Source organism: Streptomyces sp. NPDC006335 (assembly GCF_040612795.1).
Lineage (GTDB): Bacteria > Actinomycetota > Actinomycetes > Streptomycetales > Streptomycetaceae > Streptomyces.
Window position 1 is genome coordinate 1 of record NZ_JBEXQX010000003.1, and the last position, 57,538, is coordinate 57,538.

Annotated in this window: 47 protein-coding genes and 2 pseudogenes (1 of these 49 cut by a window edge); 24 read left to right on the plus strand and 25 right to left on the minus strand. The window is 71.1% G+C overall.

Annotated features, from left to right (window positions below):
* Positions 1-130 precede the first annotated feature (130 nt).
* Positions 131-805, minus strand: coding sequence for a TrkA family potassium uptake protein (locus ABZ098_RS10860; RefSeq protein ID WP_020122416.1), 675 nt, complete (start codon positions 803-805; stop codon positions 131-133).
* Entirely contained in the window at positions 805-1,476 is a 672-nt protein-coding gene (locus tag ABZ098_RS10865; RefSeq protein WP_007385233.1) for a TrkA family potassium uptake protein, read from the minus strand. The genes ABZ098_RS10860 and ABZ098_RS10865 overlap by 1 nt, the downstream gene beginning before the upstream one ends.
* 384 nt (positions 1,477-1,860) lie before the next feature.
* Between ABZ098_RS10865 and ABZ098_RS10870 the strand changes: the two genes are divergently transcribed.
* Complete coding sequence (locus ABZ098_RS10870) at positions 1,861-3,912, plus strand: APC family permease (protein ID WP_356589424.1); 2,052 nt, start codon at positions 1,861-1,863, stop codon at positions 3,910-3,912.
* Positions 3,913-3,981: 69 nt separating this feature from the next.
* Positions 3,982-5,310: a class I SAM-dependent RNA methyltransferase gene (locus tag ABZ098_RS10875; RefSeq protein WP_356589426.1), complete on the plus strand. Its 1,329-nt coding sequence runs from the start codon at positions 3,982-3,984 to the stop codon at positions 5,308-5,310.
* Between the two features lie 50 nt (positions 5,311-5,360).
* Here ABZ098_RS10875 and ABZ098_RS10880 read toward each other — a convergent pair.
* The 5 genes and pseudogenes from ABZ098_RS10880 to ABZ098_RS10900 form a co-directional block, all read right to left on the minus strand.
* Positions 5,361-5,584: pseudogene (locus ABZ098_RS10880) on the minus strand (ricin-type beta-trefoil lectin domain protein); the annotation flags it as partial.
* A 105-nt stretch (positions 5,585-5,689) separates the two neighbouring features.
* Positions 5,690-7,111 (minus strand): non-reducing end alpha-L-arabinofuranosidase family hydrolase, encoded by a 1,422-nt coding sequence (locus ABZ098_RS10885; protein ID WP_356589428.1) that lies wholly within the window; start codon positions 7,109-7,111, stop codon positions 5,690-5,692.
* A gap of 160 nt (positions 7,112-7,271) precedes the next feature.
* Complete coding sequence (locus tag ABZ098_RS10890; RefSeq protein ID WP_356589430.1) at positions 7,272-9,578, minus strand: beta-L-arabinofuranosidase domain-containing protein; 2,307 nt, start codon at positions 9,576-9,578, stop codon at positions 7,272-7,274.
* A 788-nt stretch (positions 9,579-10,366) separates the two neighbouring features.
* Positions 10,367-10,957, minus strand: a complete 591-nt coding sequence (locus tag ABZ098_RS10895) for a hemerythrin domain-containing protein (RefSeq protein ID WP_356589432.1) — start codon at positions 10,955-10,957, stop codon at positions 10,367-10,369.
* Positions 10,958-10,968: 11 nt separating this feature from the next.
* Positions 10,969-12,168, minus strand: a complete 1,200-nt coding sequence (locus tag ABZ098_RS10900) for a hypothetical protein (protein ID WP_356589434.1) — start codon at positions 12,166-12,168, stop codon at positions 10,969-10,971.
* 651 nt (positions 12,169-12,819) lie between these two features.
* On the opposite strand from ABZ098_RS10900, the gene ABZ098_RS10905 reads away from it, so the two are divergent.
* Entirely contained in the window at positions 12,820-13,995 is a 1,176-nt protein-coding gene (locus tag ABZ098_RS10905) for a pyridoxal phosphate-dependent aminotransferase (protein WP_356589436.1), read from the plus strand.
* A 52-nt stretch (positions 13,996-14,047) separates the two neighbouring features.
* Here ABZ098_RS10905 and katG read toward each other — a convergent pair whose 3' ends face one another.
* Complete coding sequence (gene katG, locus ABZ098_RS10910; protein ID WP_356589438.1) at positions 14,048-16,264, minus strand: catalase/peroxidase HPI; 2,217 nt, start codon at positions 16,262-16,264, stop codon at positions 14,048-14,050.
* 24 nt (positions 16,265-16,288) lie between these two features.
* A complete protein-coding gene (locus ABZ098_RS10915) occupies positions 16,289-16,735 on the minus strand; it encodes a Fur family transcriptional regulator (RefSeq protein ID WP_356589440.1) in 447 nt (148 codons plus the stop codon).
* 171 nt (positions 16,736-16,906) lie between these two features.
* Between ABZ098_RS10915 and ABZ098_RS10920 the strand changes: the two genes are divergently transcribed.
* The 5 genes from ABZ098_RS10920 to ABZ098_RS10940 all read left to right on the plus strand — a co-directional run bounded on the left by ABZ098_RS10920 (position 16,907) and on the right by ABZ098_RS10940 (position 23,984).
* Complete coding sequence (locus ABZ098_RS10920) at positions 16,907-21,148, plus strand: molybdopterin-dependent oxidoreductase (protein ID WP_356589442.1); 4,242 nt, start codon at positions 16,907-16,909, stop codon at positions 21,146-21,148.
* 48 nt (positions 21,149-21,196) lie between these two features.
* Positions 21,197-21,772: a hypothetical protein gene (locus ABZ098_RS10925; protein WP_356589444.1), complete on the plus strand. Its 576-nt coding sequence runs from the start codon at positions 21,197-21,199 to the stop codon at positions 21,770-21,772.
* Between the two features lie 41 nt (positions 21,773-21,813).
* Positions 21,814-22,518, plus strand: coding sequence for a YcnI family protein (locus ABZ098_RS10930; RefSeq protein WP_356589446.1), 705 nt, complete (start codon positions 21,814-21,816; stop codon positions 22,516-22,518).
* Between the two features lie 66 nt (positions 22,519-22,584).
* Entirely contained in the window at positions 22,585-23,226 is a 642-nt protein-coding gene (locus ABZ098_RS10935) for a hypothetical protein (RefSeq protein WP_356589448.1), read from the plus strand.
* 173 nt (positions 23,227-23,399) lie between these two features.
* Positions 23,400-23,984, plus strand: a complete 585-nt coding sequence (locus tag ABZ098_RS10940) for a sigma-70 family RNA polymerase sigma factor (protein ID WP_356589450.1) — start codon at positions 23,400-23,402, stop codon at positions 23,982-23,984.
* Between the two features lie 116 nt (positions 23,985-24,100).
* Here ABZ098_RS10940 and ABZ098_RS10945 read toward each other — a convergent pair whose 3' ends face one another.
* On the minus strand, positions 24,101-24,580 hold the full coding sequence (locus ABZ098_RS10945) for a MarR family transcriptional regulator (protein ID WP_356589452.1): 480 nt from the start codon (positions 24,578-24,580) through the stop codon (positions 24,101-24,103).
* An 82-nt stretch (positions 24,581-24,662) separates the two neighbouring features.
* Between ABZ098_RS10945 and ABZ098_RS10950 the strand changes: the two genes are divergently transcribed.
* Positions 24,663-25,178: a YceI family protein gene (locus ABZ098_RS10950; RefSeq protein WP_356589454.1), complete on the plus strand. Its 516-nt coding sequence runs from the start codon at positions 24,663-24,665 to the stop codon at positions 25,176-25,178.
* Here ABZ098_RS10950 and ABZ098_RS10955 read toward each other — a convergent pair.
* Positions 25,159-26,829: a hypothetical protein gene (locus ABZ098_RS10955; protein ID WP_356590486.1), complete on the minus strand. Its 1,671-nt coding sequence runs from the start codon at positions 26,827-26,829 to the stop codon at positions 25,159-25,161. The genes ABZ098_RS10950 and ABZ098_RS10955 overlap by 20 nt on opposite strands.
* 268 nt (positions 26,830-27,097) lie before the next feature.
* Here ABZ098_RS10955 and ABZ098_RS10960 point away from each other — a divergent pair, with 268 nt between their 5' ends.
* The 4 genes from ABZ098_RS10960 to ABZ098_RS10975 all read left to right on the plus strand — a co-directional run bounded on the left by ABZ098_RS10960 (position 27,098) and on the right by ABZ098_RS10975 (position 29,730).
* Positions 27,098-27,487, plus strand: a complete 390-nt coding sequence (locus ABZ098_RS10960) for a cell division protein SepF (protein ID WP_356589456.1) — start codon at positions 27,098-27,100, stop codon at positions 27,485-27,487.
* An 81-nt stretch (positions 27,488-27,568) separates the two neighbouring features.
* A complete protein-coding gene (locus tag ABZ098_RS10965; protein WP_356589458.1) occupies positions 27,569-28,765 on the plus strand; it encodes an ATP-binding protein in 1,197 nt (398 codons plus the stop codon).
* Positions 28,762-29,088, plus strand: a complete 327-nt coding sequence (locus tag ABZ098_RS10970) for a nucleotide pyrophosphohydrolase (protein WP_356589460.1) — start codon at positions 28,762-28,764, stop codon at positions 29,086-29,088. Before ABZ098_RS10965 ends, ABZ098_RS10970 begins: the two co-directional genes overlap by 4 nt.
* Before the next feature lie 177 nt (positions 29,089-29,265).
* Positions 29,266-29,730: a DUF6099 family protein gene (locus ABZ098_RS10975; protein ID WP_356590488.1), complete on the plus strand. Its 465-nt coding sequence runs from the start codon at positions 29,266-29,268 to the stop codon at positions 29,728-29,730.
* Positions 29,731-29,785: 55 nt separating this feature from the next.
* On the opposite strand, the gene ABZ098_RS10980 is transcribed toward ABZ098_RS10975, so the two are convergent.
* A complete protein-coding gene (locus ABZ098_RS10980) occupies positions 29,786-29,950 on the minus strand; it encodes a hypothetical protein (RefSeq protein ID WP_356589462.1) in 165 nt (54 codons plus the stop codon).
* 218 nt (positions 29,951-30,168) lie between these two features.
* Between ABZ098_RS10980 and ABZ098_RS10985 the strand changes: the two are divergent.
* The 3 genes and pseudogenes from ABZ098_RS10985 to ABZ098_RS10995 form a co-directional block, all read left to right on the plus strand.
* A pseudogene (locus ABZ098_RS10985) lies at positions 30,169-30,954 on the plus strand (TIGR03560 family F420-dependent LLM class oxidoreductase); the annotation flags it as partial.
* A gap of 138 nt (positions 30,955-31,092) precedes the next feature.
* Positions 31,093-32,571, plus strand: a complete 1,479-nt coding sequence (locus ABZ098_RS10990) for a 3' terminal RNA ribose 2'-O-methyltransferase Hen1 (protein ID WP_356589464.1) — start codon at positions 31,093-31,095, stop codon at positions 32,569-32,571.
* Positions 32,568-35,111, plus strand: a complete 2,544-nt coding sequence (locus ABZ098_RS10995; protein WP_356589466.1) for a polynucleotide kinase-phosphatase — start codon at positions 32,568-32,570, stop codon at positions 35,109-35,111. Before ABZ098_RS10990 ends, ABZ098_RS10995 begins: the two co-directional genes overlap by 4 nt.
* Positions 35,112-35,169: 58 nt before the next feature.
* Here ABZ098_RS10995 and ABZ098_RS11000 read toward each other — a convergent pair whose 3' ends face one another.
* Entirely contained in the window at positions 35,170-36,060 is an 891-nt protein-coding gene (locus ABZ098_RS11000; protein ID WP_356589468.1) for a hypothetical protein, read from the minus strand.
* Positions 36,057-37,061: an SPFH domain-containing protein gene (locus tag ABZ098_RS11005; protein ID WP_356589470.1), complete on the minus strand. Its 1,005-nt coding sequence runs from the start codon at positions 37,059-37,061 to the stop codon at positions 36,057-36,059. The genes ABZ098_RS11000 and ABZ098_RS11005 overlap by 4 nt, the downstream gene beginning before the upstream one ends.
* A gap of 123 nt (positions 37,062-37,184) precedes the next feature.
* On the opposite strand from ABZ098_RS11005, the gene ABZ098_RS11010 reads away from it, so the two are divergent.
* Positions 37,185-38,408 (plus strand): arginine deiminase, encoded by a 1,224-nt coding sequence (locus ABZ098_RS11010; protein WP_356589472.1) that lies wholly within the window; start codon positions 37,185-37,187, stop codon positions 38,406-38,408.
* A 77-nt stretch (positions 38,409-38,485) separates the two neighbouring features.
* Positions 38,486-39,493: an ornithine carbamoyltransferase gene (gene argF / locus ABZ098_RS11015; protein WP_356589474.1), complete on the plus strand. Its 1,008-nt coding sequence runs from the start codon at positions 38,486-38,488 to the stop codon at positions 39,491-39,493.
* 44 nt (positions 39,494-39,537) lie between these two features.
* Here the strand turns inward: argF and ABZ098_RS11020 are convergent, their stop codons facing one another.
* Positions 39,538-39,990, minus strand: coding sequence for an ATP-binding protein (locus ABZ098_RS11020; RefSeq protein ID WP_356589476.1), 453 nt, complete (start codon positions 39,988-39,990; stop codon positions 39,538-39,540).
* Positions 39,991-40,297: 307 nt separating this feature from the next.
* Here ABZ098_RS11020 and ABZ098_RS11025 point away from each other — a divergent pair, with 307 nt between their 5' ends.
* Together ABZ098_RS11025 and ABZ098_RS11030 are read left to right on the plus strand one after the other, a co-directional pair.
* Positions 40,298-41,125: an enoyl-CoA hydratase family protein gene (locus tag ABZ098_RS11025; RefSeq protein ID WP_356589478.1), complete on the plus strand. Its 828-nt coding sequence runs from the start codon at positions 40,298-40,300 to the stop codon at positions 41,123-41,125.
* Positions 41,110-43,392: a bifunctional salicylyl-CoA 5-hydroxylase/oxidoreductase gene (locus ABZ098_RS11030; RefSeq protein WP_356589480.1), complete on the plus strand. Its 2,283-nt coding sequence runs from the start codon at positions 41,110-41,112 to the stop codon at positions 43,390-43,392. The genes ABZ098_RS11025 and ABZ098_RS11030 overlap by 16 nt, the downstream gene beginning before the upstream one ends.
* 10 nt (positions 43,393-43,402) lie before the next feature.
* Here ABZ098_RS11030 and ABZ098_RS11035 read toward each other — a convergent pair whose 3' ends face one another.
* Together ABZ098_RS11035 and ABZ098_RS11040 are read right to left on the minus strand one after the other, a co-directional pair.
* Entirely contained in the window at positions 43,403-44,215 is an 813-nt protein-coding gene (locus tag ABZ098_RS11035; RefSeq protein ID WP_356589482.1) for a PaaX family transcriptional regulator C-terminal domain-containing protein, read from the minus strand.
* A gap of 15 nt (positions 44,216-44,230) precedes the next feature.
* Entirely contained in the window at positions 44,231-45,823 is a 1,593-nt protein-coding gene (locus ABZ098_RS11040) for an AMP-binding protein (RefSeq protein WP_356590490.1), read from the minus strand.
* A gap of 147 nt (positions 45,824-45,970) precedes the next feature.
* Here ABZ098_RS11040 and ABZ098_RS11045 point away from each other — a divergent pair, with 147 nt between their 5' ends.
* Together ABZ098_RS11045 and ABZ098_RS11050 are read left to right on the plus strand one after the other, a co-directional pair.
* On the plus strand, positions 45,971-47,365 hold the full coding sequence (locus ABZ098_RS11045; RefSeq protein WP_356589484.1) for an acyl-CoA dehydrogenase: 1,395 nt from the start codon (positions 45,971-45,973) through the stop codon (positions 47,363-47,365).
* Positions 47,362-47,760, plus strand: coding sequence for a RidA family protein (locus ABZ098_RS11050; RefSeq protein WP_356589486.1), 399 nt, complete (start codon positions 47,362-47,364; stop codon positions 47,758-47,760). Before ABZ098_RS11045 ends, ABZ098_RS11050 begins: the two co-directional genes overlap by 4 nt.
* Before the next feature lie 33 nt (positions 47,761-47,793).
* Here ABZ098_RS11050 and ABZ098_RS11055 read toward each other — a convergent pair whose 3' ends face one another.
* Entirely contained in the window at positions 47,794-47,994 is a 201-nt protein-coding gene (locus tag ABZ098_RS11055; RefSeq protein ID WP_356589488.1) for a DUF5999 family protein, read from the minus strand.
* A 242-nt stretch (positions 47,995-48,236) separates the two neighbouring features.
* Between ABZ098_RS11055 and ABZ098_RS11060 the strand changes: the two genes are divergently transcribed.
* Positions 48,237-48,671, plus strand: a complete 435-nt coding sequence (locus tag ABZ098_RS11060) for a DUF6299 family protein (protein ID WP_356589490.1) — start codon at positions 48,237-48,239, stop codon at positions 48,669-48,671.
* A 46-nt stretch (positions 48,672-48,717) separates the two neighbouring features.
* On the opposite strand, the gene ABZ098_RS11065 is transcribed toward ABZ098_RS11060, so the two are convergent.
* The 7 genes from ABZ098_RS11065 to ABZ098_RS11095 form a co-directional block, all read right to left on the minus strand.
* A complete protein-coding gene (locus ABZ098_RS11065) occupies positions 48,718-48,924 on the minus strand; it encodes a hypothetical protein (RefSeq protein WP_356589492.1) in 207 nt (68 codons plus the stop codon).
* Positions 48,925-49,245: 321 nt separating this feature from the next.
* Positions 49,246-50,337, minus strand: coding sequence for an ABC transporter ATP-binding protein (locus ABZ098_RS11070; RefSeq protein ID WP_356589494.1), 1,092 nt, complete (start codon positions 50,335-50,337; stop codon positions 49,246-49,248).
* 175 nt (positions 50,338-50,512) lie between these two features.
* Entirely contained in the window at positions 50,513-51,376 is an 864-nt protein-coding gene (modB, locus tag ABZ098_RS11075; protein ID WP_356589496.1) for a molybdate ABC transporter permease subunit, read from the minus strand.
* Entirely contained in the window at positions 51,373-52,176 is an 804-nt protein-coding gene (gene modA, locus ABZ098_RS11080; protein WP_356589498.1) for a molybdate ABC transporter substrate-binding protein, read from the minus strand. The genes modB and modA overlap by 4 nt, the downstream gene beginning before the upstream one ends.
* Before the next feature lie 249 nt (positions 52,177-52,425).
* Positions 52,426-52,821 (minus strand): helix-turn-helix transcriptional regulator, encoded by a 396-nt coding sequence (locus tag ABZ098_RS11085; RefSeq protein ID WP_356589500.1) that lies wholly within the window; start codon positions 52,819-52,821, stop codon positions 52,426-52,428.
* A gap of 177 nt (positions 52,822-52,998) precedes the next feature.
* Positions 52,999-54,528: a UDP-N-acetylglucosamine 1-carboxyvinyltransferase gene (locus ABZ098_RS11090; RefSeq protein WP_356589502.1), complete on the minus strand. Its 1,530-nt coding sequence runs from the start codon at positions 54,526-54,528 to the stop codon at positions 52,999-53,001.
* Between the two features lie 83 nt (positions 54,529-54,611).
* A complete protein-coding gene (locus ABZ098_RS11095) occupies positions 54,612-54,812 on the minus strand; it encodes a DUF4236 domain-containing protein (protein WP_356589504.1) in 201 nt (66 codons plus the stop codon).
* A gap of 683 nt (positions 54,813-55,495) precedes the next feature.
* Between ABZ098_RS11095 and acnA the strand changes: the two genes are divergently transcribed.
* Positions 55,496-57,538 carry the 5' portion of an aconitate hydratase AcnA gene (acnA, locus tag ABZ098_RS11100; RefSeq protein WP_356589506.1) on the plus strand. The gene runs 675 nt beyond the window's last position, so the window shows 2,043 of its 2,718 coding nt (coding positions 1-2,043); its start codon is at positions 55,496-55,498; the stop codon falls past the right edge of the window.

Genomic DNA, 57,538 nt, shown 5'->3' on the forward strand with positions numbered 1-57,538 from the left:
GTGCCGCCAGTTTCTCCGCTCTCGTCCGCGCGCGGACCGCTCGCCAGCGGGCCAGGGTTCCCATCACGAAGATCGTGAGGACGATCAGGATCACCCCGCGTGTGCGGGGCGCCCTCCGTCGTCGTACCGCCTAAGAGGCTTCTTCCTTGCGGACCGACAGCAGGTCCTCCAGCTGTTCCTCGCGGGCCTGGGCGGCCACGAAGAGGAGTTCGTCGCCCGCCTCCAGGGAGTCCTCCCGGGACGGGGTGAGGACACGCGTGCCGCGGATGATGGTGACCAGGGAGGTGTCCTCGGGCCACTCCACGTCGCCGACCGTCGTGCCGGCCAGCGCCGACTCCTCCGGCAGGGTCAGCTCGACCAGGTTCGCGTCGCCGTGGCTGAAGCGGAGCAGGCGGACCAGGTCGCCGACGCTCACCGCCTCCTCGACCAGGGCGGACATCAGGCGCGGGGTGGAGACGGCGACGTCCACGCCCCAGGACTCGTTGAACAGCCACTCGTTCTTCGGGTTGTTCACCCGGGCGACGACCCGCGGGACGCCGTACTCCGTCTTCGCCAGCAGGGAGACGACCAGGTTGACCTTGTCGTCGCCGGTCGCGGCGATCACGACGTTGCAGCGCTGGAGCGCGGCCTCGTCCAGGGAGGTGATCTCGCAGGCGTCGGCGAGCAGCCACTCCGCCTGCGGGACGCGCTCGACCGAGATGGCGGTCGGCGCCTTGTCGATGAGAAGGACCTCGTGGCCGTTCTCCAGCAGTTCGCCCGCGATCGAGCGGCCGACCGCACCGGCACCGGCAATGGCGACCCTCATCAGTGACCGCCCTCCTCTTCGGGGCCCTCGGCGAAGGACGCCTCGACCTTCTCGATGTCGTCCGTGCGCATCATCACGTGGACCAGGTCGCCCTCTTGCAGCACCGTCTGCGAGGTGGGCAGGATCGCCTCGCCGAGGCGGGTCAGGAACGCCACCCGGACGCCCGTCTCCTCCTGCATCTTGCTGATCTTGTGGCCGACCCAGGCGGTCGAGGCGTGCACCTCGGCCAACTGGACCCCACCGGTGGGATCGCGCCACAACGGCTCCGCACCCGAGGGCAGCAGCCGGCGCAGCATCTGGTCCGCCGTCCAGCGGACCGTGGCCACGGTCGGGATGCCCAGGCGCTGGTAGACCTCGGCACGCCGGGGGTCGTAGATGCGCGCCGCGACGTTCTCGATGCCGAACATCTCGCGGGCCACGCGCGCGGCGATGATGTTGGAGTTGTCGCCGCTGGAGACCGCGGCGAAGGCGCCGGCCTCCTCGATGCCCGCCTCGCGCAGGGTGTCCTGGTCGAAGCCGACTCCGGTCACACGACGACCACCGAAACCGGAGCCCAGTCGTCGGAAGGCGGTGGGGTCCTGGTCGATCACGGCGACCGTGTGCCCCTGTTGCTCCAGGGTCTGGGCGAGAGCGGAACCCACTCTCCCGCAGCCCATGATGACGATGTGCACGACCGTCCTTCCGGTGTCAACAGTTACTGCTCAGCCACATCAGGGTCTCAGACCGAGGCCCAAGCTACACACGCGCGGTAGGACGACGGCACCCCTGTGCACGGTTGCCCCTGACTCGTGACGATCAGCGGCGGCTGATGCTGCGGAGGCTCGCGAGAGTCAGGAATCCGAGGCCGACGAGGGTGGCCGCGGCGCCGATCAGCTCTGGGGTCGTGTGCATGAAAAGCTCCGGAGGCGGTAGGGGGGCGGGGGTCTTGTCATATAGGCATGCGGAGCCGGCCGCCCCCGGAATCCGTAGCCGGGGAGGGGGCCGATTTCACCCGGAGAGCAGATGCGGGGTGCCGGGTGGTTGTTCGCCCGTTCGAACGCTTACGCTTCTCTGTTGTGTCCAAACTGACCGACGTGCCCAAACGGATTCTCATCGGGCGCGCACTGCGCAGTGATCGGCTCGGGGAAACGCTCCTGCCGAAGCGCATCGCCCTTCCCGTGTTCGCCTCCGACCCGCTGTCCTCCGTGGCGTACGCGCCCGGCGAGGTGCTGCTGGTCCTGTCCATCGCGGGTGTGTCGGCGTACCACTTCAGCCCCTGGATCGCCGTGGCGGTCGTCGTGCTGATGTTCACGGTGGTCGCCTCCTACCGGCAGAACGTGCACGCGTACCCGAGCGGCGGCGGCGACTACGAGGTGGCCAACACCAACCTCGGCCCCAAGGCCGGCCTCACGGTCGCCAGCGCCCTGCTCGTCGACTACGTCCTCACGGTCGCCGTCTCCATCGCCTCCGGCATCGAGAACCTCGGCTCCGCGATCCCCTTCGTGGTCGAGCACAAGGTGTTCTGCGCGATCGCCGTGATCGTCCTGCTGACCCTGATGAACCTGCGCGGGGTCAAGGAGTCCGGCTCGCTCTTCGCGATCCCGACCTACGTCTTCGTCGCGGGCGTCTTCGTCATGATCGCCTGGGGATCGTTCCGCGGCCTGGTGCTGGACGACACCATGCGGGCGCCGACGGCGCAGTACCACATCAAGGCCGAGCACCAGGGGCTGGCCGGTTTCGCCCTCGTCTTCCTGATGCTGCGCGCCTTCTCCTCCGGCTGTGCCGCGCTCACCGGTGTCGAGGCGATCTCCAACGGCGTGCCGGCGTTCCGCAAGCCCAAGTCCAAGAACGCGGCGACCACGCTCGCGGCGATGGGCCTGCTGGCCGTCACCATGTTCTGCGGGATCATCGTGCTGGCCATGGTCACCAAGGTCCGCATGGCGGAGAACCCGGCGGTCGACCTCCTCAAGAACGGCGCCGCGGTCGGCCCGGACTACGTGCAGAACCCGGTGATCTCCCAGGTCGCCGAGGCCGTCTTCGGCAAGGGCAGCTTCCTGTTCGTCGTGCTGGCCGCGGCCACCGCGCTGGTGCTGTTCCTCGCCGCGAACACCGCCTACAACGGCTTCCCGCTGCTCGGCTCGATCCTCGCCCAGGACCGCTACCTCCCGCGCCAGCTCCACACCCGAGGCGACCGCCTCGCCTTCTCCAACGGCATCGTGCTGCTGGCCGGCGCGGCCGGACTCCTGGTGTGGATCTACGGCGCCGACTCGACCCGGCTCATCCAGCTGTACATCGTCGGCGTGTTCGTGTCCTTCACGCTCAGCCAGACCGGCATGGTCCGGCACTGGAACCGCCACCTGGCCACCGAGAAGGACGCCGCGAAGCGCAGCCACATGATCCGCTCCCGGGCGATCAACGCCTTCGGCGCCTTCTTCACCGGGCTCGTCCTGGTCGTCGTCCTGGTCACCAAGTTCACCCACGGCGCCTGGGTGGCCCTGCTCGGCATGTGCATCTTCTACGCGACGATGACGGCGATCCGTAAGCACTACGACCGGGTCGCCGAGGAGATCGCGGCGCCCGAGGGCCCCAGCGACGACAGCCTGCGCCCCTCCCGGGTCCACTCCGTCGTCCTGATCTCCAAGATCCACCGCCCGGCGTTGCGGGCCCTGGCGTACGCCAAGCTGATGCGCTCGGACTCCCTGGAGGCCCTGAGCGTCAACGTCGACCCCGCCGAGACCAAGGCACTGCGCGCCGAGTGGGAGCGGCGCGGGATCGACGTACCGCTGAAGGTGCTGGACTCCCCGTACCGCGAGATCACGCGGCCGATCATCGACTACGTCAAGGGGCTCAGGAAGGAGTCGCCGCGCGACGCCGTCTCCGTGATCATCCCCGAGTACGTGGTCGGCCACTGGTACGAGCATCTGCTGCACAACCAGAGCGCGCTCAGGCTCAAGGGCCGGCTGCTGTTCACGCCGGGGGTCATGGTGACCTCGGTGCCGTACCAGCTCCAGTCCTCGGAGGCGGCGAAGCTGCGGGCCCGCAGGCGGCAGGAGTGGAACGCGCCGGGTTCGGTGCGGCGCGGTCCGGCCGCCGTGGACCGGGCGAAGGAGTCGTCGGCGCCGAAGTAGACTGGTGGGCTGTTGTCCTGGTGGGTTGTCGTCCCGCCTCTTCCCTTGACGTTGTGGAGTCACCCCGCCATGCAGGCAGAACCGAAGAAATCGCTGGTGGGGCTGGAGTTCGAGGTCGAGGTCGGCCCCGTCGCCCACGGCGGGCACTGCATCGCCCGCACGGAGGACGGCCAGGTGCTCTTCGTCCGGCACACCCTGCCCGGTGAGCGGGTCGTGGCCAAGGTCACCGAGGGCGAGGAGGGCGCGCGGTTCCTGCGTGCCGATGCCGTGGAGATCCTTTCGGCCTCCAAGGACCGCATCGAGGCGCCCTGCCCCTACGCCGGGCCGGGCCGCTGCGGCGGCTGCGACTGGCAGCACGCGAAGCCGGGCGCCCAGCGGCGCCTCAAGGGCGAGGTGGTCGCCGAGCAGCTCAAGCGGCTCGCCGGTCTCACCCCCGAGGAGGCCGGCTGGGACGGCACGGTGATGCCGGCCGAGGGGGACAAGCTGCCGGCGGGCGAGGTGCCCGCCTGGCGCACCCGCGTGCAGTACGCGGTGGACGCCGACGGCAACGCCGGTCTGCGCCGCCACCGTTCGCACGAGGTCGAGCCGATCGAGCACTGCATGATCGCGGCGCCGGGCGTCAGCGAGCTGGGCATCGAGGAGCGCGACTGGTCCGGGATGGCGTCGGTCGAGGCGATCGCGGCCACCGGCTCCCAGGACCGCATGGTCATCCTGGAGCCCCGTCCCGGCGCCCGCCTGCCCCTCGTCGAACTCGACAAGCCCGTCTCCGTGATGCGCGTCGAGGAGAAGGACGGCGGCATCCACCGCGTCCACGGCCGGGCCTTCGTGCGCGAGCGGGCCGACGGCCGCACCCACCGGGTGGGCAGCGGCGGCTTCTGGCAGGTCCACCCGCAGGCCGCCGACACCCTGGTCAAGGCCGTCATGCAGGGCCTGCTGCCGCGCAAGGGCGAGATGGCGCTCGACCTGTACTGCGGGGTCGGGCTGTTCGCGGGCGCGCTGGCCGACCGCCTCGGCGACAAGGGCGCGGTCCTCGGCATCGAGTCCGGCAAGCGCGCGGTCGAGGATGCCCGGCACAACCTTGCCTCCTTCGAGCGGGTCCGCATCGAGCAGGGCAAGGTGGAGAGCGTTCTGCCGCGCACCGGCATCACCGAGGTCGACCTCATCGTCCTCGACCCGCCGCGGGCGGGGGCCGGGCGGAAGACGGTCGAGCACCTGTCGTCGCTGGGGGCGCGCAGGATCGCGTACGTCGCCTGCGATCCGGCCGCGCTGGCTCGGGACCTGGGGTACTTCCGGGACGGGGGGTACCGGGTGCGGACGCTTCGGGTGTTCGATCTGTTTCCGATGACGCATCACATGGAGTGCGTGGCGATTTTGGAGCCTGCTGCAAAGGGGGTCTGACCTCCCTTGCCCTTCGCCAGGAGGGTGGCCCGCGGTCAGTCCGGGAGATCATTGGTGGTGCCCTGGTCGGAGGCGTCCGAGCACTTGTCGCCGTAGACGCGGATCTCGCCGCCGGCCCAGGTGGTCCGCAGCTGGTCGGCGGCGGTGTGGCAGTCCCAGATCAGCGTCTTGGTTCCGGACGCCGTGGTGGCACGGCCCACGTCCAGGCAGCGGCCGGCCCCGGTACCGCGCAGGCGTGCGTCGGGGGGGCCAGGGGGCTGCCGCCGGTCACCTGGGGGGCCTGGTGTCCGGCGGTCGCGTCGGCGGTGGCGGGGAGCGTCAGTGCGGTCTGCCTCTCTCAAGGGGCTAGGTCACGAGCTGGTGATCGTGTGCACGCAGGTCAGCGCTGAAGGGTGAGCAGACCCGGCCGGTACGGCAGCTTCAGGTAGTCGGGGTTGGTCGCGTTGGGATCCCTGCCCTGGTAGAGGAACTGCAGGTTGCAGGGGTCGATGGTCATGGTCTGGTCGGGGTTGTTGCGGACCAGGTCGCCGTGGCTGATGTCGTTGGTCCAGGTGGCACCGCTGTTGGCCTTGCCGGCGAAGGGGTTGGACTCGGTGGCGGCCTGCGGGGTCCACGGGCCGTTCAGGCTGGAGGCCGTGAACGAGCGGAAGAATCGTTGCTCGGTCGCTCCCCGAGCCTCGACGATCATGAGGTACTGGTTCTGGCCCTGGACCTTGTAGACCTCCGGCGCCTCGAACAGGTTCTTCTCCGTGTCGGTCATGACCGTCGTGTACGACGAGCCGAAGCTGCCCGGGAAGTTCCCGATCGGCATGGTCGACTTGAAGATGCCGCCCTTGTCGTTGGCGAAGAACAGGTACATGTTCTGGTCGTCGGCGATCACGGTCGGGTCGATCGGGCCGCCGGTGGGGAGGCTGCCGGTGAACAGCTCCTGCGGCGCGGACCAGCCGTTGGGGTTGGTGGGGTCGCTGGACGTGCGGTAGGTGAAGGGCCAGGCGGTGCCCCACCCGTTCGAGACCAGCACCCAGATCTTCTTGGGCGCGAAGTAGAAGAGTTTGGGCGCCACCGCCGACCCGCTGATCCTGGTCTGGCCGGCCGAGGCCATGTCCGGCCAGTTCGTGAAGGGCCGGAACGTCATCGCACCCCACGACGATCCGTCGGAGACGGTCGCGTAGACCAGGTGCTGGCCGTTGTAAGTCACGGTGGTGAAGTCCTTGAGCGCCACCCAGCCGTTCGCCGGCTGCGCCAGCGGACCGGTCGACGTCCACCGGTATGTCGACGGAAGAGCACACGAGTTGGGCGTCCCGGACGGGCCGGTCCACTTCTGGTTGGTGCCTCCGCTGCAGTTCCAGAGCTGCACGGCCGTGCCGTTGGCCGTGGCGCCGCCCGACACGTCCAGGCACAGGCCGGACTCCACGGCGACGATCGTGCCGTCGGAGTTGACCCGCCACTGCTGGTTGGTTCCGCCGTTGCAGGACCAGATCACCGGCCGGGTGCCGGCCGTGGTCGCGTGGCCCGGGACGTCCAGGCACTTGTTGCCGTACACGGTCAGCTGGTTGTTGTCCGTCAGCGTCCACTGCTGGTTGGTCCCGCCGTGGCAGTCCCAGACCTGCACGTTCGTGCCTTCGGTCTGGGCGCCACCCGGTACCTCGAGACACCGGCCGCTGCCGACACCGCGTACGGTGCCGGTGGTGGCCGCCTGAGCCGGATCGGCGACGAGCGTCGCCGCCGACGCGACCAGGGCCGCGAGCACCACGGACAGATGACCGCGGCTGAAACGTAGTCTGCGCAATGCGGGCCTCATTCGTGAGTGAGCGTCACCGGTTCGGCCCCTTCAGGGGCTGTCCGGACTGTCGGTGTGTTGCGCCTCGACCTCGTCGTGTTCTCGATGTGTTCTCGATATCGAACGAAGGTCGAAGGATCGAGCGCGACGGAGGATGGAGACCGATGTGCTTCCTCGCGGCCTAGTTCCTCACGATGCGCCACCGGTTGTCGGCAGTGCCGTCGTCCGAGTCCTGGACCGCGAACGCACCCACGGCGGTGGAGTTGTTGGCGATGGCGAGCAACTTGCCGCTGTTCTCGTTGCGGATCTTGTAGGTTCCGTCTCCCTGGTCGAGCAGCGTCCACCGGTGGTCGGCGGTGCCGTTGTCCGACCACTGCAGGACGGTCGCGCCGTCCGCCGTCGACATGTTCAGGACGCCGAGCACCTTGCCGCTGTGGGCGTTGCGGAAGCGGACCGCGTTTCCGTCGGCGATCATCTGCCAGTCGTGGTCGGCGGTGCCCGAGTCGTTCCACAGCAGGGCGCGGCCACCGTCGGCCGTGGACATGTTCTGGATGCCCAGCACGAGACCGCTGCCCACGTTGGTGAGCCGGACGGTGCCGCCGGTGTTCCAGTAGACGGTGTAGTTGTGGCCGTGCGCGTCGTGGAACGGGCCCAGGTTGACGGTGGAGCCGTTGGCGGTCGCGGTGAAGGCGAGCGAACCGCTGCTGGTCCGGGTGATCGAGGACGTGGTCAGCGACGGGAGGGAACTGAGCCCGGCGTCACCGTAGTTGCCGGACAGGACCACGGGGCCGTAGGTGATCGCGGCGACGTTCGGGTTGTCGTTGGCCGCTCGCATGACGACCCGCATGGGCAGACGGACGGTGACCGTGTCGCCGGAGGTCCAGGAGCGGGTCAGGGTGGCGTAGCTGCCGGGGTTGGTGGCGATGTTCTGCGCGACGCCGTTGACACTGATGGTGGCCCCGGTCGTCCAGCCCGGGACGCGGATGCGCATTGCCCAGGTACCGCTGACGTTGCCGGTGACCTGAAGGGTCGTGGTGTCGCTGACGGGGTACGTCGTGGTCTGGGTGACCGTGATGCCACGCTGCGACCAGTTGAGCACCGAGGGCACGAACAGGTTCACGATCAGGGTGTCGTCACTGCGGAAGTAGATGGAGTCCATCAGCCTGGTGTGCATCTCCAGGCCCGTTCCCTGGCAGCACCAGAAGGTGCCGTAGTCGGTGCTCCAGGTGCCGCCGCCCCACGCCGGGCCCACACCGCGGCGGCCGCCCGGATTGAGGGGGGTGAAGTAGGTGACGTGGCCGTGGTCGTCGGCCGGGTTCTGCTGGCCGATCATCTGGTTGAGCCACGCCTGCTCGTAGTAGTCGAACAGCGCGGCCCGGTTGGGATCCAGCGCGTACAACTCCCGGGTGAGGGTGAGCATGTTGAAGGTGTTGCAGCTTTCGCACGTGTCCTTGTTCAGATAGCCGGCGATGGCGTTCGGCGCGCGGAAGTGCTCCGCCTGGCTGTTGCCGCCGATGGCGTAGGTGTGCGCGTTGACGGTGAGGTTCCAGGCGTTGGTGGCGATGTCCCGGTAGCGGGTCGTGCCGGTGGCCTTGTACTCCCGGGCTGCCCCGATCCACTTGGGCACCTGGGTGTTGGCGTGCAGTCCGCTGAGCTGGTCCTGGCCGGATGCCAGGGGGTCGAACACCGCGGCGTGGTCGAACCGCCGGGCGACGGTGAGCCACCGCGCGTCGCCCGTCTGCTGGTAGAGGTCGGTCAGCACGGTGTTCATGCCGCCGAACTCGGTCTGCAGCATGGTCTGCATCTGCTGGCCGCTCAGCCTGCCCGTGCGCCAGTCGACCCATCCGGCCAGGGCGAGCAGCACGTCACGGGCCTGTGTGCTGCCGATGTGGCGCCATACGTCCAGCAGGCCGGCGAGGGTCTTGTGGATGGTGTAGTACGGCACGTTGCCATTGCTCAGGGTCCGCTGTTCGAGCGCGGTGAAATCGGACTCGGGGTAGCCGGAGAGGTACCCGGCGTTGAAACCGGCGGCGCCGTTGTTGGCCTGGCATTTGGCCAACTCCGCGACCATGTGGGTCGCCTTGTCCCGGCAGACGGTGTCCCCGCTCACGGCGTACAGCTGTGCCCAGGCCGTGAGGAAGTGCCCTTGGACGTGGGTGCGGAAGGGGAAGTCCGGCGCGTCCCAACCGCCGGTGGCGGCGGCGCCGTTGGTGGAGAGCCGGTGGTTGGCGCGGAAGTTGTAGAGCAGCCGGTCGACGTCGACGAACCGCAGATAGTTCTGCGTTCGGTTCTGGTTGTCCAGCCAGCGGCTTGCGGTGAGCCGGACCTGGGCGAGTTCGAAGGGGTGCGCCAGGGCCCCGATGTCGGCTCTTGCGGGAGGAACGGCCGCCTGCGCGGGAGACGCGCCCATGAAGGATTCCGTTGCGGATGCGGCGACCGTGGCCCCGGCTACTTGCAGCAGTCGCCGTCTGCTGACGAAGGAAGACATCTTGCACCTTTCGATGACGAGGAAGCGATTGCTCGGTCGTTGACACCCGGCGGGACGCGGACCTTTCCGCTGCTGCGGTTGCCCAGGACGAACTCGCCCCCGGTCTGCCGGTGCAACTGCCACTGGCGGGTCCGGCCGTCGGCGGTCAGAACTCGAACGTGCCGGTGATTCCGTAGTAGTCAGAGCGGACCCGGACGCAGTCCCAGTCGCTCACGTCGCCCGGGGGAATGGGACGAACGCAGGTGCCGTCGCCCAGCTCGGTGGCAGCGGGCGAAGGGTGGTGCCGGAAAGCGCGCGGTTCGGGGCATGGGGGGTGGGTTCCTTCCGGAGGCGAGGCCGCTCTCGCACCGCGAATGACCGATATTCCGAACACGGGTCGAATTGCCGGACAGGGTCGGCGCCGAACGTAAAGGGTTTCCCGCGCGGAAGTCAACGTGTGTGACAGGGCTGCTTCTTCGGTGTCCGGGCGGCGCGAAATGCGCCGGACAGTACTCGTCGGAAACGTTGACGAAGCCGCGGCCCAAACTTATCTTCTGCTCGAAGTTCCGCACGCTGATCGATATATCGAGCAATCGCGCGGACTGGCCGCGCCCGGAGGAAGATTGAGCAGAGAGGGGAGGGTTCTTCAGCCAACCGGCGCTGGGATGCAGCCGGTCGACCGGCTCGGCGGCGTCTGATCAACTGGCCGCCACGCCCACGTCGGCCCCCTGCCCCGCAGGCACGCCCACGGAGCGGAAGGCTGACGGATGCGCGGACGGACGCAGCTCGCGGCGGGGGCGCCGGGCAGGTCAGCCCTTGCCCATGGCCTTGCGGACGGCGTCCTTGGTGCGGTCCATGAGGGCGGCCACCGGACCGAGGGCCATGTTGGCGGTGGCGGACTCGACACCGGGGTGGGGCCGAGTGGGAGCCATCGCCTCGGCGGCCTTGACGGCTTTGGCCATGGCGGCGAGGTTCGTGACGTCCGTGCTGCGGCGGATGTGGGAGAACTCGTAGCGCTCCTCCGCCCGCGCGTGCTCCTGCACCTCGGTCCGCAACCGCACCAGCCTGGGCATGAACTCGGGGTCGTCGGTGTCCATGTCGTCCAGGGCGGCGAGGGTCTCCTTCGCTGACTTCTCCTCCGCCAGGCGGTCCTTGACGACCTGTTGACCGCCCTGGACCGCCATGCGGACGAAGGGGTGCACGACTTCTTCCTCGGCGGTCTCGTGCACGGCCAACAGCCGGACCAGGCGCCGGAAGGCGTCCCGGCGCTCCTCGCCCTCGCTCTGCTCGACCTCGTCGAAGAGATTGCGGATGTCGCCGTGCTGGCGCATGAGCAGGGCCACCACGTCGATGTCGGGCGCGTGGTCGTCGCCCGCCCGGGGCGTCCGGAGCTCGGTCATCTGGGGCCGCCTCACTTCTCGCGCTGGGCGGGGTCGGGGTGCTCGCCCTCGGTCTGGACGCGGTACTCGCGACCGAACATGGCGTCGTGTTCGGCCATGATCCGGTCGCTCGGCGGGGCTTCGCCGCCGTGGATCTGTTCCTGCATCTTCTCGAACCGCTCGTGCGCCTCCCGCACATAGCCGGCGCCGAGAGTGGTGAGGTCCATCTGCGTGTCCAGCAGCTCGCGCACGTACTGCTTGTTCGGCTCGAAGGTGAGCACGTTCGGCAGCTCCGGTGCCAGGACCTCCTCCGGGTCGCGTCCGTCGTGGCGGCGCATGAGGTCGCAGGCGGTGTGCAGGTGCTCCAGCTCCATGTTGAGGTGCAGCTCCCAGATCGACTTCACCCTGGGGTCGCTCTCCTGCTCCATGAACGAGTAGTACAGGTAGCACTCGTTGTACTCGTGGTTGACGAGCTGCTCCCACCACGTCTCGCCCGGGTCGACGAGCGACTCGTAGTGGGTGACGTGCTCTTCCTCGATCAGCCCGATCTCCTGGTAGAGCTGGCGGGCGATGGGCTCCATGTAGGTGGGGCCGGTGTTCATGTAGAAGTTCATGGTCTGCTGTTCGGCCGACATGATCGTCAGCGCGTGCAGCTTCGACAGGGGGTCGGTCGCGTCCTTGTCGTACGCGTCGCGGACGTTGTCGACCGGGTCCCGGTGGTGGTACCGCGTGGGCCGGCCCGGCATCACCTCGGTGAGGCTGTCGACGATCGACTCGGCCTTGCGGTGCTCGATCATCTCGTAGAGGTTGGCGTAGCGGTACAGGTGGTCGAAGTCCTCCAGGACGCCGAACTGGTACGCCTGCCGCAGATACGGATCGGGTTCCATCCGGGCCACCCAGGCGGTGAGGTCCACGGCGACCTGCTCGTAGGCGATGGTCGTCTCCAGGACCGAGGAGACGCCGGGGAGCAGCCAGTTCACGACCTTCTGCTGCTGGGCCTCGATGTAGCGGGTGCGGGCGAGCTGCTGTTTGACCTCCGGGTCGACCGTGTTCCGGGCGAGCTGGTGGCTGAAGAGGATCGCCTCCACCTCGATGCCGTTCATCGTGATGATGCGGCACCGGGTGTAGGGGTCGCACCGGTCCGGATCGATCGGCTGCACGTTCAGCTCACGCCAGCTGCGCAACTGGCGGTCGAGCGGGATGCCCCGCTGCTCGAGTGGGTTGAAGGTCATGGCGGTTGCCTCCTGGGGGCGGGCGACTCGCACGCCGGCGGGTGTCCCGCCACGGACGACGAGCACAGGTCCGCCTTCGAGTCTCACCGGCACCACTAGCTTTCAGCCACCGCTCGCGTCCGACGAGGGTGCTGTTCCCACGACCGGGCCAGCCCGGGATGACAGGGCCGGTGGAGTGTGCAGGACGGGATCGGGCGCCACGGGGTGATCGTTCGCGCGGCCGGTGAAGTGTGCAGGACGGGAGCGGGCGCACCGGGTGGTCCTCCGCGCGGTGGAGACCCCTACCGCGCTGTTGGACCGGCCGGTGAGGTGGGCTCGGACGGTCGCAGGCCGAAGGTCACAGGTCGGTGGTCGGTGGTCGCGGCTATCCGTCGCCACGGGGCTGCCGGCCACACCGGTCCGTCCGGCAGCCGCACGGAGCCGCTCGTCGCAGGCGGACCTCCTCGGGCCCCTCCCGTCACCACGGTCCGGCCGCACGTCGACCACCGCGTAGCCTGTGGTCAGGGCGTCGACCGGGATCCGCGCGCGACGGCGCAGAGCTCTCCGCGGGATGTGCGTCGTGTCCTCGAAGCGCCCGTCCCGATGACCCACCGCATGCCGTGCGTGGTCATGCTGGACCCCTCGACAAGTGACCCCCGGGAGGCCCGTCGTATGAGGATCTCGCACCGTGCCCAGTCCGTCGCGCCGTTCTACGCCATGGAGTTCGGCAAGCATGCCGCGGTGCTGGAGGCCGAGGGGCGGCACGTCGTCAAGCTCAGCCTGGGGGAGCCGGACTTCGGGGCGCCGCCGGCCGTGATCGACGCGATGCGGGACGCCGTGGGCAGCAGGCCGATGAGCTACACGGGGGCGCTCGGGCTGCTCGAACTGCGCCTCGCCATAGCGCGGTTCTACGGGGAGCGGCACGGTGTCGACGTCGATCCGGGCCGGGTCGTCGTGACCGCCGGGGCGTCGGCCGCGCTGGTGCTGGGTGCCGCCGCCCTCGTCGACCCCGGGGACGAGGTGCTCATCGCCGACCCCTCGTACCCCTGCAACCGGCAGATCGCCGAGAGCTTCGGGGCGCGGGTCACGCTCGTGCCCACCAGCGCCGGGTCGCGGTACCAGTTGGACACGGCCTCCGTGCGGTCGTACTGGACGGACCGCACTCGCGGGATCATGGTCGCGAGCCCCTCCAACCCGACCGGCACCTCCGTCCCGGCCGAGGAGCTGGCGGCCATCTGCGAGCTCGCCCGGGAGCGGGACGCGTGGCGGATCGTCGACGAGATCTACCTCGACCTCGGCGACCACGACGAGCAGGGGCGGCCACCGCGCAGTGTGCTGTCGTACGACCCGGAAGCCGTCGTGATCAACAGCTTCTCGAAGTACTTCGGGATGACCGGCTGGCGGCTGGGCTGGTGCGTGGTGCCCGAGGCGCTGGTGCCCGCGCTGGAGCGGCTGGCCCAGAACTACATGATCTGCGCGTCCACCCCGGCCCAGTACGCCGCGCTCGCGTGCTTCACACCCGAGTCGCTCGCGGTGTGCGAGGAGCGGCGGGCCGAGTTCGGGCGGCGGCGGGCCCTCGTCCTCGACGGGCTCGCGCAGATCGGGCTGCCGGTGCCCGTGGAGCCCGACGGGGCGTTCTACGTCTACTTCGACGTGAGCGGTACCGGGCTCACCTCGTGGGAGTTCTGCGGCCGGGCGCTTCAGGAGGCGCAGGTGGCGCTCACGCCCGGGCGGGACTTCGGGGTGGGCACCGCCGACACGCACGTACGGCTGTCCTACGCGGCCTCGGCCGAGGAACTGCGCGAGGGGATCGCGCGGCTCGGGAAGTTCGTCGCCACGCTCGGCTAGACATGGCACAGGGGCCGGTCCGAGCGGACCGGCCCCTGCCTCACGCGGATGCTCAGACCAGGTCGAAGCGGTCCAGGTTCGAGACCTTGACCCACGCGTCGACGAAGTCCTTCACGAACTTCTCCTTCGCGTCGTCGCTCGCGTAGACCTCGGCGAGCGCGCGCAGCTCCGAGTTGGAGCCGAAGACCAGGTCGGCACGGGTGCCGGTCCACTTCAGCTTGCCGGTCTCCGCGTCACGGCCCTCGAACGCCGTCTGGTCCTCCGAGGTGGACTTCCACGTCGTGCCCAGGTCGAGCAGGTTGACGAAGAAGTCGTTGCTCAGGACGCCCGGACGGTCGGTGAAGACGCCGTGCGCCGTGCCGCCCTGGTTGGCGCCGAGGACCCGCAGACCACCGACGAGGACGGTCATTTCGGGGGCGCTCAGGGTGAGCAGGTTCGCCTTGTCGAGCAGCAGGTACTCGGCCGGCAGACGGTTGCCCTTGCCTACGTAGTTGCGGAAGCCGTCCGCGACCGGCTCAAGCGCGGCGAAGGACTCGACGTCGGTGTGCTCCTCGGTCGCGTCCACACGGCCCGGGGTGAAGGGGACCTCCACGGCGTAGCCGGCGTCCTTGGCGGCCTTCTCGACCGCCGCGGCGCCCGCGAGGACGATCAGGTCGGCCAGGGAGACCTTCTTGGCGCCGGTGTTGAACTCGGCCTGGACGCCCTCCAGGACGCGCAGCACCTGGGCGAGCTGCTCGGGGTCGTTGACCTCCCAGCCGCGCTGCGGCTCCAGGCGGATGCGGGCGCCGTTGGCACCGCCGCGCTTGTCGCTGCCGCGGAAGGTCGACGCCGAGGCCCACGCGGTGGACACGAGCTGCGAGACCGTGAGGCCGGTCTCCAGGACCTTGGCCTTCAGGGCCGCGATGTCGGCGGCGTCGATGGTCTCGCCCTCGGCCTGCGGCAGCGGGTCCTGCCACAGCAGCGTCTCGGCGGGGACCTCCGGGCCGAGGTACAGGGACTTCGGGCCCAGGTCACGGTGGGTCAGCTTGTACCAGGCGCGGGCGAAGGCGTCCGCGAACTGGTCCGGGTTCTCGTGGAATCGCTTCGAGATCTCGCCGTAGATCGGGTCGAAGCGCAGCGAGAGGTCGGTGGTGAGCATCGTGGGCCGACGCTTCTTCGACGGGTCGTGGGCGTCCGGGATGATCTCCTCGGAGTCCTTGGCCACCCACTGCTTGGCGCCGGCGGGGGACTCGGTGAGCTCCCACTCGTAGCCGAAGAGGATGTCGAAGAAGTCGTTGCTCCACTGGGTGGGCTTGGTGGTCCAGGTGACCTCGAGACCGGAGGTGATGGCGTCGCCGCCCTTGCCGGTGCCGTAGGTGGACTTCCAGCCCAGGCCCTGCTCCTCCATGGAGGCGGCCTCGGGGTCGTTGCCGACGTGGTCGGCGGGACCGGCGCCGTGGGTCTTGCCGAAGGTGTGACCACCGGCGATGAGGGCGACGGTCTCCTCGTCGTTCATCGCCATGCGGCGGAAGGTCTCACGGATGTCGCGGGCCGCGGCCAGCGGGTCCGGGTTGCCGTTGGGGCCCTCGGGGTTGACGTAGATGAGGCCCATCTGGACGGCGCCGAGCGGGTTCTCCAGCTCACGGTCGCCGGTGTAGCGCTGGTCGTCGAGCCAGGTGGTCTCGGGACCCCAGTAGACGTCCTCGTCGGCCTCCCAGACGTCGGCGCGGCCGCCGCCGAAGCCGAAGGTCTCGAAGCCCATCGTCTCCAGCGCCACGTTGCCCGTGAGGATCATCAGGTCGGCCCAGGAGATGGACTGGCCGTACTTCTTCTTGACCGGCCACAGCAGACGGCGGGCCTTGTCCAGGTTGCCGTTGTCCGGCCAGCTGTTCAGGGGCGCGAAGCGCTGCTGGCCACGACCGCCACCGCCGCGGCCGTCGCTGATGCGGTAGGTGCCGGCGCTGTGCCAGGCCATCCGGACCATCAGCGGGCCGTAGTTGCCGAAGTCGGCCGGCCACCAGTCCTGGGAGGTGGTGAGCACCTCGGCGATGTCCCGCTTCACCGCGTCCAGGTCGAGGGCCTGGAACGCCTCGGCGTAGTCGAAGTCCGCACCGAGCGGGTTCGCCACGACGGGGTCCTTGGCGAGGATCTTCAGGTTCAGTCGCTCCGGCCACCACTGGCGGTTGCCGCCGCCCTGGGTGGGGTGCGCGGCACGCCCGTGCGCGACCGGGCAGCCACCGGTGCCCTCGGGCTTGGAGTCGGTGACGATGGCGTCGTGGTTCTCAGACAATTTGAGTCCTTCCGAACTGGTGGATCACGGTGCTGAAGTAAGCCTTTGGGCGGAACAGGCGGGGCACAGGCCCCAGTAGATGACCTCGGCCTCGTCGATCGAGAAGCCGCGGTCGTCGGAAGCTGTCAGGCAGGGCGCGTGACCGACGGCACAGTCGACGTCGGCGACGGTCCCGCACGACCGGCAGACCAGGTGGTGGTGGTTGTCCCCGACCCGTCCCTCGAACCGTGCAGGGCTGCCGGGCGGCTCGAGGCGGCGCACGAGGCCGACCGCGGTGAGCGAGTGCAGGGCCTCGTACACGGCCTGGAGGGATATGTGGCCGAGACGGTCGCGCACTCCCGTGGCGATCGCGTCGGCCGCGAGGTGGTCACCGGCCCGGACGGTCTCGAGCAGTGCGACGCGCGCGGCCGTCACCCGCAGGCCGGCACCGCGCAGCTCAGCGGCGGTGTTCGGAAGCTGGGGGGCGGTCATGGGGACCAACCTACCCCCACAAACACGAATGGTTCAAGAAATGGAACCGTTCCAAGTCTGTGTCGCGTCAGATCCGGGCCCTCTCCGCTGCGTGAAGGCGCTCACAACACTGCCCGGTCAGGTGTGCGGGCGGTGTAACCCCTGATGAACGGCTCGGGAGACATCTGTGTAATGGGTGTTTCGTACGGTCGGTGGAGATCGAATCGGCCGAGGTCAGGAGGCGCGCCCGTGGTGCGGACGGTCTGCTCGTACTGCGGCGTGGGCTGCGGCCTGGTCCTCGACATCGGAACGGGCCCGGACGGACGGCGTACGGTCCTGAAGGCGTCCGGCGACAAGGAGCACCCCGCCAACTTCGGCAAGCTCTGCACCAAGGGCGCGACCACCGCCGACCTGCTCGCGGCGCCGGGGCGGCTGTCCACGGCCCTGGTGCGCCCCGAGCGGGGCGAGGAGCCGGTGCCGGAAGCCGTCGGCGTGGCGATCACCGAGACGGCCCGGCGGCTGCGGGAGATCGTCGACGAGCACGGTCCCGACGCGGTCTCGCTCTACGTGTCCGGGCAGATGAGCCTGGAGGCCCAGTACCTGGCGAACAAGCTCGCCAAGGGATTCCTGCGCACCAACCAGATCGAGTCGAACTCCCGGCTGTGCATGGCGAGCGCCGGCACCGGCTACAAGCTCTCGCTCGGGGCGGACGGCCCGCCCGGCTCGTACCAGGACTTCGAGAAGGCCGACCTGTTCTTCGTCATCGGCTCCAACATGGCCGACTGCCACCCCATCCTGTTCCTCAGGATGATGGAGCGCGTGAAGTCGGCGGGCGCCAAGGTGATCGTCGTCGACCCGCGGCGCACCGCCACGGCCGCGAAGGCGGACCTGTTCCTCCAGATCGAGCCGGGCACCGACCTCGCGCTGCTCAACGGCCTGCTCCACCTGCTGCACGAGAACGGCGACACCGACCCGGACTTCATCGCCGCCCACACCGAGGGCTGGGAGGCGATGCCGGAGTTCCTCGCCGACTACACGCCCGCCGCGGTGGCCGGCGTGACGGGCCTCGCCGAGGAGGACATCCGGGAGGCGGCCCGGCTGATCGGCTCGGCCGGCGAGTGGATGAGCCTGTGGACCATGGGGCTCAACCAGTCCACCCACGGCACCTGGAACACCAACGCCCTGGTCAACCTGCACCTCGCCACGGGCGCCCTCTGCCGCCCCGGCAGCGGGCCCTTCTCGCTCACCGGCCAGCCCAACGCCATGGGCGGCCGCGAGATGGGCTACATGGGCCCCGGGCTGCCCGGCCAGCGGTCCGTCCTCGTCGACGAGGAGCGGGCCTTCATGGAGGACCTCTGGGAGCTGCCCCCGGGCACCCTGCGCGCCGACGGCGTCGGCAAGGGCACGGTCGAGATGTTCCAGAAGATGGCCGAGGGCGAGATCAAGGCCTGCTGGATCATCTGCACCAACCCGGTCGCCTCCGTCGCCAATCGCCGCACGGTCATCGAGGGCCTGGAGGCCGCCGAGTTCGTCGTCACCCAGGACGCCTTCGCCGACACCGAGACCAACGCGTACGCCGACGTCGTGCTCCCGGGCGCGCTGTGGACGGAGGGCGAGGGCGTCTTCGTCAACAGCGAGCGCAACCTCACGCTGACCCCGGCGGTGGCCGACCCGCCCGGCGAGGCGATGGCCGACTGGCGGATCATCGCCGCCGTCGCCCGGGAGATGGGGTACGAGAAGGGGTTCTCGTACGACAGTGCCGAGGACGTCTTCGAGGAGATCAAGCGGGCCTGGAACCCGAAGACGGGATGGGACCTGCGCGGGGTCTCGTACGAGCGGCTGCGCGAGACGCCGGTGCAGTGGCCCGCGGCGTCGGCGGACGGGCCGGACCGGAACCCGATCCGGTACGTGGCGCAGGACGGTTCGCTGAGGTTCCCGACGGCGAGCGGGCGCGGTGTCTTCCACGCCCGGCCGCACATCGCGCCGGCCGAGATGCCGGACGACGACTACCCGTTCGTCCTGAACACCGGGCGGCTCCAGCACCAGTGGCACACGCTGACCAAGACGGCGAAGGTGGCGAAGCTCAACAAGCTGAACCCCGGGCCCTTCGTGGAGCTGCATCCGCAGGACGCGTCCGCCCTGGGGGTCGTCGACGGTGACTCCGTCGAGGTGGCCTCGCGGCGCGGGCGGGCCGTGCTGCCGGCCGTGGTGACGGACCGGGTGCGGCCGGGGTGCTGCTTCGCGCCCTTCCACTGGAACGACCTGTTCGGGGAGTACCTGAGCGTCAACGCGGTGACGAGCGACGCCGTCGATCCGCTGTCGTTCCAGCCGGAGTTCAAGGTGTGCGCGGTGTCGCTGACGCGGGTGCCCACGCCGGTGACGGTCCGGACTCCGGCGGCCGCGGTGGCTCCGGCCCCGTTTCCGGCGGCCGCGCTGGAGGCCGCTGCGGCTGCACCCTCCGCCTCCACAGCCGCGTCCGTCTTCGGCCTCGACCCCGCACCGCCGCCCGTCCTCACCGCGCAGGAGCGTCAGTACCTGGTGGGCTTCCTCGCCGGGGTCCCCGCCGGGGCGCCCGGGGTGCCGGTGCTGCCGCCCGACGCGCCCTTCAGCCCCGAGCACGCACTGTGGGTGAACGGCACACTCGCCGGGATGTACTCCCGGGCGGCGGCCACACAGCCTTCGGCCACACTGTCACGTCGTGAGGTCGTCATCCTGTGGGCCTCGCAGACCGGCAACGCCGAGGAGTTCGCGGTCGCCACCGCCGAGCGGCTCAAGACGGTCGGCCACCCCGCCTCCCTGCTCGGCATGGACGAGGCCGACCTCGGCGAACTGCCGCCCGGCGCCGACCTGTTGCTGATCACCAGCACCTTCGGCGACGGTGACGCCCCGGACAACGGCAGCGGTTTCTGGGAGACCCTGGCCGACCCCGGCACCCCCCGCCTGGAGGGCCGCCGGTACGCGGTCCTGGCCTTCGGCGACTCGTCGTACGACGACTTCTGCGGGCACGGTCGCCGACTCGACCAGCGCCTCGACGAACTGGGCGCACTGCGGCTGGCCCCGCGCACGGACTGCGAGCCGGACTTCGAGGACGCGGCGCACGGGTGGCTGGACCAGGTGCTGACGGCGCTGACCGACACACCGACGCCCGGCGCGCAGGGGGCGGCTCCCGCCGTGATCCAGGCGACTGCCACGGCTCCCTCCGTCACCTCGCCGACCGTTACGGCACCCTCCGTCACCTCGGCGATCGCGCCGGCTCCCTCCGTCGCCCCGCCGACCGCTCCGGCCCCCTCCGTCACCCCGCCCCGTCCGAAGAAGACCGCCCCCGTCCTCGCCCGCCTCACCGGCAACCGTCTGCTGAGCCTGCCCGGCGCCGGCAAGGAGGTCCGCAGGTTCACCTTCGACACCCGGGACGGCGAGAGGCCGCTGCTGTACGAGGCCGGCGACGCCCTGGGCATCCGGCCGCTCAACTCGGCCGACCTGGTCGAGGAGTGGCTCGCGGTCACCGGTCTGGACGCCGGGGCCGCGGTGGACCTGAACGGGGTGGGCGAGGTCGCGCTCGGCGAGGCGTTCCTGCGCCACCTCGACATCACCAGGATCACCCCGGGCCTGCTCCGGTTCGTCGCCGAACGCACCCGGGACCCACGGGAGTTGAAGAAGCTCCTGCGTCCGGACAACAAGGACGAGCTCGCCAAGTGGGGCTGGGGCAGGCAGGCCGTGGACGTGATCACGGAGTACGCCGTGCAGGCCCGCCCGCAGGAGTGGGCGCAGACCCTCGGACGCCTCCAGCCGCGCCTGTACTCCATATCGTCCAGCCCGCTGACCGACCCGCACCTCGTCTCGCTGACCGTCTCCGTCGTGCGCTACGAGAACCTGCACGGCAGGCCCCGCCAGGGCGTCTGCTCACCCTTCCTGGCCGACGCCGCCGCGGACACCCCGGTGCCCGTCCACGTCCAGCGCTCCCCGCACTTCCGCCCGCCGACCGACTCCGCCACACCCATGGTCATGGTCGGCCCCGGCACCGGCGTGGCACCCTTCATCGGCTTCCTGGAGCAGCGCCGGGCCCTCGGCCACCGGGGCCCGAACTGGCTGTTCTTCGGCGAACAGCACAGGGCGACCGACTTCTACTACGAGGACGAGCTGACCGGCTTCCTCGCGGACGGCACCCTCGCCCGACTGGACACCGCCTTCTCCCGCGACCAGCGCGCCAAGGTCTACGTCCAGGACCGGATGCGCGAACACGGCCCGCTGCTGTGGTCCTGGCTCCAGGACGGCGCCCACTTCTACGTGTGCGGCGACGCCTCCCGCATGGCGAAGGACGTAGACCAGGCGCTCCGGGACATCGCGGTGCTGCACGGCGGCCTGGACGAGGCGGGCGCGGCGGCTTACGTGAAACAACTCGCCACCGACAAGCGCTATGTGCGGGACATCTACTGACCGAACCCCCGCGTGGGGGCCGGACCACACGTGGGAGTATCAGTCGCCATGAGGGCGTCCCCTGCGGTCCGGAGCCTGCGCGCGGCGGTGTTCGCCGCGCTCTGCGTGCTGCTGGCCGCCGGGGGACACACCCTGGCGACCGGCATGGCGCCGCCGGTGTGGACGCAGACCGCCGGTTTCGTGCCGGTGTTCGTCGCCGGGTGGCTGCTCGGCGGCCGGGAACGGTCACTCGGAGCCATCGGCGGGGCGACGCTCACTTCCCAGGGCGGACTGCATCTGGCCTTCGGCGCGGCGCGTCCGCACACCGTGATGGTCATGCACGGCATGCGCATGACCCACACGAACGTCCACGCCCTCACTCCGCACGCCACCGCGGCCCACCTGTCGGCCGCCCTCCTGCTGACCTGGTGGCTACGGCGCGGCGAGGCGGCTGTGTGGTCGCTGCTGCGCCGGGCCGTCGCCCTCGTCCCCGGCCTCGCGGCCTGGTGGCAGGGGTACGGCCGTCCGGTCGCCCCGGACCCGGTGCGCCCGCCCGCCGACGCCCCGCGTGCCCCCCGCCCCCTCCTGCTCCGCCACACGGTCCACCGGCGCGGACCGCCCACGACGATCCCGTACCCGATCTGACCCCTCCATCCCTTTTCTGTCAGTACGGAGATCCCTCACCCATGTCCTCGACACGCACTGCCCTGCGCCGCGCCGGCCTCGGCACCGTCCTCGCCGCCTCCGCCGTCCTCACCGCCGCGGGCGTCGCCTCCGCGCACGTCACCGTCCACCCCGACAGCTACGCCAAGGGCGCCACCGACGGCGCCCTGACCTTCCGCGTGCCCGACGAGAGCGACACCGCGAGCACCACGAAGGTCCAGCTCTTCCTGCCCACCGACCACCCCCTGCTCGGCGTGCTCGTCTCCCCGCACGACGGCTGGACCGCCAAGGTCACCGACACCAAGCTCAGGACGCCGGTCAAGACGGACGACGGCACGATCACCGACGCGGTCTCCGAGATCACCTGGACCGGCGGGAGGATCGCCCCGGGCCAGTACGAGGACTTCGACGTCGCCTTCGGCCAACTGCCCGACGACACCGCCCGGCTGCCCTTCAAGACCCTCCAGACCTACTCCGACGGGAAGGTCGTCCGCTGGATCGAGGAGACCGCCCCGGGCGACGAGGAGCCGGAGAACCCGGCGCCGGTCCTGAAACTGACCCCGGCCGGCGGCAGCTCGTCCGCCGCCGCGAAGACGTCGACGGCCACCCCCGAGGCCTCCGCGAGCGACTCCACCGCCCGCGGACTCGGCGTCGCCGGTCTGGTCGTGGGCGTCCTGGGGCTTGCGGCCGGTGCCCTCGCCGTCGTACGGAGCCGCCGTACGCGCTGAGGGGGAACCCGCGGATTTCCGTACCCACGGGTGAAGACCGGTGCGCGGATGGGAGGATGAGGCGCCATGACAGCAGGGTGGTGCGCACGCACAGTCAGGGCCGCGGTGTTCGCGGCCGTCTGCGTGCTGCTCGCCGCCCTGGGCCACGTCCTCATGTCCGGCGCCGACGTGCCGGGCTGGACACTGGCCGCGGGCCTGGTCGTGACCGGGTGCGCGGGCTGGTGTCTGGCCGGCCGTGAACGCGGGCTGCCGCTGATCGTGGCCGTCGTGGTCGGAGCCCAGACGGCCCTCCACTCGGCGTTCTCCCTCGCACAGCCCACAGCGGCGGCGCAGGACATGGGCGGAATGCACATGGAGTCCATGCACATGAGTGGCATGGACTCCCTCGATACGGCACCCATGGGGACCTCGTCGGGTGTGGGCGCCCTCTCCTTCCTCGTGCCGTTCGGGATGTACGCCGCCCATCTGCTCGCCGCGCTCCTCACCGGCCTGTGGCTGGCGTACGGCGAGCGGGCCGCGTTCCGCATCCTGCGGGCTGTCGCGGCGCGGCTGGTCGCCCCGCTGCGGCTGCTGCTCGCCCTGCCCGCCACCCCGCACCGCCCGCGTCTGCGGGTGCGCCGGCCCCGTTCGCAGCGGGCGCCGCGGCTTCTGCTTCTCGTCCACGCGATCAGCCATCGCGGTCCGCCGCAGGGGATCGCTGTCGCCTGACGACAGCCAGTGCACCGGGCCGCCCCTGCGCGGCCCGGTCATCGGCCGTACGAGCACGCCCGTGTCCACATCCACGTCGGCGCCGTACGGCCGTATCTCCTCGCCGGACCGCCCCGCGCCCCCGCGCGCACAGGCGGCGATCCGGATCACGGCTGACCCGAGAAGGACACCTGGTGATCACTTCCGCCCTGCCCGCCCCGGCCGACCTCCGCGCCCGACGGGAGTCCGCAGACGCCTCCGCCACCGCCTGGGCACTCGCCGCCCGCGCCGGTGACAGCGAGGCCGTCGACCAGTTCGTACGCGCGCTGCACCCTGACGTCCTACGCTATGTCTCCTACCTCTGCGCCGACCCCCAGGCCGTGGACGACCTGGCCCAGGACACGTTTCTGCGGGCGCTCGGCAGCCTGCACCGGTTCGAGGGGCGGTCCTCGGCGCGGGCCTGGCTGCTGTCCATCGCCCGCCGCGCGGTGATCGACGGCTTCCGGCACGCCGCGGCTCGGCCCCGCCGGTACGACGGTGCGGACTGGCAGGACGCGGTGGAGCGGGCCCAGCCCCGGGGCGTGCCCGGGTTCGACGACGGGATAGCGCTGCTGGATCTGCTGGGGGCGTTGTCCGAGGAGCGGCGGGAGGCGTTCGTGCTCACGCAGATGCTGGGGCTGTCGTACCAGGAGGCGGCGGTGGTGAGTGGGTGTCCGGTGGGGACGGTCCGGTCCCGGGTGGCACGCGCCAGGGCGGCGCTGATGGAACTGGCGGTCTGAGGTTCGTGGGCGGCCGCGGCTCTCGTCGCGGCCGCTCGCGCGATTCCCCGCGCCCCCGGGGGGGGGCTCGGTCACCCGGTGTTCCGGAGGTACTGGCCCGCCGCTGCCCCGCCCGACTACTCCGCCGTCGTCTCCGCGGTGATGTCCGGCATCAGCGCGCACATCGCCTGGCGCTGGGCGGGGCCCATGAAGCGCCCGAGGGCCTCCTTGACCGTCTCGGCGAGTGCCTCGGAGGCCTCCTTGAGCAGCCCGCGGGCCTTCTCGGTGAGGGCGACCTCGATGCCCCGCTTGTCGCCGCAGACCGACTTGCGGGTGACCAGACCGGCGTGCTGGAGGCAGGCGATCTGGTAGGTGAGGCGGGTCTTCGGGCGGCCCAGGAGCTCGGCGATCCGGGTCATGCGCACGGCCTGGCCGGGGTCCGCGGCGAGCAGGCACAGGACCAGGAACTCGTCGTGCGAGACGTCCAGCCGTTCCTTGACGACGGAGCGCAGCTCCTGCTCGACGGCTCCCGTCGCGGCCAGCATCAGCATCCATGCGTGCAGCTCAGGGGGCAGGAGTCCACCGGACGTGGCGGGACATTCGGACGGATCGGCCATGCTTCGAGTGTAGCTGTTGTTCAAATTTGGAGTATGAGCTAGCGTGCTGTCATCCAAATTTGGACTACAGGAGTGAGGGATCATGACCGTCGCCGTCGAAACCGGGACCTGGCAGCTCGACCGGACCGCCACCACCGTCGCGCTCAAGCACAGGACGATGTGGGGCCTGGTCACCGTGAAGGGCGCCTTCACCACCGTGGACGGTCAGGGCGAGGTGCGGGCCGACGGGTCCGCCGTCGGCACCGTGACCCTCGACGCCGCCTCCCTCGACACCAAGAACGCCAAGCGCGACGCACACCTGCGCGGGTCCGACTTCTTCGACGTCGAGAACCACCCCGAGATCACCTTCGCGGTGCGCAGCGCCGAACTGCGCGACGGCGACCAGGTGCACGTGATCGGCCAGCTCACCGCGCGCGGCATCAGCCGCCCCCAGTCCTTCACCGCCCGGCTCGCCGACGCGAGCGCGGACGCGCTCACGCTGCACGCCGAGTTCTCGGTGGACCGCGACCAGTTCGGCCTCGGCTGGAACCAGCTCGGCATGATCCGCGGCCTGACCACGGTCACCGCCACGCTCCGCTTCAAGCGGTCGGCAGCGTGACGTAGGTGCTCGACAGCGTCTGCGGCGAGGACGTGAACACCCGGAGCCGGACCCGCTGACCCGCCGTCGGGAGGGCGTACGTCCCCTCGGGCGGCCGCAGTTCGTAGGTCGCCGTCGCGTGGGCGGGCAGCGTGGCCGGACCCCGCAGCACCGAGAAGTACGGGTACATGCCCTGGCCCCGGGTGAGGGTGAAGTGGGGGGTGAGGGCGTCGTCGTCCGTGTTGGTGACCCGCAGGGTCAGACGGGAGAGCGTGCGCGCGTCGTGTCGCACCGAGGTGACCTCCATGCGCAGGGGCGGCGAGCCGGTGGCCGCCAGCGCCGCGCTCGCGAGCGCCGGGCTCAGCAGCAGGACGGCCGCGGCGATCCGCGCCGGACGCCGGTGCGGGCCGGTGAGCCGGCGTGCGAACGGCTGCCAGGCCGCCGCGAACTCGGACGCGGGCGCGGTGACCGCCGCCGCCAGCCACAGCGGGGTCATCATCAGGTAGTACCCGTCCTGAGAACGGGTCGCCAGCCAGAACGCCAGCCACGGCAGCACGGTCGCCGCCGGACCGAGGCGGCGCACGAAGAGCACGAACAGCGCCAGCAGCCCGGCGAGCAGCAGCAGACTCGCGTACCCGTACCAGTCGAGCCGGTCGCTGCCGTCGGTCAGGTACAGCGACACCCCCACCAGACCCTGGCCGTGCAGCACCGCCCCCTGGATGAGCGGCAGCGCGATCCCCTTCAGCCAGGCGACCGGCTGGCTCACGACGAAGTACGTGTTGATCAACAGCCATACGGTGGCGGCGACCCCGGCGAGCCTGAGCACCACCCGGCCCGCCTCACGCCCGCCCAGCTCCCCGCGCCGCACCGCGTAGATCCCGGCGAGCAGGAACGGCGCGAGGAACCACGGCAGTTGCTGCGCCGCGCACGCCGCGCCCAGACAGGCCGCCTGCGCGAGCCCGGCCGGACCCAGCCGCCCGCCCCGGCCGATCCGGGGCCAGCGCACCACCACCGGCACCAGCAGCGCCAACGCCAGGATCGCCGGGTAGCCGAGACGGCCGTACATCGTGATCATCGAGAAGCCGAGGCACGTCATGGTCGCCGCCGACCGCCAGGGCACCGGCAGCAGCCACCACAGCACGACCGTGCCGATCAGCAGCGCGCCCGTGCTCATCGCTATGGCCGGCAGGCCCCCGTGGCCGAGCCAGAGCAGCGGGGCGGTCAGCAGCGGGGCGAGCGGGGGGTAGCCGTACGTGTAGTCGTAGCCGCCCGTCACGGTCGGGGTGAGCGCGATGCCGTCGCCGCCGAAGAGCCAGGGCCAGGGACGGCCGTAGATGCCGTGCCCGGCGACCAGGTCGCGGGCCGCCTGGGCGGTGAGGACGGACTCGTCGGAGCCGCGGTGGAACAGGACGAACGCGCACACGGCGAGCGTCAGACCCGTGACCAGCACGCACAGGTCCACGCGCGCGAGGGACCGCCGGCCGCGCACCACCAGGGCCAGGACCCCGCAGACGAGGATCGAGGCGTAGCAGACCGAGATGACCGCGGCCACGGCGGGCCGGTGGGTGGCCGCCTGGGTCCACACCTCGCGCGTGCCGATGAAGAGGCTGACGTCGGCGAGCAGCGTCAGGACGCGATGCCACTGCGTGGGGGTTTCCGGGGCGGTGGGCACCGCCGGCTGGGTCGGTCGGCCGGGCGCCGACAGTCGGGTATCTGCCAGGAGCACGGCACCGGACGCTAATCGGGCCTGGTGAAGGGCCCTCCGTCGGAGGCCAAGAGTCCGGTGTGAGGGGGGTAAGACCCTTTCGTCCGCGGCTGAGGTCGGGGTGATGTGACCGCCGTGACGGTCGCGGACCGTGTCGCTGTTGGGCCGAACGGGTGACTTGGCGTAAGAATTGGCCGGTGCAGGCAATGAAGGCGAGTCGGAGCGGGGGGAGCCGGTGAACAGGTACGACGTCACCGATGAACAGTGGGAGGGGCTCGCCCAGGTCGTTCCGTTGCGGGGACGGGACGCGTGGCCGTCCGCGGTCGACCACCGGTCCATGCCGGAGGCCGAGACCGAGGCCCGGCGCCGTTTCGTGGTCCTGCGGATCAACGTCTTCGCGGACGCCCGCGAGGTCGCCGAGACCCTGATGGCGGGCATCCCGGTCCTGCTCGACCTCACCAGCGCGGAGACGGAGGTCGCCAAGCGGGTCCTCGACTTCAGTACGGGTGTCGTGTTCGGGCTGGCCAGCGGGATGCACCGGGTGGACCGGAACGTGTTCCTGCTCACCCCGGCCGGGACCGAGGTGACCGGCCTGATGGAGAGCGCGGGGATGCCTGGGGTCTGAGACCGGGGGAGGTTCGCTCGTTCGTAGGAAGGCCGCCGGGGAGGAACGGTTCGCCCGGCGGCGGAGCCCTACGGTCCGGATATGCGCGCGTCCCCCGACTCCTCCGTCGTGCCGGCTCAGTCGGCTCCTCCGCTCACGGAGTTCTCGCCGGGGGGTGGGGGCCGGCCCGACCGGCCCTGCCTCACCGAGCTGCGGCTCTCCGCGTACGCCGGGCACCGGCGGGCCGGACTGCCGCTCGGGCCACTGACTCTGTTCGCCGGACCCAGCGGGAGCGGCAAGACGAGCGCGTTCAGGGCGTACGAGTCACTCGCGCGGCTCGGTGGCGGCGCGAGCCTCGGTGAGGCGTTCCCCCGGCCCGCCGCCTGTGTCCCCGACCGGGCCCGCCCCGACGCGCAGCGCCGCCGCGGTTTCCGGATCGGCTGCACGGCGGACGGGCCCGAGGGTCCGGTCCGGCTCGATGTCGCCGTCCAGGCCGAGCCCGAACTGCGCATCGTGGGGGAGCGGTTGACGTCCGGCGGGCTCGTCCTGCTGGAGACCGCCCTGCGCGACCCCTCCCGCCGGGCCGTGCAGGCCGCCTGGCACACCGCCGGCAGTGCCCCGGTCACCCGTGCTCCGCTCCCGGACGACCGGCTCGGCACCGCTCTCCTGCCGTTGCGCGTGGCAGGCAAGACCGACGGACAGCGGCGCGTCCTCGCCGCCGGCGAGCAGATGGTCGTCGCCCTGCGCTCCGTCTTCGGCTGCGACCCACGGCCCGGACGCATGCGCCTGCCCGTGCCGACCGGCTCCGGACGGCTGCTCGGCGGCTGCGACAACCTCGCCGACGTCCTGTGGCGCACCCGCGCGGAGTGCGGCCGACGGCACGCGCAGCTCGTCGCCGCGGTGCGCGCCGGATGCGCGGGACCGGTCGCCGACGTGCTCGCCGAAGCCGTGCCCGCCGGGACGGTCCGGGCCCTGCTCGACCGCGGGGACGGCAGCCGGACGGAGCTCGGGCGGCTGGGCGACGGCGAGTTGAGGTACCTCGCCCTCGCGACGGTGCTGCTGACCGGGCCCGGGGTGCTGGAGGTCGACCCGGCCGGCGAGGTGCCCGCGGCGATGCAGACGCTCACCGTGCTCGCCGACAACCTCGACCGCGGCCTGGATCCGCGGCAGCGGACCGAACTGCTGCGGCTGGCCGTGCGGATGTGCGACCGCGGACACATCCGGCTCGTCGGCGCGGTCAGCGACGCCTCGTGGGCCGCCGGGACGGACGGGGTCACGGTGGTACACCTGGAGCCGTGACAGAACCTCTCGACGTGGCCAGACTCCAGCGCCGACTGGCCGACTTCGCGGCGGCGCGCGACTGGCAGCCCTACCACACCCCCAAGAACCTCGTCGCCGCGCTCAGCGTGGAGGCCTCCGAACTGGTCGAGATCTTCCAGTGGTTGACCCCGGAGGAGTCGCAGCGGGTCATGGAGGACCCCGATACCGCGCACCGCGTCACGGACGAGATCGCCGACGTACTCGCGTATCTGCTCCAGCTGTGCTCGGTCCTCGGTGTCGATCCGCTGGCCGCGCTGGACGCCAAGATCGACCGCAACGAGCGGCGGTTCCCGGCACCGTGAGGACGGATTCAGTCCACTTTCACTCTGCGTGATGAAAATTGGCTCCGAGACCGATTTGTTGTCCACAATTTTCCGTCTACCTCTGGTTTTTCGTTCCGAGCGAGCTCACTCTGGGTAGTGGACAAGGGAGTTCGGGCGGACGTGCTCGGGGTACGTCTCGACAGACGGGGGCAGCCGATGGACGCGGTGCGGCTCATCGTGACGAGCAGGCGTGCCCTGGCCGGGGGCGGCGAGGCGCCTCAGGTCATGGCGGAGGTGTGGCAGGCGCAGGCCCTGGCCCAGGCGATAGGGAGCCGCCTCGCGGTCGCCGGGCCACCCGAACTGAGGGGCGAGGCCCTGGGGTTGACCGAGCTCGCGGGGCGGGGATGCGGGGTCCTGGAGCGCCCCGACATCGCCCTGGCGGAGTTGCGGGCCGCCCAGCTCACCGAACTGGGCGACGCCCGCCAGGCCCTTCTCTACCTCGGCGGTCTCCTCGGCGAGGTGGGCATAGCCCTGGTCGGTCTCGCCTGCGCGGCGGACGACGAGACGACGTACTGGCAGTGCATGGAGGCGATCGACGCGGCGGACGAGTCGCGGGACCGGGTGCTGCAAATGCTGCGAAGACTGGCGGACCGGGCGGAGGAGTTGCCGGAGGCGGGGTGACGGTGTGATGTGCGGGTGCGACCAGCCCCCGCCAGCCCGCAGCCGACAACTGTCCTCAGCCGACTTCCTCCTCGGCGACACCCCGTTCCCCGGCCCCCTGAAGATCCGCGTCCAACGCCGACAGATCCGCGTTCAGCGCCGCCATCAACTCCTCCATCTGCTGCAGCAACCCCTTCGGCTGCCCAGCCCCCGCAGTCAGCGGCGCGGATTCTTCGGACATGACGGCCTCCTCGGCCCAAGGACCCCGACGAAGGGGCCGACGCGGGTAACGGATCACGCACCGGCGACAACACGCCGGCTCCGCCGACCCAACGATCACCGAAGGAGCCGGTCACTGGCACGGTCAGCCCCCGCCCGCACCGCTGCCGGATTTTCACCCGCCCGGGGACGAGTGGGGCCGCGGGGACCGCTGGGACCACGGCGAACCCCGGCGACGCCGACGGCCTCCCTGGCCCCACGGACGCCTGGATCACCCTCGCCGGCCTCGCCCGCGAGACCAAGCGCATACGCCTCGGCACCCTGATGACCGCCGCCACCTTCCGGCTCCCCGGCGTCCTCGCCATCCAGGTCGCCCAGGTCGACCAGATGTCCGGCGGCCGCGTCGAACTGGGCCTGGGCGCCGGGTGGTTCGAGGAGGAGCACACGGCGTACGGCATCCCGTTCCCCAAGGAGAAGTTCCCCCGCCTGGAAGAGCAGCTGGAGATCGTCACCGGTCTGTGGGCCACCGAGCCCGGCGAGACCTTCGACTTCCACGGCGAGCACTACGAGCTCACGAAGTCGCCCGCGCTGCCCAAGCCCGCCCAGAACAAGATCCCCGTGCTGATCGGCGGCCACGGCAAGACCCGCACCCCGCGTCTCGCCGCCCGCTACGCCGACGAGTTCAACATGCCGTTCGCCTCCCCCGAGGAGAGCGAGACCCAGTTCGGCCGCGTTCGCGCCGCCGCCCAGGAGGCGGGCCGCGCGGCTGACGCGATCACCTTCTCCAACGCCCTCGTGGTCTGCGTCGGCAAGGACGACCAGGAGGTCGCCCGCCGTGCCGCGGCGATCGGCCGCGACGTCGAGGAGCTCAGGGCCAACGGCCTGGCCGGCACCCCCGCCGAGGTCGTCGACAAGATCGGCCGCTACGCCGCCGTGGGCTCCCGCCGGATCTACCTCCAGGTCCTCGACCTCGACGACCTGGACCACCTGGAGCTGATCTCCGCGCAGGTCCAGTCGCAGCTGTAGTAAATCGAAGGCGCTGGTCGGAGCCCCTGTGCGAAGCTGGGGGCGTCGTCCTGCCGAGCCCCCAGGATCATCACCCGTCCTGGGGGCTCGCGCGCGCACGGCACCCCGTACCGTCCACCGGCCGGAGAGGCCACTCGCATGTTTCTGACGATCAGTACCACCGGCACTCCCGAGCGCCCCGCCACCGACCTCGGCTTCCTGCTGCACAAGCATCCCGACAAGGCGCAGGCGTTCTCCACCTCCTACGGCAGGGCGCACGTCCTGTACCCCGAGGCGGACGATCAGCGCTGCACGGCCGCGCTGTTGCTGGAGGTCGACGCGGTGGCGCTGGTCAGGCGCGGCAAGGGCAAGGGACGCGGCGGCGCCCCGGACGCGGCGCTCGCGCAGTACGTCAACGACCGCCCCTACGCGGCCTCCTCGCTGCTCGCGGTGGCGCTGAGCGCGGTCTTCTCCAGCGCGATGCGCGGGGTGTGCAACGCCAAGCCCGAACTGCCGTCGCAGCCACGGCCGTTGCGCATCGAGGTGCCCGCGCTCCCGGCCCGCGGCGGCCCGGATCTCGTACGGAACCTCTTCGAGCCGCTCGGCTGGACCGTGACCGTCGACGCGGTCGCGCTGGACACCGAGTTCCCGGAGTGGGGCGATTCGCGGTACGTCCGCCTCGAACTGGAGTCCACGCGGCTCACCGTCGCCGAGGCCCTGCGCCACCTGTACGTCCTGCTCCCCGTCCTCGACGACGCCAAGCACTACTGGGTGGCCCCCGACGAGGTCGACAAGCTGCTCAGGGCGGGTGAGGGCTGGCTGCCCGAGCACCCGGAGCAGAAGCTGATCACCAGCCGCTATCTGTCCCGCCGCTGGTCGCTGACGCGTGAGGCGATGGAACGCCTGGAGCTGGTGCGGCTCGCCGAGGCCGACGACAGCGAGGTCGAGGACCTCGACAACGCCGTCGAGGCGGAGACCGAGACCGAGGAGAAGCCGACCCCGCTCGCCGTCCAGCGCCGCGAGGCCATCCTGGAGGCGCTGCGCGCCGCCGGTGCAGCCCGCGTCCTCGACCTCGGATGCGGACAGGGCCAGTTGGTGCAGGCGCTGCTCAAGGACCCGAAGTTCACCGAGATCGTCGGCGTCGACGTGTCGGTGCGGGCGCTCACCATCGCCTCCCGCCGGCTGAAGCTGGACCGCATGGGGGAGCGGATGGCCTCGCGTGTCCAGCTCTTCCAGGGCTCCCTGGCGTACACCGACAAGCGGCTCAAGGGGTACGACGCCGCCGTGCTCAGCGAGGTCATCGAGCACCTCGACCTGCCCCGGCTGCCCGCCCTGGAGTACGCGGTGTTCGGCGCGGCTCGCCCCCGGACCGTCCTCGTGACGACCCCGAACGTCGAGTACAACGTCCGCTGGGAGTCGCTCCCGGCCGGACACGTCCGCCACGGCGACCACCGCTTCGAGTGGACGCGCGAGGAGTTCCGCGCCTGGGCCTCGTCGGTGGCCGAACGGCACGGCTACGACGTGGAGTTCACGCCCGTGGGACCGGACGACCCGGAGGTCGGGCCGCCCACCCAGATGGCAGTTTTCGCATTGCGTACAGCCGTGATCGGGACCGAGAAGGAGGCGAAGGCGGCATGACCGAGACCCAGCGCACGGGGCGGACTCTCCCCGTCACCGACCTCTCCCTCGTCGTCCTCGTCGGCGCCTCCGGTTCCGGCAAGTCCACCTTCGCCCGAAGGCACTTCAAGCCGACCGAGGTGATCTCCTCGGACTTCTGCCGTGGCCTGGTCTCCGACGACGAGAACGACCAGGGCGCGACCAAGGACGCCTTCGACGTCCTGCACTACATCGCGGGCAAGCGCCTGGCCGCCGGCCGCCGCACGGTCGTCGACGCGACCAGCGTGCAGTCCGACTCCCGGCGCCAGCTCATCGACCTGGCCAAGAAGTACGACGTGTTGCCGATCGCCATCGTGCTGGACGTGCCGGAGGAGGTGTGCGCCGAGCGCAACGCCGGCCGCACCGACCGGGCCGACATGCCGGTCCGGGTCATCAAGCGCCACATCCGCGAACTGCGCCGCTCGGTACGCCACTTGGAGCGCGAGGGCTTCCGCAAGGTGCACGTCCTGCGCGGGGTCGAGGACATCGAGCACGCCACCGTCGTCACCGAGAAGCGCTTCAACGACCTGACCCACCTCACCGGCCCCTTCGACATCGTCGGCGACATCCACGGCTGTGCCGCCGAACTCGAGTCGCTGCTGGGCAAGTTGGGCTACGTCGACGGCGTCCACCCCGAGGGCCGTACCGCGGTCTTCGTCGGTGACCTCGTCGACCGCGGTCCGGACAGCCCCGGTGTGCTGCGCCGCGTGATGTCGATGGTCAGGTCGGGCAACGCGCTGTGCGTGCCGGGCAACCACGAGAACAAGTACGGCCGTTACCTCAAGGGCCGCAAGGTCCAGCACACCCATGGCCTCGCGGAGACCATCGAGCAGATGGAGAGCGTCTCGGACGAGTTCCGGGCCGAGGTGCGGGAGTTCATCGACGGACTGGTCAGCCACTACGTCCTCGACGGCGGCCGCCTGGTCGTCTGCCACGCCGGTCTGCCGGAGAAGTACCACGGCCGCACCTCCGGCCGGGTCCGTTCGCACGCCCTGTACGGCGACACCACCGGGGAGACCGACGAGTTCGGGCTGCCGGTGCGCTACCCGTGGGCGGAGGACTACCGGGGCCGGGCGGCCGTGGTCTACGGCCACACTCCGGTTCCGGAGGCGACCTGGCTCAACAACACCATCTGCCTGGACACCGGCGCGGTCTTCGGCGGCAAGCTCACGGCGCTGCGCTGGCCGGAGCGGGAGCTGGTCGACGTACCGGCGGAGCGGGTCTGGTACGAGCCGGTCAAGCCGCTGAAGTCCGAAGCGCCCGGTGGGCACGACGGGCGGCCGCTCGACCTGGCCGACGTGCACGGCCGCAGGGCGGTCGAGACCCGGCACCAGGGCCGGGTGGCGGTCCGCGAGGAGAACGCGGCCGCGGCCCTGGAGGTCATGAGCCGCTTCGCGGTGGACCCGCGGCTGCTGCCGTACCTGCCGCCGACCATGGCACCGACGGCGACCTCGCGGGTCGAAGGGTTCCTGGAGCACCCGGCGGAGGCGTTCGCGCAGTACGCCGGGGACGGGGTCGAGCGGGTCGTGTGCGAGGAGAAGCACATGGGCTCGCGGGCGGTGGCCCTGGTGTGCCGGGACGCCGAGACGGCCCGCAGGCGCTTCGGCGTCGACGGCCCGACCGGCTCCCTGTACACCCGCACCGGACGCCCCTTCTTCGACGACGAGTCGGTGACGGAGGCGATCCTCGACCGCCTGCGGACGGCGATCGGCGAGGCCGGCCTGTGGGACGAACTCGACACGGACTGGCTGCTGTTGGACGCCGAGCTGATGCCGTGGTCGCTGAAGGCGGCGGGTCTGCTGCGGTCGCAGTACGCGGCCGTCGGCGCCGCGTCCGGCGCGGTGTTCCCGGGTGCGCTGGCCGCGCTCCAGGGTGCCGCGGACCGGGGCGTGGACGTCTCGGACCTGCTGGCCCGCCAGCGCGAACGGGCCGACGCGGCAAGCGCGTTCACCGACGCGTACCGCCGCTACTGCTGGACCACGGACGGCCTGGACGGCGTCCGCCTGGCCCCGTTCCAGATCCTCGCGGTCCAGGGCCGCAGCCTCGCCGGGCTCCCGCACGACGAGCAACTGGCCCTGCTGGACCGCCTGGTGGAGCACGACGGCACGGGCCTGCTCCAGACCACCCGGCGCCTCTACGTCGACACAGGTGACCCGGAGTCGGTGCGGGCGGGCGTCGACTGGTGGCTGGAGATGACCGGCCGCGGCGGCGAGGGCATGGTCGTCAAGCCGCTCGGCGCGCTGGTCCGCGACACGGAGGGCCGCCTGGTCCAGCCCGGCATCAAGTGCCGCGGCCGGGAGTACCTGCGGATCATCTACGGTCCCGAGTACACCCGTCCGGAGAACCTCGACCGCCTGCGCAAGAGGTTCCTGAACCACAAGCGCTCTCTCGCGATCCGCGAGTACGCCCTCGGCCTGGAGGCCCTGGACCGGCTGGCGGAGGGCGAGCCGCTGTGGCGGGTGCACGAGGCGGTGTTCGGGGTGCTGGCGCTGGAGTCGGAGCCGGTCGACCCACGGCTGTGAGCCCTGGGCCGGGTCGAGCGGGGTGAGGGGGTGAGGGGGCGACCCATCGGTCACCCCCTCACCCCACCAGTCGCAACCGCTCCCCGCACACCCCCACCTCCACCGTCTGCCCCCACGTCAGCTCCACCGCGTCCCCCTCCATCCCGTCCCCGAAGGCGATCAGCCGTTCGGACTCGACGGTGAGGCGGAGGCGGGCGGGGGCGGGGAGTTCGCCGGCGGTCAGGGAGGTGCCGGTGGCCGGGGAGGGCCAGGCCTCGCGGACGTACCAGAGCAGGCGGTTCTCCGTCGGGGCCGGCAGCCGCAGGGCACCGCCCCGCTCCTGCCACACGGAGCGGAGCCAGCCCGTGGCCCCCGTCCCCGTCCCCACCAGCACCCCGGAGGATGCCTGGGCCTCGACGACACCCCCGTCGCCCTCCAGGCCCAGGCGGTATCTGGCCGTCTGGTGTCCGGCGGCGCCCAGGTAGATCTCGTTGAGGGCGACCAGCCGTTGCGTGTCGTCGGCGACAGCCTCGACCATCGTCAACTCGTCGACGCTCGCCCCGGCCGCCGTCAGCAACTTCGCTGTGTCCCGCGGGCGGTGGCGTACCAGCACGCCCGGGTTGCGGCCGGGCTCTGTGTCGATGCCCAGCACCGGTTGGCCGGACAGGTACTTGGCCACGTTCGCCACCAGACCGTCCTGGCCGACCACGACGACCACGTCCTCGGGGGCGAACAGGAAGCGGTCCAGGTCGGCCCGCTCCACCCGGGCCTGACGCCAGGTCAGGGGAATCGCGGAGGTCACCTCGGCGAGCGCCCGGCGGGTGCGCTCATGGCGTTCGGCGACCTCCCCGATGTCCCGGCCCCGGGAGGCGAGGAAGAAGGCGGCCTGGCCGTGGGTGCCGTGGTGGGCCACCAACTCCTCGTACTCCGTGGTGCGGTGAACCAGGACGGCCCGTGGGGCGAGACTCACTGCGGCTCCCGCGCGCCCAGCTTGGCCAGGAGCCCCGTCAGCACGTCCGGGGAGATCGTCACGCTGTCGATGTGCGGCAGGTTCTCCGCGAGCCGGGTCCCGGTGAGGGCGTGCAGGGTGGCGACGTCGACGTCCTCGTGCACCTTCAGCCAGGCGGCCTGGGCCTGGGCCTTCGCGTCGCCGACCGCGCGCGCTCCCTCGGCCTCCGCGCGGGCCAGCCGTACCGAACGTGTCGCCTCCGCCTCGGCCCGTACCGCGTCCGCGGCCGCGTGCTCCTCCGCCTCCCGGCGGGCGTTGGTGCCGCGCTGCTCCACCAACTGCTCCTCGCGGCGGGCGAGTTCGATCTGGCTGGCCAGTTCGTTCTCGGCGATGGTCCGCTCGCGCTCCACGGCGACGGCCCGCCGTTCGTAGGTCGCCCGGTCGGCCTCCTGCTGGATCTGTTCGCGGGCCGGGGTGCGCAGGGCCCGTTCCACCTCCGGTTCGGGTCTCAGGGCCATCACGCGGACGGCGACCACCTCGATGCCGGTGGCCGGCAGCCGGGGCTCGGCGTCCAGGCCCGCCGCGACCCGCTCGCGCACCGCCGCCACCCCGTCCACCAGAGCCGAGGACAGGGGGGTGCGGGCCAGTACGTCGAGCGCGTGCTGCTGGGCCGTCTCCGTGAGCAGCGTGCCCAGCTGCTCCAGGGGCGCGCCCCGCCACACACCGGTGTCCGGGTCGATGGAGAAGTCCAGGCGGGCGGCGGCGAGGGCCGGGTCGCCGATCCGGTAGGTCACCGTCGCCTGCACCGCCACGTCCTGGAAGTCGGACGTACGGGCATGGAAGGTCATGGCCAACTCGCGGTCGTCCACCGGGACTTCGGAGAGCGCGGCCGTCAGTGCGCGGAACCAGAAGCTGAGCCCCGGACCGTCGTGCAGCAGTCTGCCGCCGCGGTGGTGCCGGATGTGCGCCGTGGGCGCACCGCGCAGATGGCGCCAACCGAGGCGCCGGGTGATGTCGGCCATCGAGCCCCCTCTTTTCGTCTGTCAGACGATAACCCTGGGACGGAATTGTCGTCAAGGGGACGAGAACAAGAAAGCCGGGCGGACGGAGGGGTCAAGAGGTCCCCCGTTGGTCAGGATGGAGGCATGGGATTCCATGTCGACTCCGAGGCCGGGCGGCTCAGCCGCGTCATCCTGCACCGGCCGGATCTCGAGCTCAAAAGGCTCACCCCCAGCAACAAGGACGCACTCCTCTTCGACGACGTGCTGTGGGTGCGCCGGGCGCGCGCCGAGCACGACGGCTTCGCCGACGTCCTGCGCGACCGCGGTGTCGCCGTGCACCTCTTCGGCGACCTGCTCACCGAGGCCCTGGAGGTTCCGGCGGCCCGCTCCCTCGTGCTCGACCGCGTCTTCGACGAGAAGGAGTACGGCCCGCTGGCCACCGACCACCTCCGCGCCTCCTTCGAGGCGCTGCCCGCCGGGGAACTCGCGGAGGCCCTCGTCGGCGGGATGACCAAGCGGGAGTTCCTGGAGGCGCACCCGGAGCCGACCTCCGTGCGCTTCCACGTCATGGACCTCGACGACTTCCTCCTCGCCCCGCTGCCCAACCACCTCTTCACCCGGGACACCTCCGCCTGGATATACGACGGGGTCGCCGTCAACGCCATGCGCTGGCCGGCCCGTCAGCGCGAGACCGTCCACTTCGAGGCGATCTACCGCCACCACCCGCTCTTCCGCGACGAGACCTTCCACATCTGGTCGGAGGGGCAGGCCGACTACCCGTCCACCATCGAGGGCGGGGACGTCCTGGTCATCGGCAACGGCGCCGTCCTCATCGGCATGAGCGAGCGGACCACGCCCCAGGCGGTCGAGATGCTCGCGCACAAGCTCTTCGCCGAGGGCTCCGCGCAGTCGATCGTGGCCCTCGACATGCCGAAACGGCGGGCCTTCATGCACCTCGACACCGTGATGACGATGGTCGACGGCGACACCTTCACCCAGTACGCCGGGCTCGGCATGCTCCGGTCGTACACCATCGAGCCGGGCGTCGGCGACAAGGAGCTCAAGGTCACCGACCACCCGCCGGAGCACATGCACCGCGCGATCGCCGCCGCGCTCGGGCTGAGCGAGATCCGGGTCCTGACCGCCACCCAGGACGTGCACGCGGCCGAGCGCGAGCAGTGGGACGACGGCTGCAACGTCCTCGCCGTCGAGCCGGGTGTCGTCGTCGCCTACGAGCGCAACGCCACCACCAACACCCATCTGCGCAAGCAGGGCATCGAGGTCATCGAGATCCCGGGCAGCGAGCTGGGGCGGGGGAGGGGTGGCCCGCGCTGCATGAGCTGTCCGGTGGAGAGGGCGGCCGTATAGAAAAGGGGGTCTGTATAGAAATGCTGAACATCGTATAGACTTCCAGCGTCCTGTTCCCGTCCCTCTGGAGCGCCCCCATGGCGACTGTCCCCACCGCCCTCGCCGGGCGCCACTTCCTCAAGGAGCTCGACTTCACGGCGGAGGAGTTCCTCGGCCTCGTCGAGCTGGCCGCCGAGCTGAAGGCCGCGAAGAAGGCCGGGACCGAGACGCGCCACCTGAGCGGGAAGAACATCGCGCTGATCTTCGAGAAGACCTCGACCCGCACCCGCTGCGCCTTCGAGGTCGCGGCCGCGGACCAGGGCGCCTCGACGACCTACCTGGACCCGTCCGGCTCGCAGATCGGGCACAAGGAGTCCGTGCGCGACACCGCGCGCGTGCTCGGCCGGATGTACGACGGGATCGAGTACCGCGGGGACAGCCAGCAGAAGGTGGAGGAGCTGGCCGCGTACGCCGGCGTGCCCGTGTACAACGGGCTCACCGACGACTGGCACCCCACCCAGATGCTGGCCGACGTGCTGACGATGACCGAGCACACCGCCAAGCCGGTCCGGGAGATCGTCTTCGCCTACCTCGGTGACGCGCGGTTCAACATGGGCAACTCGTACCTGGTCACCGGTGCCCTGCTGGGCATGGACGTGCGGATCGTCGCGCCGAAGGCCTACTGGCCCGCGCAGGACGTCGTCGAGCGGGCCCGCGCGCTCGCCGTGGACAGCGGGGCGCGGATCACCCTCACCGAGTCGCTGGAGGAAGGCGTGCGGGGGGCGGACTTCGTCGCCACCGACGTCTGGGTCTCCATGGGGGAGCCCAAGGACGTGTGGGACGAGCGGATCACCGCGCTGTCGCCGTACGCGGTGACCATGGACGTGCTGCGGGCCACGGGGAACGCGGACGTCAGGTTCCTGCACTGCCTGCCCGCCTTCCACGACCTCGGGACGAAGGTGGGGCAGGAGATCTTCGACACCCACGGGCTGGAGTCCCTGGAGGTCACGGACGAGGTGTTCGAGTCGGCGCACTCGGTCGTGTTCGACGAGGCGGAGAACCGTCTGCACACGATCAAGGCCGTGCTGGTGGCGACGCTGGCCTGAGCGTCACGCCGGGTGCCGCACCGGGGCGGCACCGGGCCCTGTCGTCACGCCGGGTGCCATTGCGGCGGCACCACCGGCAGCCGGAACCACACCGCCTTGCCGGTCTCGGTCGGGCGGTGCCCGCACGACGAGCTGAGCGCCCTGATCAGCAGCAGTCCGCGGCCGTGCTCCTGCCAGGGGTCGGGCTCCCCGGCGTTCGGCTGGGTGAGGTGACCCGGGGGTGCCGGGTCCGGGTCGTGCACCTCCACCTGGCAGCCGGTCGGCAGCAGCTCCACGACCAGCTCTATCGGGGTGTCGCCGGCCGTGTGCTCCACGGCGTTCGCCACCAGTTCGGCCGTCAGCAGCTCCGCGGTGTCGCAGTCCGCCCCGTGCTCCAGCTCGGCCAGCGCGGTGCGGACCAGAGCACGCGCCACGGGCACGGCCGCGGCGGAATGCGGCAGCGCGATGCGCCAGGAGGCGGAGGCTGAGGGGCGATCTTGCAAGGCGGGTCCGTTCATGAGCAGGCTGTCCTGCTTTCAACCGTATGAATGGTACGGCGCCGTCGGCAGGGTCCTCCGGCGGGCTCCGTACGGGACCTTCGGCCCCGTCGGCAGGCGGCTTACCCGTAGCAACGGCTTGCCTCGCACGACCGATCCCGCCGTTGCCGGTCTGTCGACGAGCCGTGACGGATGTGACGGGGCCAGGTCACCCGCGCATGCTTATATCGCGCACTCGTGACGACAGTTAAAGATGGGTGATAGCTTCGAAGGGCAGAGCGCACCTCGAACCTCGCACCCAGCCCGAGCACGAGGAGGCCGCACGGACATGAGCCCCTTCACCGGCTCCACCGCCCGCACCCCCGACTGGCAGCACCTGCGCGTCGACCTCACCGACGGCGTCGCCACGGTCACCCTCGCCCGCCCCGACAAGCTCAACGCGCTCACCTTCGGCGCCTACGCCGACCTGCGCGACCTGCTCGCCGAACTGTCCCGCGAGCGTTCCGTGCGAGCCCTGGTCCTGGCCGGCGAGGGCCGCGGGTTCTGCTCCGGCGGTGACGTCGACGAGATCATCGGCGCGACCCTCGCCATGGACACCGCCCAGCTCCTCGACTTCAACCGGATGACGGGCCAGGTGGTGCGGGCCGTACGGGAGTGCCCGTTCCCGGTGATCGCGGCCGTGCACGGGGTGGCGGCGGGCGCGGGTGCGGTCCTCGCCCTGGCCGCCGACTTCCGGGTGGCCGACCCCTCGGCCCGCTTCGCCTTCCTCTTCACCCGGGTCGGACTGTCCGGCGGAGACATGGGCGCGGCCTATCTGCTGCCCCGCGTGGTCGGCCTCGGCCACGCCACCCGCCTGCTCATGCTCGGCGAACCGGTCCGGGCCGCCGAGGCCGAACGCATCGGCCTGATCAGCGAACTGACGGCGGAAGGCGGCGCGGACGAGGCCGCCCGGGCGCTGGCACACCGCCTGGCCGAGGGCCCGGCCCTCGCGTACGCCCAGACGAAGGCGCTGCTCACGGCCGAGCTGGACATGCCGCTCGCGGCCGCGGTGGAACTGGACGCCTCGACCCAGGCCCTGCTGATGAACGGCGAGGACTACCGGGAGTTCCACGCGGCGTTCACGGAGAAGAGGCCGCCGAAATGGAGCGGACGGTGAGCCCCCTGCGGGTGGCCGTCGTCGGCGGTGGCCCGGGCGGGCTCTACGCGGCCGCCCTGCTGAAACGCCTCGACCCGGCCCGCGAGATCACCGTATGGGAACGCAACGCCCCCGACGACACCTTCGGCTTCGGCGTGGTCCTCTCCGACGAGACCCTCGGCGGCATCGAGCACGCGGACCCCGTGGTCTACGAGGCGATGCGGTCCGACTTCGTCCGCTGGGACGACATCGACATCGTGCACCGGGGAGTACGCCACACCTCCGGAGGCCACGGCTTCGCCGCACTGGGCCGCAAGCGGCTCCTGGAGATACTGCACAGCCGGTGCCGCGCTCTCGGCGTGGACCTTCGCTTCCGCACCGAGGCGCCCTCCGGCCTGTCGCACTCGCACGACCTCGTCATCGCCGCCGACGGAGTCAACAGCACCACACGCGCGGCCCACTCCCATGTGTTCCGCCCCCATGTGACCCCGCACCACTGCCGGTACATCTGGCTCGCCGCCGACTTCGCCTTCGACGCCTTCCGGTTCGAGATCGCCGAGACCGAGCACGGCGTGATGCAACTCCACGGCTACCCCTATGCGGCCGACGCCTCCACCGTGATCATCGAGATGCGCGAGGAGGTCTGGCGGGCCGCCGGCTTCGACGAGGTCCCCGCGCAGGAGTCGACAGAGAGCTGCGCGAAGATCTTCGCGGAGGCCCTTCGCGGCCGCTCCCTGCGCTCCAACAACTCCACGTGGACCACCTTCCGCACCGTGGTCAACGAACACTGGTCGCACGGCAACACCGTGCTGCTCGGAGACGCGGCCCACACGGCCCACTTCTCCATCGGCTCCGGCACCAAGCTCGCCGTGGAGGACGCCCTCGCCCTGGCCGCCTGTCTTGAGGAACAGCCCTCCCTGGAAGGGGCGTTGGCGGCCTACGAGGCGGAGCGCAAACCCGTCGTCGCCTCCACCCAGCGCGCCGCCCGCGCCAGCCTGGAGTGGTTCGAGGACCTCGGCCGCTACCTCGACCAGCCGCCCCGCCAGTTCGCCTTCAACCTGCTCACCCGCAGCCGCCGGGTCACCCACGACAACCTGCGCCTGCGCGACCCCCGCTTCACCGGCGCCGTGGAACGCGAGTTCGGCTGCCCGCCGGACACGCCCCCGATGTTCACCCCGTTCCGGCTGCGCGGTCTGACCCTGCGCAACCGGGTCGTGGTGTCGCCGATGGACATGTACTCCGCCATCGACGGCGTCCCCGGCGACTTCCACCTGGTCCACCTGGGCGCCCGGGCTCTCGGCGGCGCCGGGCTGGTGATGACCGAGATGGTGTGCGTCTCGCCCGAGGGCCGCATCACGCCCGGCTGCACCGGCCTCTACAACGGCAGACAGGCCGAGGCCTGGAAGCGGATCACGAACTTCGTGCACGCGCGGTCGCCGGGCACCGCGATCGGCGTGCAGCTCGGCCACAGCGGCCGCAAGGGCTCGACCAAGCTGATGTGGGAGGGCATCGACGAACCGCTGCCCGAGGGCAACTGGCCGGTCGTGGCGCCGTCCCCGATCCCGTACAAGCCCTCCAACCAGACCCCGCGCGAGCTCAGCCGTGCCCAACTTACCGACATCCGCGAGCAGTTCACGCAGGCCGCCGGGCGGGCCGCCCGAGCCGGCTTCGACCTCCTCGAACTCCACTGCGCCCACGGCTACCTGCTCTCCGGCTTCCTCTCCCCGCTGACCAACCGGCGCACGGACGCCTACGGCGGCTCGCTCGCCAAGCGCCTGCGCTTCCCGCTCGAAGTCTTCGACGCCGTCAGGGCGGTGTGGCCGCAGGAACGGCCCATGACCGTCCGCATCTCCGCCACCGACTGGGCCGAGGGCGGCAACACGGCCGAGGACGCCGTCGAGATCGCCCGCGCCTTCGCCGCGCACGGCGCCGACGCGATCGACGTGTCGACGGGGCAGGTCGTGGCCGAGGAGCACCCGGAGTACGGGCGCTCGTACCAGACGCCGTACGCCGACCGGATCCGCCACGAGACCGGCGTGCCGGTGATCGCGGTCGGCGCCATCTCCTCCTGGGACGACGTCAACTCACTGATCCTGGCCGGGCGTACGGACCTGTGCGCGCTGGCCCGACCGCATCTCTACGACCCGCACTGGACCCTGCACGCCGCCGCCGAGCAGGGGTACGACGGCCCCGGCGTCGTCTGGCCCGACCCGTACCGCGCGGGCAGCCGACGGCCGCAGACCGGGCGTACCGACGCTCCCAGGCCCCGGCTCACGCTGGGGAGTTGAGATGGTCGGCTCACAGGCCGGCGAACGCGGCGCCCGCGTCCCTCAGCCGCTCGTGCAGGCCGCGGAACACCGCCGCCGCCCGCTCGCCCGGCCAGTCCTCAGGGAGCAGAGCGGCGGGCAGCCCGGGGTCGGCGTAGGGGAGGTGGCGCCAGGAGTCGAGGGCGAGGAGGTAGTCGCGGTAGGCCTCCTCGGGCGGGGTGTCGGCCCGGTCCTCCCAGTCGTGCAGCACGCGCGCGTGCCGGTCGAGGAACGCCTCGTGCTCCTTGGCGATCGCGGCCAGGTCCCACCAGCGGGCGACCGCCTCGACGGTCGCGGCGAAACCGAGGTGCTCGCCGCGGAAGAAGTCGACGTACGGGTCGAGCCGCAGCCGCTGGAGCGTGTGGCGGGCCTCCTCGTACAGCCGCGCGGGGGCGATCCACACGCCGGGGGCCGCCGTGCCGAAGCCGAGTCCGGCCAGCCGTGAGCGGAGCACGTGCCGCTTCTGGCGCTCCGACTCGGGCACCGAGAACACGGCGAGCACCCAGCCCTCGTCCTCGGGCGGGGTCACCGCGTAGATGCGCCGGTCGCCGTCGTCGAGCAGTTGGCGGGCGTCCGGCGACAGCTCGTACCCGGCGGCGCCCTGCGCGGTGCGGGCCGGCAGCAGCAGCCCGCGCCGCTTGAGTCTGGACACCGACGACCGTACGGAGGGGGCGTCCACGCCGACCGCGGCCAGCAGCCGGATCAGCTCGGCGACGGGCACGGGGCCCGGCATGAAGCGGCCGTAGGCTCCGTAGAGCGTGACGATGAGAGACCGTGGTGCATGCTGGTCGGACACGTTGATCATCTTAGGTCGTGTGGATCACTGCTGGTCACCATCGGTGCGCAGCCTGAACCGCTGGAGTTTGCCGGTCGCCGTGCGCGGCAGCGCGTCCAGGAAGACGATCTCGCGCGGGCATTTGTAGGGCGCCAGTTCGGCCTTGACGAAGGAGCGCAGCTCGTCGGCGTCGCGCTCGGCGCCCTCCTTGAGGACGGCGAAGGCGACGACGACCTGACCTCGTGCCTCGTCGGGCCTGCCCACGACCGCCGCCTCGACCACGTCCGGGTGTCGCAGCAGCGCGTCCTCGACCTCCGGCCCGGCGATGTTGTACCCCGCCGAGATGATCATGTCGTCCGCGCGGGCCACATAGCGGAAGTACCCGTCGCTTTCGCGGATGTATGTGTCGCCGGTGATGTTCCAGCCGTCCCGCACGTACTCGCGCTGGCGGGGATCGGCGAGATAGCGGCAGCCGACGGGGCCGCGTACGGCGAGCAGTCCGGGCTCGCCGTCGGGCTTCTCGTGGCCGGTCTCGTCCACCACGCGCGCGTGCCATCCCGGTACTGGTACCCCGGTCGTCCCGGGCCGGATGTGCTCGTCGGCCGCGGAGATGAAGATGTGCAGCAGCTCGGTGGCCCCGATGCCGTTGACGATCCGCAGCCCGGTCCGTTCCCGCCAGGCCCGCCAGGTGGCCTCGGGCAGGTTCTCACCCGCGGAGACACAGCGGCGCAGGGACGAGATGTCGTACGCGTCGAGCTCGTCGAGCATGGCCCGGTAGGCGGTGGGGGCGGTGAACAGGACGGAGACGCGGTGCTCGGCGATCGCCGGCAACAACTGCCGGGGATGGGCCTGTTCGAGAAGGAGGGAACTGGCGCCCGCGCGCAGCGGGAAGATCACCAGGCCGCCGAGCCCGAAGGTGAAACCGAGCGGGGGGCTGCCGGTGAACACGTCGTCCACATGGGGGCGCAGCACATGCTTCGAGAAGGTGTCGGCTATGGCGAGCACATCCCGGTGGAAGTGCATACAGCCCTTGGGGCGCCCGGTGGTCCCGGAGGTGAAGGCGATCAGCGCCACGTCGTCGGCCGCGGTCTGCACGGCGGGGTAGGGCGTCCCGGGCGCCTCGCGGTTCAGGAGGTCGTCGGGGGCGTCGCCGCCGTACGTCGTGATCCTGAGGCCCGGTATCTCGGCCTTGGTGAGATCGTCCACGGAACGTATGTCGCACAGGGCGTGCTCTATGCGCGCGATCTCGCACATCGTAGCCAGCTCGTGCGGGCGCTGCTGCGCCAGTACCGTCACGGCGACCGCGCCCGCCTTCAGCACGGCGAGCCAGCAGGCCGCGAGCCAGGGGGTGGTCGGGCCGCGCAGCAGCACCCGGTTGCCGGGGACGACCCCGAGGTCGCCGGTGAGCAGATGCGCGAGCCGGTCGACCCGGGCGCGCAGTGTGCCGTACGTCCATGTGTCCCCGGCCGGTGTGTGGAAGACCGGTCGGTCGTCGGGCGGGCCCGCCAGCAGCTCGGCGGCACAGTTCAGCCGATCGGGGTACCTCAGCTCCGGCAGGTCGAAGCGGAGCTCCGGCCACTGGTCCAGGGGTGGGAGGTGGTCGCGCGCGAAGGTGTCGACATGGGCCGAGACGTTCATGGCGGGTCGCCCCCTTGCCTTCTGGGCCGCGTGGGCCGCCTTGTGGGCGTCGATGGTGGGCTCGCACAAGGAGCGTATCGTGTTGGTGACGACAGTCAACGGCACGCGATACTGTCGTGGGGCCCTGTCGACGAGAGGGGACCGGCAATGACCGCATTCTCGCTCGAACCGTCACAGACCGCCCGGTGTGCGGAGCTGCGCGCCCTCGCCGCGGAACGGCTCCACCCGCTCGCGGAGAAGGGCGAGCCCGGTCAGGTGAACCGACCGCTGGTCGCCGAACTCGGGCGACTGGGCCTGCTGGAGCGGCTGTTCACCTCCGGCGCCCTCGATCTCTGCCTGATGCGGGAGTCCCTCGCCTACGCCTGCACGGAGGCGGAGACCGCCCTCGCCCTCCAGGGCCTCGGCGCCCACCCCGTCCACGCCCACGGCACGCCGGCCCAGCGGGACCGCTGGCTGCCGGCGGTCGGCGAGGGCAGCGCGGTGGCCGCGTTCGCGCTGAGCGAGCCGGGGGCGGGCTCGGACGCGGCGGCGTTGGGGTTGCGGGCGGAGGGGGAGGGCGGGGCCTGGGGGGTGGGTGCTGATCCTTCGGAGACGTGGGCGGGGGGCGCTGGGGCGGGGTTCGGGTCTTCTCAGGTGGGCGGTTCGGCAGGGCCGGCGGCGGGGGCTGGTGGGGCGGGGCGCGGGCCGTCAGACGGTGCTCCGGGGGCGACGCCGGGAGCCGTGCGGTCGGAGCAGTCGCCGGGCTCGGAGGCCGCGGGGTCGTCGGCAGCCGGTCCCTCGGCCCCCCGGTCGCGGACCGGTGACCCCGTGGCCGAGTCCGACGGTCCCTCCCGCTGGCGGCTCACCGGCGAGAAGTGCTGGATCTCCAACGCCCCCGAGGCCGACTTCTACACCGTCTTCGCGCGGACCACGCCCGGTGCCGGAGCCCGTGGAGTGACCGCGTTCCTCGTGCCCGCCGACCGCCCCGGCCTCACCGGCACCGCCCTCGACATGCTCTCCCCGCACCCCATCGGCGCCCTCGCCTTCGACGCCGTGCCGGTGAGCGCCGACGACGTCCTCGGCGAGGTCGACCGCGGCTTCCGGGTCGCCATGGGGACCCTGAACCTGTTCCGGCCCTCCGTCGGCGCCTTCGCGGTCGGCATGGCACAGGCGGCGCTGGACGCGACCCTCGCCCACACCTCCCGACGGGACGCCTTCGGCGGCAAGTTGCGGGACCTGCAGAGCGTGGCCCACACGGTCGCCGAGATGGCCCTGCGCACGGACGCGGCCCGCCTCATGGTGTACGCGGCGGCGACGGCGTACGACGAGGGCGCCCCGGACGTGCCCAAGCGCGCGGCGATGGCGAAACTGCTCGCCACCGAGACCGCGCAGTACGTCGTCGACACCGCGGTCCAGCTCCACGGCGCGCGCGCCCTGCAACGCGGTCATCTGCTGGAACACCTGTACCGGGAGGTGCGCGCCCCGCGCATCTACGAGGGCGCGAGCGAGGTCCAACGGGGCATCATCGCCAAGGAGTTGTACGCCGACCTGGAGGTGTCGTGAGCGCCGAGCGCATCAACCCGCCCGAACTGTCCCCGCCCACCGGCTTCTCGCACGCGGTCGTCGCCACCGGCTCACGGCTGGTCTTCCTGGCGGGGCAGACGGCCCTGGACGCCGACGGCAAGGTGGTGGGGGAGTCCCTGCCGGAGCAGTTCGAGAAGGCGCTCACCAATCTCCTCACGGCCCTCGCGGCCGCCGGCGGTACCCCGTCCGACCTGGCCCGGGTCACCGTGTACGCCACCGACATCGCCGCCTACCGCACCCATGCCCGCGAACTCGGCCGTATCTGGCGGGAGTTGGCGGGCCGTGACTATCCCGCGATGGCCGTCGTCGAGGTCGTACGGCTGTGGGACGACCAGGCCGCGGTGGAACTCGACGGCTTCGCGGTGCTGCCCTAGCACCGCCGTGCTGCCGGGCGGGGGTTCATGTGATCAGGCGGCGACGGCGAGCTGTCCGGTCGGCACCCGGTGCGGTGCGACGACGCGGCCGTCGGGCAGCAGTTCGCCGGTGTCGTCGAAGACGATCGCACCGTTGCACAGCAGGTTCCAGCCCTGCTCGGGGTGGGCGGCGACGATGTGCGGGGTGGTGCTGTCGCCGTCGGACGAAGCGCACGAAGACCGGTGAGAACACATGGCGCACCTCCACATTCGGTGGACCGTCCCTATGGGGTCCGTATCCGTATGTGTAGACCATGCTCCCGCCACGAACTCATCGGAACGGCCCGACATGAAGCGTGACAACACGCGGACAACTCTCGGACGGTTCCACGACGCTCGGTGCGGACTCGCCACCGAAGGAGTGACGATCACGGCTGTCCGGTCGTGTTCCCGGTAGCAGTGGAGGCCCTCATTCCACTCATCCGGGAGGTATCCCCGTGCCTGTTCGCCCCGCTCTCGCCGCCACCGCCGCTGCCGGTGCCGCGCTGTTCCTGCTGGCCGTCCCCGCGCTGCCCGCGAGCGCCGAAGCGTACGAGACCGTCACCGTCGACCCCGTCGGCCGTATCGCCGCGGACGGCACCGTGACCCTGTCCGGCACCTACCGCTGCACCGGCGGTTCGGGCCCCGTGTTCGTGAGCTCCTCCGTGAGTGGGAGCTCCCCGTCGGTCCGGCACGGCATCGGCGGGACCCGTGCGGTGTGCGACGGCGTGGACCACAGGTGGGAGAACACGGGCAAGCCCACCTCGGACGTCCTTGAACCGGGTGCGGCCCACGTCGAGGCCACCCTCATGGAACTCAGCCTCCAGGGCGGCCTGCCGCTGCCCCGCTTCCACGCGGCCGAGCAGCGGGACATCACGCTGACGAAGGGCTGAGCGCGGGCCACGTGCGCGCCGGTGGGCGTCGCCCACGACCGGGTGGTCACCGTACGAGTGTGATCTCCGGTGGCCACAGCACACCCTCCGCCAACAGCAGGGCGGGGCCCAGGTGTTGCGGGCACACGACCAGCGCCGGCCGGGCGTGGCGACCGATCTCGAAGCGGGCCCGGGCCCCGCACTCCTCCCCGTCCCGCGGGCCGGAGTGCCGGCTCGCGCACCGCAGCGCGGGCGGGGTGTCCGCGGCCGTCATCGGACGCCCGCCTTCGCGTCGGAAGTGTGTTCGAGGGTGGCCGGAGTCATGGTCTCCTCCTCCTGCGGTCCGACGGCAGCGAGGGGCCGGACCGGCGTACCCCGCATGGGTTCACGCTAGGAACGGGCGGGCCGGGCAGCCTGTCCTGACGGCCGTACGGGTGAAGCCGGAGGAGCGGGCCTTGCGGTGACGGCAACGGCGACGACGGCCACTGGTGTGAGCCGGGGCCGGGATCTGCGCGGCGGTCATCCGTGAGCTTCTCGGCGCGGCTCCCGGAGCCCGTCGGGGTCCCCTCGGGCGGGTCCTCTCAGACGGGTCCTCTCAGACGGGATAAGCGTGCGTCTGCACCGCCTTGACCGCCGCCCAGACCTCCGCGCCCGGATGCAGGTCCAGTTCGGCCGCGGCCACCGTCGTGAGGTCCGCCGCGAGGGAGAGCTCGCCCGTGAGGTCGGCGCGGATCTGGTCGCCGTGGGTCTCCAGGCCGGCCACCTCGCAACGCCAGTGGTTGCGGGCGCTCGCACCGGCGGGGGGCTCGCGGTAGAGGGTCACGGCGCTCGGCGGGAAGGCCACGAACACGGGCCCCGTGAGGTCTTCCGTGGTCGTGAGCGCGGGCCCGGCTTCGAGGCGGACCGTGTGGCCGTCGGCCTCGCCCCGGTAGAGGTTCAGGCCGACGAGCCGGGCGATGTAGTCGGTACGCGGATGGCGGGCGATGTGGGACGGGACGCCCTCCTGCACGACCTCCCCGTGTTCGACGACCACGAGGCGGTCGGCGAGGACCATGGCGTCCAGCGGGTCGTGCGTGACGAGTACGGCGACGGCCTCGAACTCGGCGAGGTGGCGCCGGAGTTGGGCACGGACCTCCAGGCGGGTGCGGGCGTCGAGGGCGGCCAGCGGTTCGTCGAGGAGCAGAAGGCGGGGGCTGGTGGCCAACGCGCGGGCCAGTGCCACGCGTTGGGCCTGGCCACCGGACAACTTGCGGGGCTTGTCGCCCGCGTGGGCCGCGAGACCCATACGGTCGAGCCACTCGGCGGCCCGTTCCCGTGCCCGTGCCTTGGTCGCGCCCTGGCAGCGCGGGCCGAAGGCGACATTGTCGAGGGCGGTGAGGTGCGGGAAGAGCAGATAGTCCTGGAAGACGACACCGACCGGGCGGGACTCCGGAGGCGTACGGTCCAACGCGGCGCCGTCCAGCCGTAGATGGCCGTCGGTGAGCGGGGTGAGACCGGCGAGGGCGCGCAGGGCGGTGGTCTTCCCGGCGCCGTTCGGGCCCAGCAGGGCGACGACCTCGCCGGGAGCGACGGTCAGGGACACGTCGAGACGGAAGGCACCGCGGTCCACGACCAGGCGGGCGTCGAGGCCGGCCGGCGTCGCGTCGGGGGCGGTGGCGGTGGAGATGGCGCGGGTCTTGCTGGTCATGGGGCGATCACCGGTCCCACGTCGGTCGTGGCGGTCGTGGCGGTCGGGTGGGTGCCGGTGTGCGTCGCAGGGATGCCGACGGCCTCGGCCCTCTCGCAGCCACCGGAGTCACGCATCGCCTGCCCTCCGCCCTTGGCCGTCCCGCCTCCACTCCGTTCCGCTCCCGTCCGTCCCCTCATCCCGTGGCCATCCAACGGTCGCGCAGTCCCGCCAGTACGGCCACCGACACGGCCAGCAGCACCAGACTGAGGGCGATGGCCGCCTCCGGATCGCTCTGGAGGGCGAGGTAGACCGCCAGCGGCATGGTCTGGGTACGGCCGGGGAAGTTGCCGGCGAAGGTGATCGTCGCACCGAACTCGCCCAGCGCCCGAGCCCAGGCCAGTACGGCGCCCGCCGCTACACCGGGCGCGATCAGCGGCAGCGTGACCCGCCGGAACGCGGTGAAGCGGGAGGCACCCAGGGTCGTCGCCGCCTCCTCGTAGCGCTGGTCGGCGGCCCGCAGGGTGCCCTCCACGCTGATGACGAGGAAGGGCATCGCCACGAACGCCTCGGCGACCACCACCCCGGCCGTGGTGAAGGGCAGCGTGACCCCGAACCAGGCGTCCAGCCACTTCCCGACGACCCCGTTGCGGCCCAGCGCCATGAGCAGCGCGACACCGCCGACGACCGGTGGGAGGACCAACGGCAGGGTGACCAGGGCACGGACCAGCCCGCGCCCCGGGAACTCGACGCGAGCCAGCAGCCAGGCCAGCGGGACCCCGATCACCAGGCTCACCGCGGTCGCGGCCGTGGCGCAGACCAGCGAGAGCTGGAGCGCCTGCCACACGGCGGCGCCGGTGAGCTGTTCGGGCATGCCGCGCCAGGGGGCCCGTACGAGAAGCGCGACCAGCGGCACGGCCAGGAACGCCAGGCCGAACAGCGCGGGCACGAGCAGCGGCAGAGGCACACCGCGGCCTGCGCCGGGAGTGCGGACACGACGGCGCCGCGGCCCGCCCCGCAGGGGCCCGGTCGCGGCGGCGGCCTTGTCGGGCGGGGTCACGGCTTGAGGAACCCGGCCCCGGTGAGGACCTTCCGGCCCTCGGCGGACCGCACGAGCGCGATGAACGCCTTCGCGGTGTCCGGGTGCCGCGTGCCCTTGAGCAGGGTGATCGGGTAGTCGTTGACGGCGTCGGCCGACTCGGGGAACTCCACGCCCTCCACCTTGTCACCCGCCGCGCGCACATCGGTCCTGTAGACGACGGCCGCGTCGGCCTCCTTCAGTTCGACCTTCGTCAGCGCGGCCTTCACGTCCTGCTCGTAGGAGACCGGTGTCAGCTTCAGTCCGCTCGCGTCGAGAGCCTTCTGCGCGGCGGCCCCGCAGGGGACCTCCTTGGCGCACAGCACGACCTTCAGGTCCTTGTTCGTGAGGTCCTTCAGCGACCCGACCTTGTCCGGGTTGCCGGGCAGGGTCGCGATCTCCAACTGGTTGCGCACGAAGGTGACGGGCGTACCGGAGGCGTCCCCGGCGTCCGTGACGACCTTCATCGTCTTGGGGCTGGCCGAGGCGAACACGTCCGCCGGGGCGCCGCCGGTGATGCTCGCGGCCAGTGAGTCGCTGCCGCCGAAGCTGAAGGTGATCTTCGTACGGGGGTGGGTCTGCTCGAACCGCTTGCCCAGTGCCGTGAAGCTCTCCTGGAGGGAGGCGGCGGCGAAGACGGTCACCGTGCCGGAGGACGAGGACTCCGAGGCGGAGTCCGAGTCCGACGACGAGCAGGCGCTCAGGGCCAGCAGCGCTGCGACACCTGCACCCGCACCGGCCGCCCGCAGGGCCCGTCGGTGCCAGCGCGGGGTAGGGGTCATCACAGGTCGGCTCCTCTGGTCCTCATGCTCCTGGCCCCGGCCTCGGGCAGGGCCGCGTATCCCGATCATACTGACGCAGATGCCAGGCGAAAGTCCCCTGTCGCATCGCATGAGCCGGAGGCCTGATACAAGAGGCTGGCATGTGCGTTCGTACAGGACGCGGGTCGGGGATCAGAGCGGCGCAGGGAGTGGACAAGCTGTCGGACGTTCGCGCACGGCTGGATCGACGGCGCCGACGTCCCAGCCCCCTCAGGTGCGGTCGATGTGCACGTTCGTCGACTTCACGCGGGCCGTGGCCTCCACCCCGACCTCCAGGCCGAGTTCCTCCACGGCCTCCCGCGTCAGCAGCGACACCAGCCGGTGCGGGCCGGCCTGGATCTCCACCTGGGCCGCGACATCGCCGAGCTTCACGGCGGTGACGATGCCGGGGAAGGCGTTGCGGGCGGAGGTGTGGGAGGGGACCTCCTCACCGTCCTCGCCCTTGGCCAGTTCCACGGAGAAGGCGGCCAGGTCCTTGCCGTCGATGAGGCGCCGCCCGCCCTCGTCCCGGTGCGTGGGCACCCGCCCGGCGTCCGCCCACCGTCGCGCGGTGTCGGGGCTGACGCCGAGCAGCCGGGCGGCCTGGCCGATCGTGTAGGACTGCATACGCGCCAAGATAGGCGATCGGCTCTGCGGCCGGGTCAGGGCTCCGGAGCCGGGCCGACTGGCCCTGAGTGCGACGGAGCCCACCCGGAGGGGACCGGAAGGGCGACCGCCGCCACAGCCCCCTGACCGACCCGGATCCGGACCCGGCCGGCGCGAACCGCTCAGATGTCGCGGAAGTCAGATGTCCCGGAAGATCTCGATCTGCGCCCCCACCGAGTTGAGCCGCTCGGCCAGGTCCTCGTAACCGCGGTTGATGACGTAGACGTTGCGCAGTACGGACGTGCCGTCGGCCGCCATCATCGCCAGCAGGACGACGACGGCGGGGCGCAGGGCCGGCGGGCACATCATCTCGGCGGCGCGCCAGCGGGTCGGGCCCTCCACCAGGACCCGGTGCGGGTCGAGGAGTTGGAGGCGGCCGCCCAGCCGGTTGAGGTCCGTCAGATAGATCGCGCGGTTGTCGTAGACCCAGTCGTGGATGAGGGTCTGGCCCTGCGCGACCGCCGCGATGGCCGCGAAGAAGGGGACGTTGTCGATGTTCAGGCCGGGGAACGGCATCGGGTGGATCTTGTCGATCGGCGCCTCCAGTTTGGAGGGCCGGACGGTGAGGTCGACCAGCCGGGTGCGGCCGTTGTCGGCGAAGTACTCGGGCGTGCGGTCGTGGTCGAGGCCCATCTCCTCCAGGACCGCGAGCTCGATCTCCAGGAACTCGATGGGCACCCGGCGGACCGTCAGCTCCGACTCGGTCACCACGGCCGCGGCCAGCAGGCTCATCGCCTCGACCGGGTCCTCGGAGGGGGAGTAGTCGACGTCCACGTCGATGTGCGCCACACCGTGCACGGTGAGGGTGGTGGTGCCGATGCCCTCGACCCTGACGCCCAGCGCCTCCAGGAAGAAGCAGAGGTCCTGGACCATGTAGTTGGAGGAGGCGTTGCGGATGACGGTGACGCCGTCGTGGCGGGCGGCCGCGAGCAGCGCGTTCTCCGTCACGGTGTCGCCGCGCTCGGTCAGCACGATCGGACGGTCGGGGCGGACCGCCCGGTCGACCCGGGCGTGGTACTGGCCCTCGGTCGCCGCCACGTCCAGGCCGAACCGGCGCAGCGCGATCATGTGCGGCTCGATGGTCCGGGTCCCGAGGTCGCAGCCGCCGGCGTACGGCAGCCGGAAGCCGTCCATGCGGTGCAGCAGCGGGCCGAGGAACATGATGATCGAGCGCGTGCGGACGGCGGCCTCGGCGTCGATGGCGTTCATGTCCAGCTCGGCCGGCGGCACGAGTTCGAGGTCGACGCCGCCGTTGATCCAGCGCGTGCGCACCCCGATGGAGCTCAGCACCTCCAGCAGGCGGTAGACCTCCTCGATGCGGGCGACCCTGCGCAGCACCGTGCGCCCCTTGTTGAGGAGCGAGGCGCAGAGCAGGGCCACACACGCGTTCTTGCTCGTCTTGACGTCGATCGCGCCGGAGAGCCGACGACCGCCGACCACTCGCAGATGCATCGGCCCCGCGTAGCCCAGAGAGACGATTTCGCTGTCCAGTGCTTCACCGATACGGGCGATCATCTCAAGGCTGATGTTCTGGTTGCCGCGCTCGATGCGATTGACGGCGCTCTGACTGGTGCCGAGCGCCTCGGCAAGTTGCGACTGTGTCCAGCCCCGGTGCTGCCGGGCGTCACGGATGAGCTTGCCGATACGTACGAGGTAGTCGTCTGCCATGCGGTTGAGGCTATCTCAGATATGAGATGGCGCATTCCGGGAGGTCCATTCGGGGGAAAGGCCCGGACGGACCTGAGGGAAGGTCAGTGGCGCTTGGCGGTGCGGGTCTTGCGCCATCCGAAAGGTCCGGGCAAATCCATCGATGTCGTACGACGTCCCGTGCTGCTGTGCGTGTGCTTGGGGCCGTGGCTTCCGCCACCGGTGGTGATGGACCAGGAGCGCCGGTTGATGTTCAGCCGCACCCCGGGAAGGATCCGGAAACTCTTGCGGAACGTGAGCGGCATGGGGGCCTCCCCTTGAAGGTCGGTCGCGTGCTTTCGACGTTGTTCAATACCCCGGCCCGGCGAAGTGATGGCTGCAGGGTTCGCATCGCCCCGCTGTGGTGGGCGAGTTGGGTCAGAGGGTGTCCGTGCGAGGTGTTCGTCACCCGCGACGCCCGCCCCGGACGGTGCGCTCCTCCAGGTTCGGGCCGGCTGCCCGGGGGCGGGTTGGGCGGCGGTGAGCGGTACGGCCCCGGCCCGCGTCCGTGGTCGGGGTCGACGCCGGGTCGGCTTCGACGTCGACCACGGACGACGACCCGGCAAGACGACCCGGCGCGGGCCCGGGGGCGAGGTCGACGTCCCGACGGGGACCGGCTGGACACGGCGAGGCGAAAGGAACCCGCGGCCGGCCGCCGTCAGGTCACCCGCCCGGGTCGGTGGCGGCGAGGCTCGATGCCGCAGGCACCCCCGCTCGCCGGCGGATCCGCGGATCGCCGGACATCACACCGAGGCCGGGCATGACCATCCCGGCCTCATGTACTAGAGTTATCTCGACATCGAGATATCTGCCGAGGCGTACCGCAGTCGCACGCTTTCGCTGGGTCTGGCAGTAAGGCCTACCTAACTTAGCCTTACCTTAGCGGATCGGCCAAGACGGCGTGGCGGCAGGATGCGGTGGTAAGCGCACAAAAATGAAGGAGACTGTCGTGTCGGCGAACAGCTTCGACGCCCGCGCCACGCTCAGCGTGGGCGACGAGTCGTACGAGATCTTCCGGCTGGACAAGGTGGAGGGCTCGGCCCGCCTGCCGTACAGCCTCAAGGTTCTCCTGGAGAACCTGCTCCGTACCGAGGACGGCGCGAACATCACCGCCGACCACATCCGCGCCCTCGGCAGCTGGGACTCCCAGGCCCAGCCGTCGCAGGAGATCCAGTTCACGCCGGCCCGCGTGATCATGCAGGACTTCACCGGCGTGCCCTGTGTCGTCGACCTCGCCACCATGCGTGAGGCCGTCAAGGAGCTCGGCGGCGACCCCGCGAAGGTCAACCCGCTCTCCCCGGCCGAGCTGGTCATCGACCACTCCGTCATCGCCGACAAGTTCGGCACCCACGAGGCCTTCGCGCAGAACGTCGAGCTGGAGTACGGCCGCAACCGCGAGCGCTACCAGTTCCTGCGCTGGGGCCAGACCGCGTTCGACGACTTCAAGGTCGTCCCGCCGGGCACCGGCATCGTCCACCAGGTGAACATCGAGCACCTGGCCCGCACGGTCATGGTCCGCAACGGGCAGGCGTACCCCGACACCCTCGTCGGCACCGACTCGCACACCACGATGGTCAACGGCCTCGGTGTGCTGGGCTGGGGCGTCGGCGGCATCGAGGCCGAGGCCGCGATGCTCGGCCAGCCGGTCTCCATGCTCATCCCGCGCGTCGTCGGCTTCAAGCTGACCGGTGAGCTGCCCGCCGGCACCACCGCCACCGACCTCGTGCTGACCATCACCGAGATGCTCCGCAAGCACGGCGTGGTCGGCAAGTTCGTCGAGTTCTACGGTGAGGGCGTCGCCGCCACCTCCCTCGCGAACCGCGCCACCATCGGCAACATGTCGCCGGAGTTCGGCTCGACCGCCGCGATCTTCCCGATCGACGACGAGACCATCAAGTACCTCAAGCTCACCGGCCGCTCCGAGCAGCAGCTCGCGCTCGTCGAGGCGTACGCCAAGGAGCAGGGCCTCTGGCTGGACCCGAAGGCGGAGCCGGACTTCTCCGAGAAGCTGGAGCTCGACCTCTCCACGGTCGTGCCCTCCATCGCCGGCCCGAAGCGCCCGCAGGACCGTATCGTCCTCGCGAACGCCGCCGAGCAGTTCAAGCAGGACGTCCGCAACTACGTCGACGACGTCGACGAGTCCGGCAAGGAGTCCTTCCCGGCCTCCGACGCCCCGGCGGTCGCCCCGAACGGCGCCCCGTCCAACCCGGTCACCGTGACCGCCCCCGACGGCTCGACGTACGAGATCGACCACGGCGCGGTGACGGTCGCGGCCATCACCTCCTGCACCAACACCTCGAACCCGTACGTCATGGTCGCCGCCGCGCTCGTCGCGAAGAAGGCCGTGGAGAAGGGCCTGACCCGCAAGCCGTGGGTCAAGACCACCCTCGCCCCGGGTTCCAAGGTCGTCACCGACTACTTCGACAAGGCGGGGCTCACCCCCTACCTCGACAAGGTCGGCTTCAACCTCGTCGGCTACGGCTGCACCACCTGCATCGGCAACTCCGGTCCGCTGCCGGAGGAGGTCTCCAAGGCCGTCAACGACCACGACCTCGCGGTCACCTCGGTCCTCTCCGGCAACCGGAACTTCGAGGGCCGTATCAACCCCGACGTCAAGATGAACTACCTGGCCTCCCCGCCGCTGGTCGTCGCGTACGCCCTCGCCGGGTCCATGAAGGTGGACATCACCAAGGACGCGCTCGGTGTCGACCAGGACGGCAACCCCGTCTACCTGAAGGACATCTGGCCCTCCGAGGCCGAGGTCAACGACGTCGTGGCGAACGCCATCGGCGAGGACATGTTCAACAAGTCCTACTCCGACGTCTTCGCCGGCGACGCCCAGTGGCAGGCGCTGCCGATCCCGACCGGCAACACCTTCGAGTGGGACGCCGAGTCGACCTACGTCCGCAAGCCCCCGTACTTCGAGGGCATGACGATGGAGACCACCCCGGTCTCCGACATCACGGGCGCCCGGGTCCTCGCCAAGCTCGGC

Bases quoted from the DNA above. Each gene is read 5' to 3' on its own strand.
- ABZ098_RS10860 (WP_020122416.1), bottom strand. From the start codon at position 805: ATGAGGGTCGCCATTGCCGGTGCCGGTGCGGTCGGCCGCTCGATCGCG.
- ABZ098_RS10875 (WP_356589426.1), top strand. From the start codon at position 3,982: ATGCAGGCAGAACCGAAGAAATCGCTGGTGGGGCTGGAGTTCGAGGTC.
- ABZ098_RS10885 (WP_356589428.1), bottom strand. From the start codon at position 7,111: ATGAGGCCCGCATTGCGCAGACTACGTTTCAGCCGCGGTCATCTGTCC.
- ABZ098_RS10890 (WP_356589430.1), bottom strand. From the start codon at position 9,578: ATGTCTTCCTTCGTCAGCAGACGGCGACTGCTGCAAGTAGCCGGGGCC.
- ABZ098_RS10895 (WP_356589432.1), bottom strand. From the start codon at position 10,957: ATGACCGAGCTCCGGACGCCCCGGGCGGGCGACGACCACGCGCCCGAC.
- ABZ098_RS10900 (WP_356589434.1), bottom strand. From the start codon at position 12,168: ATGACCTTCAACCCACTCGAGCAGCGGGGCATCCCGCTCGACCGCCAG.
- ABZ098_RS10905 (WP_356589436.1), top strand. From the start codon at position 12,820: ATGAGGATCTCGCACCGTGCCCAGTCCGTCGCGCCGTTCTACGCCATG.
- ABZ098_RS10915 (WP_356589440.1), bottom strand. From the start codon at position 16,735: ATGACCGCCCCCCAGCTTCCGAACACCGCCGCTGAGCTGCGCGGTGCC.
- ABZ098_RS10920 (WP_356589442.1), top strand. From the start codon at position 16,907: ATGGGTGTTTCGTACGGTCGGTGGAGATCGAATCGGCCGAGGTCAGGA.
- ABZ098_RS10925 (WP_356589444.1), top strand. From the start codon at position 21,197: ATGAGGGCGTCCCCTGCGGTCCGGAGCCTGCGCGCGGCGGTGTTCGCC.
- ABZ098_RS10930 (WP_356589446.1), top strand. From the start codon at position 21,814: ATGTCCTCGACACGCACTGCCCTGCGCCGCGCCGGCCTCGGCACCGTC.
- ABZ098_RS10935 (WP_356589448.1), top strand. From the start codon at position 22,585: ATGACAGCAGGGTGGTGCGCACGCACAGTCAGGGCCGCGGTGTTCGCG.
- ABZ098_RS10945 (WP_356589452.1), bottom strand. From the start codon at position 24,580: ATGGCCGATCCGTCCGAATGTCCCGCCACGTCCGGTGGACTCCTGCCC.
- ABZ098_RS10950 (WP_356589454.1), top strand. From the start codon at position 24,663: ATGACCGTCGCCGTCGAAACCGGGACCTGGCAGCTCGACCGGACCGCC.
- ABZ098_RS10965 (WP_356589458.1), top strand. From the start codon at position 27,569: ATGCGCGCGTCCCCCGACTCCTCCGTCGTGCCGGCTCAGTCGGCTCCT.
- ABZ098_RS10975 (WP_356590488.1), top strand. From the start codon at position 29,266: ATGGACGCGGTGCGGCTCATCGTGACGAGCAGGCGTGCCCTGGCCGGG.
- ABZ098_RS10980 (WP_356589462.1), bottom strand. From the start codon at position 29,950: ATGTCCGAAGAATCCGCGCCGCTGACTGCGGGGGCTGGGCAGCCGAAG.
- ABZ098_RS10990 (WP_356589464.1), top strand. From the start codon at position 31,093: ATGTTTCTGACGATCAGTACCACCGGCACTCCCGAGCGCCCCGCCACC.
- ABZ098_RS10995 (WP_356589466.1), top strand. From the start codon at position 32,568: ATGACCGAGACCCAGCGCACGGGGCGGACTCTCCCCGTCACCGACCTC.
- ABZ098_RS11005 (WP_356589470.1), bottom strand. From the start codon at position 37,061: ATGGCCGACATCACCCGGCGCCTCGGTTGGCGCCATCTGCGCGGTGCG.
- ABZ098_RS11010 (WP_356589472.1), top strand. From the start codon at position 37,185: ATGGGATTCCATGTCGACTCCGAGGCCGGGCGGCTCAGCCGCGTCATC.
- argF (WP_356589474.1), top strand. From the start codon at position 38,486: ATGGCGACTGTCCCCACCGCCCTCGCCGGGCGCCACTTCCTCAAGGAG.
- ABZ098_RS11020 (WP_356589476.1), bottom strand. From the start codon at position 39,990: ATGAACGGACCCGCCTTGCAAGATCGCCCCTCAGCCTCCGCCTCCTGG.
- ABZ098_RS11025 (WP_356589478.1), top strand. From the start codon at position 40,298: ATGAGCCCCTTCACCGGCTCCACCGCCCGCACCCCCGACTGGCAGCAC.
- ABZ098_RS11030 (WP_356589480.1), top strand. From the start codon at position 41,110: ATGGAGCGGACGGTGAGCCCCCTGCGGGTGGCCGTCGTCGGCGGTGGC.
- ABZ098_RS11035 (WP_356589482.1), bottom strand. From the start codon at position 44,215: ATGATCAACGTGTCCGACCAGCATGCACCACGGTCTCTCATCGTCACG.
- ABZ098_RS11040 (WP_356590490.1), bottom strand. From the start codon at position 45,823: ATGAACGTCTCGGCCCATGTCGACACCTTCGCGCGCGACCACCTCCCA.
- ABZ098_RS11045 (WP_356589484.1), top strand. From the start codon at position 45,971: ATGACCGCATTCTCGCTCGAACCGTCACAGACCGCCCGGTGTGCGGAG.
- ABZ098_RS11055 (WP_356589488.1), bottom strand. From the start codon at position 47,994: ATGTGTTCTCACCGGTCTTCGTGCGCTTCGTCCGACGGCGACAGCACC.
- ABZ098_RS11065 (WP_356589492.1), bottom strand. From the start codon at position 48,924: ATGACGGCCGCGGACACCCCGCCCGCGCTGCGGTGCGCGAGCCGGCAC.
- ABZ098_RS11070 (WP_356589494.1), bottom strand. From the start codon at position 50,337: ATGACCAGCAAGACCCGCGCCATCTCCACCGCCACCGCCCCCGACGCG.
- modA (WP_356589498.1), bottom strand. From the start codon at position 52,176: ATGACCCCTACCCCGCGCTGGCACCGACGGGCCCTGCGGGCGGCCGGT.
- ABZ098_RS11085 (WP_356589500.1), bottom strand. From the start codon at position 52,821: ATGCAGTCCTACACGATCGGCCAGGCCGCCCGGCTGCTCGGCGTCAGC.
- ABZ098_RS11090 (WP_356589502.1), bottom strand. From the start codon at position 54,528: ATGGCAGACGACTACCTCGTACGTATCGGCAAGCTCATCCGTGACGCC.
- ABZ098_RS11095 (WP_356589504.1), bottom strand. From the start codon at position 54,812: ATGCCGCTCACGTTCCGCAAGAGTTTCCGGATCCTTCCCGGGGTGCGG.